38 protein-coding genes and 1 tRNA gene are annotated in these 42,142 nt (G+C 45.9%); 15 read left to right on the top strand and 24 right to left on the bottom strand.

The genetic code is table 11. The features are described from left to right. Nucleotides 1–145 precede the first annotated feature (145 nt). Nucleotides 146–1,033, top strand: coding sequence for a dienelactone hydrolase family protein (locus tag E2R66_RS25765; protein WP_133236314.1), 888 nt, complete (start codon nucleotides 146–148; stop codon nucleotides 1,031–1,033). A 101-nt stretch (nucleotides 1,034–1,134) separates the two neighbouring features. Here the strand turns inward: E2R66_RS25765 and E2R66_RS25760 are convergent, their stop codons facing one another. Continuing rightward, the gene (locus E2R66_RS25760; protein ID WP_133236316.1) at nucleotides 1,135–1,374 is read right to left on the bottom strand and encodes a hypothetical protein; all 240 of its coding nucleotides are present in this window, start codon (nucleotides 1,372–1,374) and stop codon (nucleotides 1,135–1,137) included. Between the two features lie 324 nt (nucleotides 1,375–1,698). Then, the gene (locus tag E2R66_RS25755; RefSeq protein WP_133236318.1) at nucleotides 1,699–2,286 is read right to left on the bottom strand and encodes a porin family protein; all 588 of its coding nucleotides are present in this window, start codon (nucleotides 2,284–2,286) and stop codon (nucleotides 1,699–1,701) included. A 189-nt stretch (nucleotides 2,287–2,475) separates the two neighbouring features. Between E2R66_RS25755 and E2R66_RS25750 the strand changes: the two genes are divergently transcribed. The 3 genes from E2R66_RS25750 (at nucleotide 2,476) to E2R66_RS25740 (ending at nucleotide 5,231) form a co-directional block, all read left to right on the top strand. Continuing rightward, nucleotides 2,476–2,691, top strand: a complete 216-nt coding sequence (locus tag E2R66_RS25750; RefSeq protein ID WP_133236320.1) for a hypothetical protein — start codon at nucleotides 2,476–2,478, stop codon at nucleotides 2,689–2,691. Nucleotides 2,692–2,755: 64 nt separating this feature from the next. Further along, nucleotides 2,756–4,498 carry a S41 family peptidase gene (locus tag E2R66_RS25745; protein ID WP_133236322.1) on the top strand — a complete coding sequence of 581 codons (1,743 nt, stop codon included), beginning with the start codon at nucleotides 2,756–2,758 and terminating at the stop codon, nucleotides 4,496–4,498. A gap of 211 nt (nucleotides 4,499–4,709) precedes the next feature. After that, nucleotides 4,710–5,231, top strand: coding sequence for a hypothetical protein (locus E2R66_RS25740; protein WP_133236324.1), 522 nt, complete (start codon nucleotides 4,710–4,712; stop codon nucleotides 5,229–5,231). A 98-nt stretch (nucleotides 5,232–5,329) separates the two neighbouring features. Here the strand turns inward: E2R66_RS25740 and uxuA are convergent, their stop codons facing one another. The 3 genes from uxuA to E2R66_RS25725 form a co-directional block, all read right to left on the bottom strand. Continuing rightward, nucleotides 5,330–6,523 carry a mannonate dehydratase gene (gene uxuA / locus E2R66_RS25735; protein WP_133236326.1) on the bottom strand — a complete coding sequence of 398 codons (1,194 nt, stop codon included), beginning with the start codon at nucleotides 6,521–6,523 and terminating at the stop codon, nucleotides 5,330–5,332. A 99-nt stretch (nucleotides 6,524–6,622) separates the two neighbouring features. Then, entirely contained in the window at nucleotides 6,623–8,308 is a 1,686-nt protein-coding gene (locus E2R66_RS25730) for a sodium/sugar symporter (RefSeq protein WP_133236328.1), read from the bottom strand. Between the two features lie 55 nt (nucleotides 8,309–8,363). Beyond that, nucleotides 8,364–9,848, bottom strand: a complete 1,485-nt coding sequence (locus E2R66_RS25725) for a xylulokinase (protein WP_133236330.1) — start codon at nucleotides 9,846–9,848, stop codon at nucleotides 8,364–8,366. A gap of 177 nt (nucleotides 9,849–10,025) precedes the next feature. Here E2R66_RS25725 and E2R66_RS25720 point away from each other — a divergent pair. The 7 genes from E2R66_RS25720 to E2R66_RS25690 all read left to right on the top strand — a co-directional run bounded on the left by E2R66_RS25720 (nucleotide 10,026) and on the right by E2R66_RS25690 (nucleotide 19,656). After that, a tRNA-Asp gene (locus tag E2R66_RS25720) sits at nucleotides 10,026–10,099 on the top strand. A 252-nt stretch (nucleotides 10,100–10,351) separates the two neighbouring features. Then, entirely contained in the window at nucleotides 10,352–11,569 is a 1,218-nt protein-coding gene (locus E2R66_RS25715) for a site-specific integrase (RefSeq protein WP_133236332.1), read from the top strand. Between the two features lie 365 nt (nucleotides 11,570–11,934). Further along, the gene (locus E2R66_RS25710) at nucleotides 11,935–12,594 is read left to right on the top strand and encodes a hypothetical protein (RefSeq protein ID WP_133236334.1); all 660 of its coding nucleotides are present in this window, start codon (nucleotides 11,935–11,937) and stop codon (nucleotides 12,592–12,594) included. Next, nucleotides 12,549–13,748: an AAA family ATPase gene (locus E2R66_RS25705; protein WP_240049533.1), complete on the top strand. Its 1,200-nt coding sequence runs from the start codon at nucleotides 12,549–12,551 to the stop codon at nucleotides 13,746–13,748. The genes E2R66_RS25710 and E2R66_RS25705 overlap by 46 nt, the downstream gene beginning before the upstream one ends. Then, nucleotides 13,748–14,455 (top strand): hypothetical protein, encoded by a 708-nt coding sequence (locus E2R66_RS25700; protein WP_134737964.1) that lies wholly within the window; start codon nucleotides 13,748–13,750, stop codon nucleotides 14,453–14,455. Before E2R66_RS25705 ends, E2R66_RS25700 begins: the two co-directional genes overlap by 1 nt. Further along, nucleotides 14,448–16,814, top strand: a complete 2,367-nt coding sequence (locus tag E2R66_RS25695) for a hypothetical protein (protein ID WP_133236339.1) — start codon at nucleotides 14,448–14,450, stop codon at nucleotides 16,812–16,814. The genes E2R66_RS25700 and E2R66_RS25695 overlap by 8 nt, the downstream gene beginning before the upstream one ends. Nucleotide 16,815: 1 nt before the next feature. Then, nucleotides 16,816–19,656, top strand: coding sequence for a hypothetical protein (locus E2R66_RS25690; protein WP_133236341.1), 2,841 nt, complete (start codon nucleotides 16,816–16,818; stop codon nucleotides 19,654–19,656). 250 nt (nucleotides 19,657–19,906) lie between these two features. Here the strand turns inward: E2R66_RS25690 and E2R66_RS25685 are convergent, their stop codons facing one another. From E2R66_RS25685 to E2R66_RS25640, 10 genes are all read right to left on the bottom strand, one after another. Beyond that, nucleotides 19,907–20,863, bottom strand: coding sequence for an HNH endonuclease (locus tag E2R66_RS25685; RefSeq protein ID WP_133236343.1), 957 nt, complete (start codon nucleotides 20,861–20,863; stop codon nucleotides 19,907–19,909). Nucleotides 20,864–21,189: 326 nt separating this feature from the next. Continuing rightward, entirely contained in the window at nucleotides 21,190–22,113 is a 924-nt protein-coding gene (locus E2R66_RS25680; RefSeq protein ID WP_133236345.1) for a HipA domain-containing protein, read from the bottom strand. A 3-nt stretch (nucleotides 22,114–22,116) separates the two neighbouring features. Beyond that, a complete protein-coding gene (locus E2R66_RS25675) occupies nucleotides 22,117–22,440 on the bottom strand; it encodes a HipA N-terminal domain-containing protein (protein WP_133236347.1) in 324 nt (107 codons plus the stop codon). Beyond that, nucleotides 22,433–22,636 carry a helix-turn-helix transcriptional regulator gene (locus E2R66_RS25670; RefSeq protein WP_133236349.1) on the bottom strand — a complete coding sequence of 68 codons (204 nt, stop codon included), beginning with the start codon at nucleotides 22,634–22,636 and terminating at the stop codon, nucleotides 22,433–22,435. Before E2R66_RS25670 ends, E2R66_RS25675 begins: the two co-directional genes overlap by 8 nt. A 160-nt stretch (nucleotides 22,637–22,796) precedes the next feature. After that, the gene (locus E2R66_RS25665; RefSeq protein WP_133236351.1) at nucleotides 22,797–23,399 is read right to left on the bottom strand and encodes a hypothetical protein; all 603 of its coding nucleotides are present in this window, start codon (nucleotides 23,397–23,399) and stop codon (nucleotides 22,797–22,799) included. Between the two features lie 42 nt (nucleotides 23,400–23,441). Continuing rightward, complete coding sequence (locus tag E2R66_RS25660; protein WP_133236353.1) at nucleotides 23,442–24,422, bottom strand: relaxase/mobilization nuclease domain-containing protein; 981 nt, start codon at nucleotides 24,420–24,422, stop codon at nucleotides 23,442–23,444. After that, nucleotides 24,412–24,789, bottom strand: coding sequence for a plasmid mobilization protein (locus tag E2R66_RS25655; RefSeq protein ID WP_133236355.1), 378 nt, complete (start codon nucleotides 24,787–24,789; stop codon nucleotides 24,412–24,414). The genes E2R66_RS25660 and E2R66_RS25655 overlap by 11 nt, the downstream gene beginning before the upstream one ends. A gap of 196 nt (nucleotides 24,790–24,985) precedes the next feature. Further along, nucleotides 24,986–25,303: a hypothetical protein gene (locus E2R66_RS25650; RefSeq protein ID WP_240049532.1), complete on the bottom strand. Its 318-nt coding sequence runs from the start codon at nucleotides 25,301–25,303 to the stop codon at nucleotides 24,986–24,988. Further along, nucleotides 25,300–25,566, bottom strand: a complete 267-nt coding sequence (locus E2R66_RS25645; protein WP_133236357.1) for a helix-turn-helix domain-containing protein — start codon at nucleotides 25,564–25,566, stop codon at nucleotides 25,300–25,302. Before E2R66_RS25645 ends, E2R66_RS25650 begins: the two co-directional genes overlap by 4 nt. 148 nt (nucleotides 25,567–25,714) lie before the next feature. After that, nucleotides 25,715–26,476 (bottom strand): hypothetical protein, encoded by a 762-nt coding sequence (locus E2R66_RS25640; protein WP_133236359.1) that lies wholly within the window; start codon nucleotides 26,474–26,476, stop codon nucleotides 25,715–25,717. Nucleotides 26,477–26,601: 125 nt separating this feature from the next. On the opposite strand from E2R66_RS25640, the gene E2R66_RS25635 reads away from it, so the two are divergent. Continuing rightward, nucleotides 26,602–26,868, top strand: a complete 267-nt coding sequence (locus E2R66_RS25635; protein ID WP_133236361.1) for a hypothetical protein — start codon at nucleotides 26,602–26,604, stop codon at nucleotides 26,866–26,868. An 8-nt stretch (nucleotides 26,869–26,876) separates the two neighbouring features. Next, the gene (locus tag E2R66_RS25630; protein WP_133236363.1) at nucleotides 26,877–27,314 is read left to right on the top strand and encodes a hypothetical protein; all 438 of its coding nucleotides are present in this window, start codon (nucleotides 26,877–26,879) and stop codon (nucleotides 27,312–27,314) included. Nucleotides 27,315–27,320: 6 nt separating this feature from the next. Here the strand turns inward: E2R66_RS25630 and E2R66_RS25625 are convergent, their stop codons facing one another. Continuing rightward, nucleotides 27,321–28,457, bottom strand: a complete 1,137-nt coding sequence (locus E2R66_RS25625) for a hypothetical protein (protein WP_133236365.1) — start codon at nucleotides 28,455–28,457, stop codon at nucleotides 27,321–27,323. Nucleotides 28,458–28,494: 37 nt separating this feature from the next. Beyond that, the gene (locus E2R66_RS25620; protein ID WP_133236367.1) at nucleotides 28,495–29,175 is read right to left on the bottom strand and encodes an ADP-ribosyltransferase; all 681 of its coding nucleotides are present in this window, start codon (nucleotides 29,173–29,175) and stop codon (nucleotides 28,495–28,497) included. Nucleotides 29,176–29,569: 394 nt separating this feature from the next. Here E2R66_RS25620 and E2R66_RS25615 point away from each other — a divergent pair, with 394 nt between their 5' ends. Next, nucleotides 29,570–29,764, top strand: coding sequence for a hypothetical protein (locus E2R66_RS25615; RefSeq protein ID WP_133236369.1), 195 nt, complete (start codon nucleotides 29,570–29,572; stop codon nucleotides 29,762–29,764). A 201-nt stretch (nucleotides 29,765–29,965) separates the two neighbouring features. On the opposite strand, the gene E2R66_RS25610 is transcribed toward E2R66_RS25615, so the two are convergent. From E2R66_RS25610 to E2R66_RS28565, 6 genes are all read right to left on the bottom strand, one after another. Continuing rightward, nucleotides 29,966–31,669, bottom strand: a complete 1,704-nt coding sequence (locus tag E2R66_RS25610) for a hypothetical protein (protein WP_133236371.1) — start codon at nucleotides 31,667–31,669, stop codon at nucleotides 29,966–29,968. A gap of 38 nt (nucleotides 31,670–31,707) precedes the next feature. Beyond that, nucleotides 31,708–32,823, bottom strand: a complete 1,116-nt coding sequence (locus tag E2R66_RS25605; protein WP_133236373.1) for a dsDNA nuclease domain-containing protein — start codon at nucleotides 32,821–32,823, stop codon at nucleotides 31,708–31,710. A 454-nt stretch (nucleotides 32,824–33,277) separates the two neighbouring features. Then, nucleotides 33,278–35,029 carry a hypothetical protein gene (locus tag E2R66_RS25600; RefSeq protein ID WP_133236375.1) on the bottom strand — a complete coding sequence of 584 codons (1,752 nt, stop codon included), beginning with the start codon at nucleotides 35,027–35,029 and terminating at the stop codon, nucleotides 33,278–33,280. A gap of 35 nt (nucleotides 35,030–35,064) precedes the next feature. Then, on the bottom strand, nucleotides 35,065–35,376 hold the full coding sequence (locus E2R66_RS25595) for a hypothetical protein (RefSeq protein WP_133236377.1): 312 nt from the start codon (nucleotides 35,374–35,376) through the stop codon (nucleotides 35,065–35,067). Between the two features lie 6 nt (nucleotides 35,377–35,382). After that, complete coding sequence (locus E2R66_RS25590; RefSeq protein WP_133236379.1) at nucleotides 35,383–36,900, bottom strand: hypothetical protein; 1,518 nt, start codon at nucleotides 36,898–36,900, stop codon at nucleotides 35,383–35,385. A 192-nt stretch (nucleotides 36,901–37,092) separates the two neighbouring features. Continuing rightward, nucleotides 37,093–37,254, bottom strand: coding sequence for a hypothetical protein (locus E2R66_RS28565; protein WP_158288505.1), 162 nt, complete (start codon nucleotides 37,252–37,254; stop codon nucleotides 37,093–37,095). A gap of 111 nt (nucleotides 37,255–37,365) precedes the next feature. On the opposite strand from E2R66_RS28565, the gene E2R66_RS25585 reads away from it, so the two are divergent. Further along, nucleotides 37,366–41,445 carry a P-loop NTPase gene (locus tag E2R66_RS25585; protein WP_133236381.1) on the top strand — a complete coding sequence of 1,360 codons (4,080 nt, stop codon included), beginning with the start codon at nucleotides 37,366–37,368 and terminating at the stop codon, nucleotides 41,443–41,445. Between the two features lie 465 nt (nucleotides 41,446–41,910). Here E2R66_RS25585 and E2R66_RS28870 read toward each other — a convergent pair. After that, nucleotides 41,911–42,142: hypothetical protein (locus E2R66_RS28870; RefSeq protein ID WP_204985991.1), on the bottom strand; the 232-nt coding region annotated here is incomplete at its 5' end.

Below are 42,142 nucleotides of genomic sequence, written 5' to 3'. Positions count from 1 at the left end.
TACTTGATCATTAGTGCAAGGATTATGACCCTAAAATACTAAAACCTTTGCACTTTTAAAAGGAATTTATTATATAATATACTAACAATCAATTATATATACGATATTCACCAGGCCCTAACTAAATTTGAGAAAACCAATTACCATGAGCCACATCAATAAAGAAGACGTTAACCAGGAAGTGTTTGACCTGTATGACGATTATGCGCACAACCGGCTCGACCGCCGAGCATTTGTTCAAAAATTATCCCTTTATGCCGTAGGCGGCCTAACGGTGCCCGCACTGTTGAGTTTTTTGATGCCCGATTATAAGGGCAATATCCAGGTAAAGGCCGATGACCCTAGGCTGAAATCGGGCTATATCAATTATGCTTCGCCAAAAGGTGGCGGTACTATAAAAGGGCTGCTATCCAAACCCATCGATACCAAAAAGAAACTGGGCGGCATCATTGTGGTGCACGAGAACCGTGGGCTTAACCCCTATATTGAAGATGTTGGCCGCCGCGCAGCCCTTGCCGGCTTCGTTTCGCTCGCACCAGATGCCCTTACCCCACTCGGCGGCTACCCCGGTAACGACGATGCCGGGCGCGAACTACAAGGCAAGCGCGATAAAGGCGAGATGGAGGAAGATTTTATAGCCGCTTACGAATACCTCAAAACCCATCCCGACTGCAACGGCAAGGTGGGCGTAGTTGGCTTTTGCTACGGTGGTGGCATCTGTAACATGATGGCCGTGCGCATACCCACCTTAGCCGCATCTGTACCTTTTTACGGCTCACAGCCCGCCGCTGCCGATGTACCCAAAATCAATGCGCCGCTGATGCTTCACTATGCATCATTAGATACCCGCATCACAAGTGGATGGCTGGCCTATGAAGCCGCACTAAAAGAGAACAACAAAAAGTACCAGGCCTTCATCTACGAAAATGTAAACCACGGCTTCCATAACGATACCACCCCACGCTACGATAAAGCCGCCGCCGAGCTGGCCTGGCAACGCACTATCGATTTCTTTAAGGAGAAATTATCGTAGCAGCGCTCTACTCGTAATAGCACAAAAAAACCTCGGGCTGTGGGCCTGAGGTTTTTGCATTAATAACTTAGGTATATGGCGTGTAGGGAGAGAGGCAAGTATTAGCGGAGGGCTGCTCCCGGCAAAAAAAACATGCAGGCCACGGCAAGCAACACACAGGCTATGCCCATAAAGGCTATCACCCGTATCATCAGGTTCTCGTCCTGCACAAAATGTGCGTTTATCTTCTGTAACTCGGTATCCATGGCCGACGAATTATGGGGGCTGTTGAGTAGCTTATCCAAATATTCGCCCGTGCAAATGGTAGCCGGGGCTTCAATTTTTGATAAAGTGTTGTCCATATTGGATAGATGTATAAAGTAAAAATACATCTCCGCTTGCGTAATACGACAATATATTTTCAAATCGGGTACTTATACGCGGTTTTATAACGGCAGTTTTAAATTTTTGAACAATATACTCCGGCCTATTTTGCTTGATAAGCAAAATCGCAACCAATGTTGTCTTACACGGAAGTACGGGTAACTGCTTTACCGTTAAAATAAGCTTCCAAAATTGTTTCCGCTTTTATCAGGCAATTTAATTTAGATAGGAGACGGCGAAAATTATAGCAAAAAAAATCCCGGCTATGCGCCGGGATTCCTTCAAGCTCATGAGCTATTTGCTTAAAACAGTTTATAACCAATGCTAAGTGCCCAGATGTTTTGGCGCTGGCCAAAATTCTGGTTTATTTTGGTAAGGCCGCCTTCATAGCGGAAATCGGCTGTGATATGCCCGATATCAACACCCGCACCAGCCTGGAAACCTAAAGTGCTCTTTTTGTAATCGCCAAAATCGGCATACGCCGATTTTACTGCACTGGAGAAGTTGTCGTTCTGATCTAACACATAGCTGTAAACAGGGCCGGCCATAACTCTGAAGTTCAAATTGTCCCCACCAAAGCCTTTACCTATCAATAAAGGCAGGTTAAGCGTGGTGAATTTCACCTTGCCTTCGGTAGTAACGGTGTTGTTGTTGGTTTGGAAAGCAAACTTGCCGCCGCTGCTACCTAAATAGAGCTCGGGCTGCAGGTAAACGCTGGAGCCCACCCGGGCGAATATACCCGCCTGGTAGCCCGTTTTAGTAGATTCGCTTACGTTATCGGTATTAATCTTGGAGAAGTTCAGGCCGCCTTTTATGCCCAGCGAAAATTGCGCTTTGGCACTAAACGCCGCAGCTGTGATGATAGCAATGCTTAAAAATAACTTTTTCATAGAATGGGTTTGTTTATAACAAGGTATAACAGCCTGCGGCGAAAGTTGTTTATGCCGATACCGCCGCTTACCCCGTTTGGTTAATAAAACGGTTAGATGTGGGCTGCAGGTAAAAGTTTAATTATAAGCCCGGTATTAAACGCGGGCTACAGCGTATTTTTTATATTTTTGCTGAAATAAAATTGTTTTATGGCAGAAATTACGATAAGCAACAAAGATTGGCCGCGTATAAAAATAAAGGTGCAGCGTAAGTACAACCACCTTACCGATGAGCAATTGCAATACGCCGAGGGGCAGGAAGAGAGCCTGATTACCCGTTTGATGCAACTGGTGAACCGCGATAGGGCCTACGTAGTATTCACGCTAAAAAAAGCGTTGGTGAATATTGATAATAACCGCCTTTAAAATGAGTTAATTACTAGAAAGCCGCATTGCTTTTTGTAGCTTTATATTTGATGACCGGCAGCAGATGAACAACAATCAACCGAAGAAGAGAAATTACAGGAAACCTGCATTTTTTGCAGGCGTGTTGGCCGTTGCCGTTGTTGCCTGGGGGTTTAACGACGACCTTTTTCAGATAACCAAGAACCTGGATGTTTTTGCGGCGGTTTATAAGGAAGTCAACATTAATTATGTAGATGATATAAACTCCTCTAAATTGGTTAAAACGGGTGTAGATGCCATGTTGGATGGCCTGGACCCCTACACCGAATTCGTGCCCGAATCTGAGATAGAAGAGTATAAACTGCACTATGTAAGCACGCAATACGGCGGCATTGGTGCCAGCATTTTTGCCCGCGATGGCAAAGTTTACGTAGCCGATGTGTTTGCAGGCTTCCCCGCGCAGAAGGCAGATATACGCCCTGGCGACCAGATGGTAAAAATAAACGACATCGACCTCACCGCCAAGAACAACGACCAAGTGAGCCTGCTGCTTAAAGGCACCAAAGGCGCAGAGATACGCCTATTGATGAAGCGCGAAGGCGAGCCTGCTGTTTTAAAGAACCTCATCCGCGACGAGATTAAACAACCCAATGTGGTTTACTCGGGTATGGTTGACGGCAATATGGGATATATCAAGCTCAATAAGTTCCTGGAGAACTCTGCCCAGGAAGTTACCGACGCACTTACCGCATTAAAAAAGAATAACCCCAACGGCATCATACTTGATCTGCGCTCTAACGGCGGGGGTATATTGCAGGAGGCAGTAAAAATAGTAAACCTGTTTGTAGCCAAGGACGTGACCGTGGTATCGCAAAAAGGCAAGATAAAAGAGAAAAACTTTACCTATAATACGGTAGCTACCCCGCTGGAGCCCAACCTGCCACTGGTGGTGTTGGTAAACAGCCGTTCGGCATCAGCATCAGAAATAGTAGCCGGTGCGCTTCAGGATCTGGATAGGGCCATCATCATCGGTCAGCGCAGCTATGGCAAGGGTCTGGTACAGCAAACCTTCAGCCTGCCTTATAACAGCCTGGTTAAAATTACCATTGCCAAGTATTTCGTACCCTCGGGCCGCTGCGTGCAGGCGCTTGATTATACCCACCGTAAAGATGATGGCAGTGTACTTAAAGTGGCCGATTCGCTGATGCATGAATTCAAAACCAAAAACGGTCGATCTGTATTCGATGGCAGCGGGGTTTACCCGGATATTTTTGTGAAGCAGGATAGGTTTGCCAACATTACCCAAACCCTGGTAAACAAACTGCTATTTTTTGATTACGCCACCCAATACCGCAATACGCACCCGCAACTTGGCGACCCGCGCGCTTTTACGCTAAGCGATGCAGAGTACCTCGATTTCACTAAATTCCTCGCGGGGAAAAATTATACCTACAACACGGCATCAGAACGGATACTGGACCAGTTGAAAACAGAAGCCACTCGGGAGAAACAATTCCCCGAGATACAAACGGAGTACGACGGCCTCAGGGCAAAAATGGCTGCTGCCAAAAAAAACGACCTGATGCTGCATAAAACAGAAATAAAACAGGTGCTGGAGAATGAAATCGTATCGCGCTATCTGTACGAAAAAGGTCGCTACGAAGCCAACTTTAAATACGATAAAGAGCTTGCCCAGGCTATTAAAACTATGCAGGATAAAGTGCAGTTGGCATCTATCCTGAAAGGCGAAGGCAGCTTTAAGGTGATAGGCAAACCGGTACTGGCCATGGCCTCCAAAAAAGACGATAAAGACGATAGCGACGACTAATCTTAGAAGCAGTAATCAAGATTCCAAGAATAAAGAGTAGCTGTTTCTGTCTGCCCGTGTGCTCTTTACGCGATGCGTCCTCCTATATCAACTCCTGATACTTGATGTCTTGCCCCTTCCCCTGTAACAACCCTGTTATAACCCCACTCCTTCAGTAAACTGTTTAAACCATTCGGTGTGTTTGCTTGTCATACCAGCAAAACATACGAAAATGAAAAAGATTATTTTAACAACCGCAATATTCCTAAGCGCCCTGGGTTTCCAGGTGGCTAAAGCACAAATAAGTTTAAACATAAACATTGGCAGCCAGCCAGAATGGGGCCCCGTAGGCTACGATCACGCCGACTATTACTATATGCCGGATATTGATGCCTACTACGATATCCCTGCCCACCAGTACGTTTACGTAGAAAACAATGTATGGGTGCATCGCGCCGCATTACCTGCAAGATATAGCAGCTACAATGTGTACAATGGCTATAAAGTAGTTGTAAACGAACGCACCCCATGGGTACGCAACGATGTTTACCGCGCCAAATACGCCAACTATAGGGGCCGCAAAAGCCAGGTAATCATCCGCGATAGCCGCGATGCAAAATACAAAAACCACTGGGTAGCTGATCGTCGCGATATTCGTCAGGACCGCAGGGACATACGCCAGGACCGGAAAGATATACGCAACGACCGCAAACAAGTAAAGCAAGATAAACGCGATCATGGTCACCGCGACTAATCTTCAACAAAAATCTATATAAGCAAAAGGGCACCTTCATCTGGTGCCCTTTGCTTTTTTATAAGGTTTTCACAGCGGGAATCTACCCTTCAATCAGCTTAGCCGAAAAGTGTTTTTTTGATACCCATTTCCAGGCCCCTCAGTTCTGCAAGGCCTTTTAGTCGGCCTATGGCAGAGTAGCCGTGATAGGTACTGTGGTTAAAATCATCCAGTAGTTTATGCCCGTGATCTGGCCGCATGGGTATGGCGATATCGTTGCGGCCGCTTTCCGTGCGCCTGGCCTGCTCTAATATAATTTGTTTCATGGCGGTGTACATATCGCTGCTGCCATTAAGGTGCTCATCCTCATAAAAGCTACCATTACCCTCGCGCCTTACATTACGCAGGTGCAGAAAATGGATATGGCTACCCAGCCGGCTTATGATGCCCGCGAGGTCGTTATCCGCTCTTGCGCCCAGCGAGCCTGTGCAAAAAGTGATGCCGTTGCTTGGCGAAGGGCAGACATTGATTACATCCAGCAAATCCTGTTCGGTAGAAACTACCCTCGGCAGGCCTAAAATAGGGAAAGGTGGGTCATCAGGATGTATGCACATCTTTACACCAGCAGCTTCGGCTACAGGGATAATGCCTTGCAGGAAATAGGCCAGATTTGCCTTTAAAGCCGCGGCATCCGTATTTGCGTATTGCTGCAGGTGTTGTTTAAACTCGGGGATGGTAAGTGTTTTATTGGTACCTGGCAGGCCGGCCATCAGGTTGTGTATGAGTTGCGCTTTTTTATCATCAGTGGCGTTTTCTAAAAATGATTTTGCCGACGCTTGTTGCTCGGGCGTATAATCAGCCGCAGCACCTTCCCGCTCTAATATGTATAAATCGAAAGCAGCCAGAGCCACCGCATCGAATCTAAGGGCCGATGCCTGGTTTGGCAGGCGGTAATCCAGATCGGTACGCGTCCAATCCAGCACGGGCATAAAGTTATAACAAACCGTAGTAATGCCTTCGGCTGCCAGGTTTTGCAAGGTAGTCACATAATTGGCTATATACCTATCACGCTCTACTGAAGCTGTTTTAATGCTCTCGTGTATGTTTACGCTTTCTACAACTGTCCAATCAAGCCCGGCATCTTCAATCATTTGCTTGCGGACTTTTATCTCGGCAAGGCTCCAAACTTCTCCCACGGGGATATGATACAAAGAAGTTACGATGCCCGTGGCGCCGGTTTGCCTGATACCCATTAGGGTTACCGGGTCGGTGGGGCCAAACCACCTGAAAGTTTGTTTTAAGTTGCTGAACATATAGCAGTATTTTGAAGGCTAAATTAAATTTTATCGCCGGTATAAAACAAAAAAAGCGGCCCTGTTTTGGACCGCTTTAAGGTATTTATTGGTTTCTTATTACCAGAAGAAAGAATACAAAGCCACAATGATACCGCCCACTAAAAGTGCGCCGGCGGTAAATGCACGGTTTGTTTTGAACATCGATGCGTCAATCTCCAGGCCGTTAGCAACAACGCCTTTAGCGGCATCTATTTTAGAAATGATAAACATGCCGATTACGCAGATAAGGAACACGAAGCCCATTCTATCGATGAAAGGAATTTCGTAAATGCCTTTATCATTCAGTTTAGAGAAACCGAGCGGCGATAAGAACGCCAGATTGGCATAATTGGGCAAAAACTTAAATATCACCGAAAACACAAAGCCCCCGATGGTAGCAAACAGCGCAGCATTTGATGTTGCCTTTTTCCAGAAGAAGCCTAAAATAAACATGGCAAATATGCCCGGCGATACAAAGCCAGTGTATTCCTGTATATACTGGAAGCCCTGCTTGCCCTCGCCCATCAACTGCTCGCCAATAACAAGCGACATTACTACGCCTAGCGCCATAGCAACTACGACCGACCATTTCCCTAAGGAAACCAGTTTATTATCCGGCGCCGATGGGTTGATCGCTTTTTTGTAGATATCCAGTGTAAAAATGGTAGCGATACTATTTGCTTTACCCGCCAGCGATGCTACAATTGCTGCTGTTAATGCGGCAAATGAAAGGCCTTTTAATCCTGATGGCAATAACGATAAAAGGGTTGGGTAAGCTTTATTATAATCTATAACTCCTTTGGAGCTCAGCATTTCCTGATGGAACATGCCCCGCTGATGCAACACATAAGCTGCAATGCCAGGTAACACCACGATAACCGGCATAAGCAATTTAAGAAAAGCAGCAAAAAGGATACCGCTTCGTGCTGTTTTCAGGTTTGCACCTAAAGCCCGTTGCGTAATGTATTGGTTGCAGCCCCAGTAATTCAGGTTTACTATCCACATACCGCCAATCAATACCGATAAGCCAGGCAAATCCATATAGTTGGCATTATCTTTTTTAAATATCATATGGAAATGGTCGGTTGCCTCGGCATGAAGTGTTTTCAACCCGGCAAGCAAAGAGTGGTCCGCAGTATTCTTAGTCAGCTCACCCAGGCCATAATAGGTTGCAGCAAGACCGCCGAGGATGAGGACGAAAACCTGTATAACATCTGTGTAACCAATAACTTTCATACCGCCCAGCGTAATTACTACAGCGAATATGGCAAGCCCGATGATACAGATATAAATATTGATGCCAGAAATACCGCTGATGGCTAACGCGCCCAAGTATAATATCGACATTAGGTTTACCACGATATACAACAAAAGCCAAAAAATCGCCATCACCATGGCTACTGTGCCGTTATACCGCTGGTGTAAGAACTGCGGCATCGTGAATATTTTGTTCTTCAAATAAATTGGGATAAAGAACACTGCCACAATAATGAGGGTAGCCGCAGCCATCCATTCGTATGTAGAAATGGCCAGCCCCATTTTGAAGGCCGAACCGCTTGTGCCAATAAACTGCTCGGCAGAGATATTTGATGCAATGAGCGAAGCGCCTATAGCCCACCAGGTAAGCGACCCTTCTGCGAGGAAATAATCCTTAGAGGTTGCGTCGGCATTATGTTTTCGACGATAAATCCAATAGCCATAGCAGGAGACTATTAGAAAATAGATAACAAAGACGATCTTATCGCCATTAGAAAGGGTATTCATTTATATAGTTATTTGGTGTCAATATTTGTGCAATGGTTTTAGGCGAATTAAGGGATTAAACATACGATAAATGCTGGTTTAGTACTATCTTCCAATCCTGGTATACAGCGTCGTAATCGCCGGTGTTCGTTGGTTCAACGTAGGCTACCGCTTTGTTATTGCTGAAAGCCTCTGTTGCCGAAGCAAATATTTCTGCCCCAATGCCGGCACCAAGCGCCGCGCCCATGCTGCCATCGTTATTATATAGCTCCACAGGTACTCCGGTAGTGTTTACGAATGCCTGGGTAAACACATCGCTAAGGAACATATTGGTTTTACTGGCCCGTATTACGGTAGGGTTCATACCATTCTCGCGCATGATATCCAAGCCGTATCGAAAGGCGCAGGCAATACCCTCTTGTGCCGCACGGTAAATATGCGCTGGGGTATGCAGGTTAAGGTCGATGCCGTGCAGGTGCGCACCAACCTGCTTATTGCAAAGCATACGCTCGGCGCCATTGCCGAAGGGCAAAACACGTAATCCGTTGCTGCCAATAGGCACCAACGCAGCCGCGGCATTCATCTCCGGGTAACTGAGGTGCGGGGCCACTGCCGTTTTAACCCAGCGGTACAGGCTGCCGGTACCGTTAATACATAACAAAACGCCCAGCCGCTTATTTTCGTTAGCGTAATTTACATGCGCGAAGGTATTTACGCGCGATTGCCGGTCGTAAGCCAATTGGTCACTCACGCCATATATAACGCCCGATGTACCGGCTGTTGCTGCAACCTCGCCTGGCTTCAATACATTTAAGGATAGGGCATTATTGGGCTGATCGCCCGCCTTGTAGGTTACAGGAGTGCCGGTATTTAGTTGGAGAGCCGCTGCCACCTCTGCGGTAACACGACCGTGTGATGAGAACACCGGCTTTACTATGGGGAAAAGGCTATCGGCAAAACCGAAGTATTCTATTATATCCTTTGAAAGCCCGTTGAACTGGAAATCGAAGAAAATACCTTCAGACATCGCAGAGGGCGAGGTGGTAATTTCGCCGGTAAGTTTCATGGCTATATAATCACCGGGGAGCATTACCTTATCTATCAGCTCATAAATATCCGGCTCGTTTTGTTTTACCCAAGCCAGTTTAGCTGCGGTAAAATTGCCCGGCGAATTCAGCATATGCGAAAGGCAAGCTTCCTGCCCGATATCTTCAAATGCCTTGTCGCCAATTTCTACGGCCCGGCTATCGCACCAAATAATGCTATTGCGCAGCACATGGTGGTTTTTATCAACCAGTACAAGCCCGTGCATTTGGTAGGCAATGCCTATTGCAGCAATATCTTTTGGCTGGTAACCGCCTTTTTTATGGCAAAGGGCAATGGCATGGCCCGTTTGCTGCCACCACATATCCGGCGACTGCTCGGCCCAGCCCGTTTGCAAAGATAGTATGGGCGACTCCTGCTCCGGGTATTGCGCCGATGCAATAACTGTCTGTGTGACAGTATTTACAACGCTCACTTTCACGGACGACGTGCCAATATCGATGCCTAACAATAGCATTTACGGTTTAAATAAGTTTATTTACGTTGGTAATATGGGGTAACAGCAACGAAATTAAATTATTTTTTGAAATTGCAGCCAAAATGCTGTCAATTAAGCTATAAAAGTTTTTATTGAATAAATTTTCAAAAACAGTTTGCGTAAGCCAAAAAGACGCGTATATTTGCAGTCCCAAACGGAGTGGTAGTTCAGCTGGTTAGAATGCCTGCCTGTCACGCAGGAGGTCGCGGGTTCGAGTCCCGTCCATTCCGCTTTTTCAATATCAAAAACAGTAAAAACCCCTTAAATGACATCATTTAAGGGGTTTTTCATTTTCAGGGCATACCAAATTTTTCACGTTTTCGCATAGTATTCGGGAGTAATTCGGGAGTCATTTACAAGTCTGCTTACGAACTCCCGAATTTGCTTACAATGGTTTGATATATAGCATGTTCAGTTATTGAACATCTTGATTTCTGATGATTAATTAATCAATTTTGTTTCACTTTAATTAATCAAAAGTCATGAGAACTACACTCTCTTTGCTTTTTTCCCTGAGAAAGCCCAAAAATTATCAATCAGGTGAGATGCCCATTTATTTACGCATTACAGTAGATGGCCAGCGCACGGAAATGGCCATCAGCAGAAAATGCGACCCGGAACGATGGGATGCAGTAACCGGCAGGGCCATCGGATCAAAAACAGAATCCAGGACATTGAATGCTTATTTAGACGATATTCAGTTTAAAATCCATGAACTTCAACGCCGGATGTCAGACGCGGATGAACTGATAACAGCAGAAACCATTAAGAACCGCTTTGTCGGTAAGGCAGAGAAAGCACGTACATTAGTGGCGATCTTTGAAGATCATAATACCAAGATGAAAAGTCTCGTCGGGCAGGAATTTGAAAAGAGTACGCTTCAACGTTATGAGACCTGCCTAATGCATTGCAAAGAATTCATGCAATGGCAGTATAACATTTCAGATATTCCTGTAACCAAGATCAACTTCGCATTTCTGACTGATTTCGAATACTACCTGCGGAGCGTTCGTAAGTGCGGTAACAACTCGGCTATCAAATACATCAAAAACTTAGGCAAGATCGTGCGCATCTGCCTGGGCAATGGCTGGCTGACGGTAGACCCATACCTGAACTATAAGCCCAAGCAAAAAGCGGTACACAGAGAAGTATTAACGAAAGAAGAATTAGATAGGTTAAGCAAAAAGAAATTCGGTGTGGAGCGTTTAAGCACGGTTAGAGACATGTTTGTCTTCTGTTGCTACACAGGCCTTGCTTATGTCGATGTACATAAGCTGAAACGCTCAGAGCTGGTTAAAGGTGCTGATGGCGACTTATGGATCTATACCAACAGGCAAAAGACAGACACATTGTCAAGAATACCTGTATTGCCCACTGCTTTATCAATTATTCGTGCATACGAAGACCATCCGCAATGTGTGGTAAAGGACATCTTGCTTCCGGTAATGAGTAATCAAAAGATGAATGCCTACCTGAAAGAGATCGCCGACCTGTGTAAGATAAACAAACCGTTAACCTTTCATATCGCCCGGCACACCTTCGCGACAACTGTAACACTGAACAATGGTGTACCAATAGAAAGTGTCGCAAAGATGATGGGGCATACCAGTATAAAAACTACACAGATATATGCTAAGGTCTTAGATCATAAGATCAGCTCAGACATGCAGCAATTAAGAGAAAAGTTAGCCGTAGGTTGAGTTTATACATTATCCACCGAGCCTTGCTCGGTGGGTAATTGTGTTGTTGAGAAAATCGTTGATTCGATCCCATTCTCTGGAGTTGCGTAATTCTTGAGACAGGGCTTCGAACCATATCCTTCACAATTTTAACGTTACCAACTTTCTCAAATCATCTACAAAATGATTTGAGAAACGCACATTAGGATGCCGCAAATCGTAGCAACCTCCATACTACTGTGCGGCGCCCAGCCGGCCAAGTACGATGCCACTGCAGGGTACACGTTAGACTCTGTGATTCAGAAGAGAAATGTTGAAACATACCCTACCATGATATATCAAGTAACGCTGATACTTGCGAATTTAAATTTAATTCCTTTTATTTAATGGAATTGAAACTGAGCGAATTTTTGAACCGGCTGTTTACAGAAGGTGTGGTCACTGTACCGCGCCAGTTGCTGGCTGTAGAAGAGGCTGACCTGCGAGAGGCGGTTCGGCTTATCCGCCAGTTTTACGAAAGCGACCGGCTTGAAATGGCCTATGTAGCGCCGGTGCTGGATGAGGCCGCGGCGCTTTGGGCGGCGCAGTATTTTTTTCGGGCGGTGCAGTTCGTGCTGCTGCGCGACCTCGAGGAGGACCAGATGGCTATACATTTGCAGCCTTATGGCAGGGAGGTGGATGCCGGTGCGGTGTATGCGGTGGACCTGGTCTTCCGGTATTTGGGGCCGCTGTTCAAACTGAGCAGCGGGCTGGCGCCGGATGATCCGCTGGTGGAACGTTTGAGGGCGACGGCTGCTGCCTGGCCTTTTTCCTCTGTGGGACTGGGGGTAGATGTGAGTACAGATGATCTAGTTAGTTTGGATGTGATTTTCAGCCACCTGTCTTTAAAATATGCTTACGTTGACCGGGTCATCCTTTTGCGGGATGCGGGCAGGACAAATGATAATGTAAAGGTTGCGGCCGCACTACAGGAAGTGCTGGGGCTGCACCAAAAAATACTATGGCCGAGCTTGGAATTACAGCCTTTGCCAAACGAACTGATATGATGACAACTGATAACCAAAGCCAATTCACAACCATTGATAAACTGCAGGCGGTGCTGCAGCACCTCAAAGCACTTTTTGTAGGTAAGGATGAGATCATCGACCTGATGGGTATTTGCCTGGCGGGGCGCGAGAACTTATTTGTACTGGGCCCGCCGGGAACGGCCAAGAGTGCAACCGTACGGGAACTTTCGAAGCTCCTCGACGGCAAGACATTTGAATATTTACTGACCCGCTTTACTGAACCCAATGAATTGTTCGGGCCTTTTGATATCCGCAAGCTGCGCGAAGGTGAACTGGTAACGAATACCGAAGGTATGTTGCCCGAGGCGTCGCTGATCTTTTTGGATGAGCTGCTGAACGCGAACAGTGCGATCCTGAACAGCTTGCTGATGGTGCTGAATGAGAAGGTTTTCCGACGCGGGCGGGAGACCCGGCAGTTGCCGGCGCTGATGGTGATCGGTGCAAGTAACCATTTGCCCGAAGATGAGGCTTTACAGGCTTTGTTCGACCGTTTTTTGATCCGCGTGCGCTGTGATAATGTCGACCCCCAGCAGCTCAATGCCCTGCTGGATGCCGGCTGGCTGCTGGAGCAAAAGACAGGCGGGGAAAAACCTTCGATTACTACCGAGGAAATCCGTGTGTTGCAGGGTTTTACTTCCCTGGTTGACCTGAGCGGTATCCGCCAAGTCTATATCGAACTGATCCAGAAACTGCGCAATGCCGGGCTGCAGGTCTCTGACCGCCGGGCGGTGAAGCTGCAAAGGCTCATCGCCGCTAGCGCGCTGCTGTGTAAGCGCCAAAAGGCGTTGGCTTCCGATCTGTGGGTGCTGCGCCATATCTGGGATACCGAAGAGCAGCGCGAGATCATTAGCAATATTGTAAACGTGGTGGTGGAACTGGATGCGGACGAAGTGGCGCCGCACCCACGGGCTTCGCTGAGTACGTTGCCGAATGCAGATGAATTGTTTACCGAGGTGCAAAAGCTGAGCGAGCAATGGCAGGAGCCGGAGCTGTCGATGGCTGACCGCTCGCTGATCAAGGACAGGCTGAGCCATTTGAGCAGCCGCGCCGACTGGATCGGTAATATCGAGCAGCGGGCCTACGTACAAAAGCCGATCGATGAATTGTGGAAACAGATACTGCATACGGCCTGATGGAAAAGATTCTGGTATTGGAGACCAAATATAAAGCGGCGCTGGGTGAGATCCGGGGTATCAGCGGTTTAAAAGCTGCAGAAGCCGAGGGCCTGATCTGGCTGCGCGGTATTTTCGAATTGGAAAAACCCGATCCTCTAATCGCGGGACTGCCGGCGTTGTCGGTATATATGTTGGACGGAGATGGTTTGCTGTTCCCGGCGGGTAAGCCGACGCCGGTGGCCAAACTGCCGGTGCTTGACTGGCAGACTATTAAAATATTTTTACCCGTGACCATGCCGGTTTCTGCCATACCGGGAAGTATTGTTGAAAAATTGGAGTTGCGGCTGGGCTGTTCTGCTGTGGAGCACGAACCTTTTGCTTTACTGTGCACATTGTTTGATTGGAAGGCTTATGCCGATAAGGCCCCGGAGACCCGGCTACGGCCTTTGCGTTTCGCTGTCTCGGCGGAGGGACAGGTGTTAGTCTTTGGTCAGCCTTTGCCAAATGTAGCAGGGAAACTGTATTGGGCGAAGGGGCAATTGCTGCTGCCGGCCGGTTTTGACTTTGATCCGCCGGCACTGGCAGAGTTATTACCTGAAAGTCAGGGCGTTTCGGATGCTTTTATGTTATTTAACGCTGATGCTACTTGGGATTCGATCCCTTTGTCCGGCTTTCAACCGGCGCGGCGGAGTGCAATACGTTTAACTTCGGTCGGCCATGCTTGAACTGACCGCCAATACGATCCATTATTTCCAGGCTCCGAAGGATTATTTCTGGAAGTGGGTGGAGAACGGGACGGTGCTGGAGTTCGCTAACGGGCGGACGATCTGCTACCGGGAAGATCTGACCTTTATCTTAAGTAATTTGGTCATTCCTGACCAGGTGCCGGTGGGGACGATTTTATTGTTGCTTTGTGCCTGTAAAGATAATTATAAGGAGCTATTCGAACCTGATAGCTACCTGTTCAAACTGGGCTATTTGCCGGTCTATACCGAAGAAGAGCATATCTTCGTCAAGCAGCGGATGCAGCAGGTGCTGGAATTATTGGCGCTGGTCAATGCCTTGCCTTTTGAATATCGCTCGGGGCTGAAACGGATTGCGCTTTTCCAGGCGATACTGGAACGGGAAGGCGGCTATGAGGGCAAGCGCCTGAAGTCGCTAACCAATGAGTTTAAAAGCGGCAGCCTGGACGAGCAGGTCTTTGGTTTTCAGCGGGAGTTGAGCTATACGCTGGTGAACAGTGATATCGCGCCGCTGGTGTACGCGCTACAGCAGTTCCAGGATACGGCAGCTTTGGAGTTGAAGCTGCGGACAGGGCTTAGCGTGTTGCCTCAGCCGGCGAAGGTCGGGCTGCCGGCACCGGTACCGCAGGACCTGATGGAGCAACTGGCGGCAGATCTGAAAACGGCGGGTATTGCCCGGCTGAGCAAAAAGATCATTGCGGCTTTAAATATTCCAATGCATTTGAGCGGGAGCAGCGACCAGTCTATCGGCGGGGTGTCGGATATCAGTAACCGCGGGCATTTTGATAAATTATTATTAAGTGAACTGGCGCAGGATGACCTGGTGCTGACGGCACGCCTGGCCAATAACGAGGCTTTGTTCCTGCAGCGCGAGGCGATGCCAGCCAGCCAGCAGCAGCAATGGCATATTATCCTGGATACGACGCTAAAAATGTGGGGCATGCCGCGGGTCTTCGGGCTGGCCGCCGGGCTGGCTTTTAACGAAAGCAAAAAACAGGTGCAGATGGATGCCTGGGCGCTGGGCGGCGAGTCTATAGTGGAAGTTGACTTGAACAGCCGACAGGGCATTATCACAGCGCTGGAACAGCTGGATACGGGCTTTAACTGCGGCCCGGCGCTTAAAAAGTTGATGACAGAACAGGTTTCTGCAAAAGATAAATATATCCTAATCACTGGTAGCCATTACCAGCAGGATGCAGCTTTTATGCGGGCGTTCGGCCAAGTCAAAGCGCAGCTGGATTACTTGGTTGAAGTGGACCGGGATGGGCGTATTGCGCTCTATGAAACGCTGGGAAAGAAATACCATTTGGTCAATCAGGCGCTGATCGACCTTCAGGAGACGCTGTTCACACAAAATCGTACGCTGCGCAAAAGTTATGAGGTAGCGGGGTTGCCGGCGATGCTGAACGCGGCGGATTTTCCACTGCTGTTCCCAGCCTCTAAGATCAAGCTGCATCAGCAAACTGTTTTTAAATATGCGGGTGACCGGGTGGCGATCCTGACACTAGACCGGCGGTTGTTGAGCTGGCAGCATAAAGACCAAGGCGCTTTGGAACTGATCGAACAGGTAGACAGTGGCGACGCTTACTTTGGCGAAGCTAAAGGCTTTTTGTTGCTGCTGGTCCGGAACTTTGCAGCGGCGACGCTGAAAATTTACCAGGTAGATGCGGCCAACCAGACGGTGCTCGTTAACACCATCGATAATCTCCAGGCGGTGCATACCTGTTTTGATGGCGGCCTGTTTCACGTTTCCACTGCCGATAGCGTGACCGCTATCGACCCGTTTACCGGGCACCAGACCAGTAGTCGTTTTACGGTAGAGACCATTAAGAAAGCGGCGGTCATTCCGCATTTCCAGGTCTTGAACCAAGTCAAAAAGCTGATCAATAACGGCTATAGCGTGGTCAATTCGGCGAAGAGCATCTATGTGCATACCGCAGGGAAACTGTTCGTCGATCAGCGGGAGCTGCGCCTCGACCCGCACGGGCGTTTCCTGACCTGGAAGGAGAATGGCATGGGGGCCGTGGAATGGATCACGCCGGCCAAACGGGAGACGATGGAGATCGCGCACCTGGCTAATTTGAAGTTTACCAAATATATGTGGGCGGACGGGAGCGAGGCGGTGCTGGATTCCCGGGGGCTGCTGCATTTAAAAAGTTCGGATACCCGCGTGGCAGAATGTACGCTGCTCCTGGTGCTGGAAAAGACGACTGCCGGCTGGAGCGCCGACGGTAAACTGACGGGCAATCCTTACTTTACCGGTAACCGGCAGACGGGGGTGATGCTGGCGGCTGATTTTTACGCGGCGTATATTCAACCATTTATCCAAAGGCTAAAATAAGATGGAGCTCCAGTTAGTTTATAGCGAAAAGAAAAGCGGCGCGGTCCAGGGTGCTTTTATCCCCGGTGCTTTGCCGGCGGATTGGTTCCGTGAGCTGGACAGCTGGCAGGTGCCGCTGGCTTCGTTGCGCTGTTTTGTGCTGCCTTTGACTTTGGCGGAGAATAGTGCAGGCGGCTTGTTCGTGGTCTTTGATGGAAAGGCATTACCTCCATTGGGCGTTGTTCGCTATCCTTATACCCGTCTGGGGGATCAACTCTTTATTCCGCTGAATGCTGGTTTGCAGCCAGTAGTGGCTATTTCTGAATTAAAAACTTTATTATTATGGGAGCTGCAAGTCTTCCATCCGGGCATTGGTTTGGTAGGTTTCGAGGCGAAGGATGAAGTTATTTTGGGGAGCTTGCTGCGTTTGTCCGGGCCGCTGGTTTCGGACTGGAGCCTGGCACACCCGGGCATCATGCCGGCGCCGCCTTTACAAATGATCGGGCTGGAAGCGGAGGAAGCGCCAGAAGATGTGCTGGATACGATCAAAGCGGAAGTGAATATTAAACCGCTGTCGGAAATTCCGGCCAGCGATGCGGGGGAAACGGAACTGGGCCGGCAGGGCAAAAAGGCTTTGAATTTATTGACCAGGGCCGGGCTCTATCTGTTATTTGGTCTGATGTTTATTGGGCCGGTTATTTTGGCCATCATCGCTTTAGGCTTCTTGGCGTTGTTGTTTAAGCAAGACGATTTTCCAACAGGTGCGTTAGTGCCGCTGCTGATCATACTTGGGCGTGTTGTTTTTAAAATTCCAGGTCTGTTTTCTTTCGGCGGGCGAAGCAACGTGAACACCTCCAATCAACAAGGCTTCTTTCAACGCACCAAACAATGGCTGAACCAGCGGTTGGAGGAGTTGGAGAAAAAACGTGATAGTGAACTGAAACGTTTAGTCGATCTTTTTGATAAAGATACGGATGAAGCGCTCAAGTATGCGATCCCGTTGTCCAGTCCTTACTTAGACCGGGGAACGGCACCGCCTTCTGCCTTGCTGACCCGGCGTTCGCTGGATTTTAACCTCCGCAAGCTGGGAGGCGGCGGGCGCGTGGATGGCTGGGACCTGGGCGATTATAACCGGATGCTGCGCGACCGTTATGAAAAAGCAGCCAATGAGGCGATCGCGGCGGGTAATTTCAAACGGGCGGCTTATGTTTATGCGCATTTGCTGGGTAATTTCTTTTCAGCCGCCAATGTGCTGCAGCAGGGCAAATGTTACCGCGAAGCGGCAGCGATCTATAAAGACCATTTAAAAAACGAGCGGATGGCGGCGGAATGCCTTGAAAAGGGCGGGCTGCTGGCTGAAGCGATCCCGCTGTATATTCATTTGAATTTGCTGGAAAAGGCCGGGGACCTGTACCGTCAGCTGGGGCAAGAGGAAAAGGCATTGCTGCATTACCGTCAGCGGCAGGAGGAACTGAAAGCTGCGGGTGACCACCTGCAGGCCGCGGCGCTAACCCGGGAGAAACTGAACGAAGAAGAGGAAGGGTTGCAGTTGCTGCTCGAGGGCTGGCAGGACAGCAAAAATGCAGAGCGCTGCCTGGAGGTTTACTTGGGGCATTTTGCCGTAATTGAACCGGGTGAACTGGTGCCGATGGCGAAAAAAGTGTATGCGCAGCACGTCCCGCGATTGAAAAGGACGTCGTTTTTGAATGTGCTGGCGGGGATGGCGGCGAAAATGCCGGAGGGCCATTTCCGGGCGGCGAGCTTAGATATGGCTTACGAGATCGTCCACCAGCAGGCTTCGGCAGGCGATACCAGCGGGCTGCAATTGCTGGGGCGCTTCCTGCCGCAGGACCGCCTGGTAGGCGGCGATACGAATAGGTTTATCCAAAATAGATTAAGTTTGCCGCCGTTGCTAAGCGGGGCCAGTTATCTGGAACTGGACAAATATACGGCATGGTTGTCGCTGGCTGTCTATCATGATCAGCTCCTAGCGATCGGGCTGAAAAAAGATGAACTGCATTTCCTGCGGATGAACTGGGAAGGGAAGACCAATGACCGTTACCTGTTCAAGGTACCGGCGGGTGCCCAGCCGTATTACTTAGTGACAGATGCGGGCTTATCGGAACAGGCGCTGGTTTTGGGGGAATCTCTGAGCACTTACCTGGAGCAAAAGCTCGAGAGCTATTCTTATTTTGACAGGGAGCTTTGGTTGCGGAGCGTGAATTATTTGCCGGGCGGTAATCTAGCGTGCTGTTTGAATGCGGCTGGCGGGGTGACGGTATTACATTTTCATATGCACGGGCTGGTGCTGAGCCACTTTAATCAGAAGGGCGACTTGCTGAAAACGCTTGACTGCAAGATCGAGGACGAGCGCTTTCACCCGGGACAAGCACGTTTTGAGCCAGGAAGAATGGTGTGGCGGAAAGATCATTTTTATTATTATCTGGATAATTTGTTGCTTCGACTGAGTTTTACGGGGGATGTTGAGATACTATCATTGGAAGAGCCAATCTTGAAAATCTCGGTGAGCGGGCCTCATACGGCGCTAAAGATCGCCGTTCTGACAATCGAAGGGGCTTTTATGGTGACGCCATTGCTGAAAGAAATGAAAGTCAGCTCGGAAAGATTTGCGCATGACCTGCAAGGAACTGACATTCAGTTATTGACCGATAATCGACTGGTGATCACGGATGCGCAAAGCGCCGCTGTATTTGATACCAGTACGGATACGCCGGGCCGGCAAAGTACGATCCAAACGGAGCAGGAGATCAAAGCCGTGCTACCAGTACCGAAGCGCCATCATTGTGCGTTTTTGGAGGCGGACAACCGGCTGTCGGTCTATGACCTGAGTCAGGTTCCGTAACATATAGTTATTACTGGGGTCATTGTTTGAGGTTAAGCTTGGTGAAGATAGCGGGCTTCAGAAACCCTTTTAGAGTGCCTTCTTAACCGGTTCAAAAAATATCGTCGTCATTTATATACTCGCAATTTTTTTCAAATCCTCAAAAAAAAGCTCGTAAACTACGGTCGCAAGGTCCCATTAGATTGTAACCCCTTTAGGATTCGAACCGTTTCTATGCAACTTTTAAGTCGTTTAAAATCTTCATTTGATTCTAACCCTTAAAAATATGATCGCAGTGCCATTCGAGATTTTCCAATGCCGGTCGATATTGCTGCACCGTTGGCAAGATGAGCTTTTTTCCTTTTAATTGATTTAGACTATAGGTGTGTATGATGTCCTCACTGATATGCTGGGAGGTAACTACAAAATAATTCGAATCGACCGTGATCAATCCACGATCAAAGGCACGGTGAAGATTAGGACACAATGCCAAACCATTACTGACTTTATCATCATGGGATATGCTAAAAGGTGTGATGTGACAAGCATCAATAAAGTTGTGACCAAACGTACTTTCCAACCTCATTCCAGTGATACAGCAAGTATTGTTATAAACTTTTGGAATCAATTTCTTAAACAAACCTCCACGAACGAACACATCCTCTTCCGTTTCAATTCTAACCGTTTTATACTGGGCCTCCGGTTCATTCAATACATAATCCTGTAAATCGTGATAATATCCCCTACCTGATCGCTTGTTGTTAAAATAAGCCTGCTGTGTTTCTGGAAAATAGGTGGAAAGCAAAGCCAACAATATAGACTGCCGGGCTGTTGGTTCAGCCAGCAATTGAAACAATTCAGGATCGAAATGTCCGTATTCCAAAACCTGGATCAGCGTATTGACACTTTTAATATAGGCGTTGATCTGACAACCAGGTTTGGCCATTAACTGCCAAATGGATTTATTTCCTACCTTCTCACTTTGCAGGTAGAAGAATGGCTGTGTGAAATCCGGTTGATGAAGGGTGCTAATTAATAATCGCCAATTTTCCTGGAATATACCGACGAGATCCGTATCGACAAAAACCCGGTTTGCCGTAATATGGCCGTTATTGATCAATTCAAGCAGCGTTATCAGAAAAATGGGTTTGTGTGGCGCCAAGCCATACTTTGTAACCCCACGCTTCAGGTGAGTAAGTTTATGCAGGTAATCGTTTAAGTTCGGCATCCAGTTCCTTACAGCGTATCCAAATATAAAATTTAAAATCAGTTCGCCACTTCGAGTTTCATGAAAAACGAACTGTCCAGTTCGCAGTGAGGACTTGCGATTTGGGCGCTTGTGAACGCCCGATCCTTATTCAACGCTTAAGCAACAAAAGCGCTTAGCCGGATCAAATGTCAAGGGCGGGCCAACCGCTGGAAGCGGACACAACGGCCCGCTTGTGTACCCTTGACGTTTGATTCCGGCGTGGGCTATCTTCGCGAGTGCGGGGAATAAGGATTTTTGTTTTTTTCTCGCCAGGAGAAGAACCCATAATATATAACTGCGACTTGTCAATTAAACAACCGTTGCTTTTGATTCCAAATTTCCAGGTATAGTTCCTTTTTTTCGGTACTTAGGAAAGATGCCGTGATCATCTCTTTAACTTCCTTATTACCGGAAGAAAATTTGTTATACGTATTCCTAACGGCGGTTTCAGGTATATTCATACTTTTGGCCAACGCATCAAAATCAGCTAATTTAATTCTTTTCTTTTTTCCGTTTATTGTCAGGGCCAGTTCTTCATCATCCTCTGGATTAACAAGATTCACGTTGAGCATATCATAAGCGGGACTCAAGCTTACGCCTTCGTCCCCATACAGCACAGCAAAGTTCTTCAGGTGCATATCATTGTTGCCTGTCAAAAAAGAAAATAACACCCGCTCAAAATAAGTCAGTGCATCAAACCCAGTTTGCGTACAGTATTTCAGGATAAGCTTGCCGATCTTTTCATAAGATCCTTTGTATTTGTTTTCCGTTAAAAATTCAGAAAGCTGGCAGAAATCTTCCATGTGGATTTTATGGCCCTTCACCCGGTCAAATCGCTTGGCCAGATAAACCAGACTGCCGTCTGACGCTTCCATTAAAGTATGATCGCAAACAGGCATTTTAAACAAGCCCGCCAAATGCATAGTCACATCTTCCGATTGCGGCATTTCCGGAAAATCAGGATGTTGTGGTTTAAGGATGTATTCTCCCCAAAGCCCTACTACAGTCAGCCGGTTATGCCCTTTCGTCTTTTCCAGCGTAACAGAAAGTTTAGGCTGAACTCCAGTCACAGCTATCCTTTCGTTGATGGTTTGTTCAGCCAATGTTTTCAAAAGTTTATTATTCAATTCCAGCTCCGGTACTTTGGCCGAACCAAAAAATCGCCTTGAACATTTTTCATGATAAGACGACTCACCTGCATCCTGATAACAAAACCAACAATTTGCCATAGCTTAATCTATTTTGGGAATAACCGTTACTGCTCCGATCGCGTCCCTGCATGTTAATAGTAATAATTCAAACCGGTTATTACTTTTGACCTTCCAGTGTGTCGTTGCCAGATCCAATAGCCAGCCCTCTGGTATCAGGCCATCAAAAAAGGCAAACAATACTTTACTTTCATATTTCTGGGTTGACAATGGAAGCGATAAGCTTACCGGTTTTGCCTCCTTATGCTCCAAGTACACGGCCTGATAAGTAAATTCGTAACCATCATCAGTTTCCGCAAGCACACCAGCCAGCGCGTCCTGAAAATAAACTAAACCTTTCCTACTCATCGTTTTTTGCTTTTGATACCACCCCAAGTTCTGCGCCAAATAAGCTCAAGACCTGATTCACTTTATCCATGCGTAATGTTGGTTTTCCCTGTTCCATCTCACGAACAACCCTAAGCCCAACACCTGCCTTTGCAGCCAGGTCTTCCTGTGTAAGATTTAACGACTTCCTTTTTTTCTTTAAATATTCCGATAACATATTTATACCCTTTCGGGTACAAATGTAAATTAAATTTATTAATTATACCCTATCGGGATTATATTTTCCATTGGCGTCAGTATTATACCCTATCGGGGTTAGTAGTCGGTTTAAAATCAATTACGCTTTGAAGCTTTCAGCATCATTTTAAAAAATACATCTACTTATCCGACTTCACCTTTTCCAATTTATCCCTGGCCGCTTTCAGTTCTTTATCCGCTTGCTCAGCCTGAGCTTGAGCTGCCACAACCGCCTCCTGCTTTTCCATCGCTTTTTCTGCCTGTTGGTTTAAACTCTTCGGGTCTTCCGTTAACTTTTTTTCGATGGTTTTGGATACTTCAGGATAAAGCGCCTTAATCAGCCAGAAGTTATAGGCATCATTATTCAGCCTATCATTCTCGTGGTTTAGGTATAAGGCTGTACCAAAGGATAAGGATGTAACCACAAAACATACTACTACACCAATGATCAGGCTTTTTGACCAGGCTCCGAAATGATGGCTGTTTTTTACCCCTATCACTTTAGGCACGGTTGCCACAAGTTTTTTTACCTCGTCGATCTGTTGCTGGATCTTCGCATCATCGTAACGTTTATTAGCTGTTTCAATGCGGGAGGCTATCCGGTCCAATGTTTCCTTGTACTGCTGTAAAAAAAATTTCAGAAACTCCGGCATTTCGGTTTCAACAACATTCATTCTGACAACGAAGCCCTGTATTAACTCTTCCAGCATCGTTACCTTTTCCTCTAATTCTTCATTTTGCATAACACTAAACTTTTAATGTTCATCCAATAGTTTGATTGATCGTTACCGGCTTATTCCCTGTGATCGGGATTGTTCCGCCTCATGTTTCTTGCGTTTCCTGCGCGCTATATCTGCATCACCCATCGGGTCGGGTGCCGCAGCTACAAATTGCGGTTCCAACAGAACTTGCAATAATCCTTTACCACCATCAGGGCTATGGCGATATTCCGCCTGCACGCTCTGCCGGATAGATTCGCGCAGTTGGTTGGCCACGAATGGTTGATTTGCTTCCCTTGCTGCATGATATTGTTGTACCTGCTGGTTTCGGTTTAAAGTCGCATCTATGCGAGCATAACTCAAACTGCGGTCAATGGCAGAGCCTTTCATTTTGAGGTCGCCTTTTTCAAAAGACACACCTTGCCCTTCGCTAGTACCACTGCGAAATTTATAGTCGATCTTAATGCCCTGCTTTGCCAGTTCTGCTTCCAATCCTTTCCAGTTGGCTGCCGTTTTTAATGCTGCCTTAATCGCATCATAAAGCTCATACCTGATCTTCTCTTTGCCTTTCAATGCCTGGCGGTTAACCTTCTCTTTGCCTTCTCCTAAATGATAGCCGTACTTTAGGGTGATTTCCTTACAGGCTTTGACATTTTTAGCGAAGTTGTTTTTATCACTAATCGTCTTACCGCTATTGTCCACTCGGTTATAGATCAAATGAAGGTGCGGGTGAGCGCGGTCGCTGTGCCGAACGATTACATACTGTGTATCACGAATACCTACTTTTCCCATGTATTCCTTTGCCCGCTCTACCATGATGTCATCACTCAGCTTGGCCAGATCTTCCTTACTCCAGCTCAGCACCAGGTGTCCGACTGCTTTGCCCAATTCCGGCCGCATCTTCCGTTGCAGGTTAAAGTCGTGCGCCAGGGTGCTTGCGTTCTGCATCCGTACGCCTTCGGCTGCCAGGATCTTAGCCTGCTGCTTATCCACCACATAACGGATACAGCCGCCAAAGCTCCTTCCGGTTATTGGCTTACCCATCATGATTACCGATCTTAGTTAGCAATTCTTCTATCTGCCTCAGCATAGCCTGGCATTTTAAAGCCAGGGAAACCAGTCCTGCCACATGTGCCAGATGGGTAAGTTGATTCAGGTTGTTCGCCAGTCCTGCCAACATCCTAAACCAGCCGCTTTCTTCGGCGGTAAAGCGTGGAAAAACCTTGGCGCTTTTAGCGGCTCTTCGGAACCATTCACTTGGTTTCAGCCCAGCATTTTTCGCCCGGCCCTCAATCAAGATTCTTTCCGTAGGCGTTAACCGTACCATCAAAAGATCGCTCCGACGGATGGTTTTCTTTGGCCTTCCCGGTGTCCGCCTCTTTGGCAGATTGTTATTTTCAGCAATTTCTTTCATGTGTTCATTCCTTCCTGATCTAAAAAAAGCCGACCAACGGGAGCGAGTTCCGGATCATCCCGCAAGGGTGTATCCGGGTTTTTGTATAGCAAAAACATTAACTCGCTCCACTTCGTCGCTCATGCTCCTCGTGCTACCCAGCTGTTTAGCTGTCTGGTTGTGCTGCTGCGGGCAAAGCCCGCGTTCACTGCTTCGATTAATTTTTTTCAAGATTCTCCGGCCAGTAAATAAGGCTCCCTTTTGCCGGGTGAAAAGACGGCTGGTAACGGACATAGCCATACGCATCAAGCTCCCTGATACACTTGTGGTAAGTCGCAATGGATGCGATCTTAGCATAAGCCATCAGTGCCTTTCGTGTAATATTGAAAGGATTGGCGAAGTCGCTTCGCTGCCAGTAGACGAACAATCCGGTAAACAGACTGATATGCGTTGCATTCAGCCGCTTGTCCTTACTCATTTGGCTCAACCGTTTTGCGTAACCGGCAAGCGCCGGTGTTGAAATGGCTTTCTTCATTTGACGCCTCCTTCCAGCAGCTTGTTGATGTCCTCCAGCTTATAGTAGATAATGCTGCCGATGCGTGTAAAGTTTAGCGTGCCATTGATGCGGAGGTTCTGTAAAGTACCGGGTGATATCTTTAGCAGTTTCCTGACCTCATTGCTTTTCAGCCATTTCTTGGACGCACCCTGCCCGTCGAGTTGCACGAGCTTTTTTATCTCCGTTAATAGCTTGATTTCAAACTCCCTTAAATCTTCTTTGGTGATAATCTCTAAATTCATTCTTTCCTCCGTGTTTTAGATTAATGTTAAACCGGTTCGCGGGAACGATCATTTGGGTTCCCTTGAACGCAATGGTTCAAAGTTGAGGAGCAAAAGGGCGGAATGAATGACCAATGTTGGCGTTTGGTCAGATTCGAAGGGCTAAACGCTATTCCTTGTCTTTAGAGACTACTTTGAAAAGCTTGTCCGCTTCGTCTATATTTATATACTTGGCCGGTTTGTCATCCTTATTAGCCGGGAAGTAATTATGTGCGGTATCAATAGAAATGTCCTTATCGCCGTGTTTAATATATTTGGCGATCATTTTATACCAGGGGCTTTGACCTTGTGAGCGGGCCAACTTATTACCATTAGGCATTTTTAAATCTTGTATCTGGTGCACAACATCCATAAAAGCAGCTATGCCACCTTTGCTTAGCACGATCTTTTCACTGGCATCATATTTAGTCGCTTCTTTTATCTGCGCTTCCAGCATTTCGATCTTAGCATTTAATCTGTCTATCTCCCGGTCTTTCTCAGCTATTACTGATTCAATAGGATCAAGCTTATGCCAGCGGTCAACAGATTTCAGAAAGGCAAGGAAAGCCTCCAACTTAGAAACGCTTGCCATGTGATTCGGATAGTTAGATGAAAACGGGTCTTTCTTTTTATAATGGTCAATGCGATTGATGATGATATCTGTCACATGATTGAAATACCGTTCTTCCTGGCCAGGAAGGCTTATCGAAAAGTAATCAAAGTGGAAGCAGTAATATGGGCCGTATTCATCTTCTCTTAAATCGTAAAGCTTCTTTAAAAAGAAGTTGTCGGCTAGCCCTTTGTTCTGAATGATAGCATTTCCTATTTCAAACCGGCGAGGGGAAAAGTCAAATGTATTACGGAATTTGAAATAAACGCTTTGGCTAGGCATAAGACGGGTTTATCGAAAAACGCTTAACCTAATATATGGTTTGATTTCAAAATTAATATTGTCGGTAATCGATAAAAAATAGTTATGAGATAATTTTATATTGCACCTTAATTAATACCTTATCCATGAGAACACTTATCAAAAGATTGAACAATCCGGAAACCGGAGCTGAAACCGGCTGCATCCTGACTGCCATGCCGCCGTTCGGCGTTACGCTTGCAGCAAAGCAAAAACTGGTCGACGCATTACGGCATTATGCCGCAAGCGTTATTTATCCGAAAGAAGGATTAAATATTTACGCCAGTGTCCATGATGATACGCCGTCAATCGTGGTGATCCGGGACATCAATAACATTCCGGATAGCGAACAAGATCTGGACCTGGCTTTATAACCCAGCCTATGCCACTTAAAACGCCTCGTGAACAAAAGATCGACGAGTTTTGCGCTCAAGGTAAGCTGGAACCATATCGCGCATTAGTCACCCGCGTGTTGGATGACCTGCAGGCAGAAGGCGTGAATATCTCTGCACGTTATGATGTTGAGTTTTCTAATTTTGAAGCCTACGACGATAAACCTGAGCATATCCGCATCAGCCTTAAAAATGTGAAAGTGCCGCTAAACGTGTTATGGATTCTGTTTCATGAGTTCGGCCATTTTCAGTCACCGAAAATAACGCCCGGAGATAACAAGGTCGCCAGGGAAGAACTCGCCTGGGAATTCGCAGAAAAAACGATAACCAAATATCCGGAGCTTGCCGCAGAAAAAGAAAGTTATGAAGCCTGTAAAAAGTGGTGCCTGAATTCGTATTACCGCGAATACGGTCTACCGGAAATTTGAGCGCCTTTAGATCCGAGCGGGGTTCAGCATGATTGAGCCACCCCATTGGTTAATCACGGCGCCAACAGCTGAAAACACTTCTTTAAACAATAACACCAGCACAAATACCTGGCCCTCGGCAACCTTGAAAAAGGTTAAGAGATCTGTTTGCCGGTATCTGGTAAAATCCCCGCTATCCATCACCACACCTTTCTCCTGATCAATCGTTTTCAGCAAAAGAAATTTGCCCGGTTTATTACCCGCTTCTACAGCCGTGCCTTCAATCGTATGGAACCCGCTAACCGTTTTTTCAGTTTTCCGGAACAGCTTCCGGCGGTTCGCCAGGTTCTCATTCAAAAGATAGAGTGCGTTGCCCAGTTTGATCAGTGCGGCAACTTTATCATCATCAATATGCTTGGCAAAGATCGGGTTGTTAACGATGGCCTGAAAACTATCCTGTAAACTTTCAGTGTTTTTGAATAATTGGAAGCCCATAAAGTCACCGGAACTCAATAGTTCCGATAATTCTTGTACTGTAAGATCAACTAAAGTAAAAAGGTCACGCGGCGTAATAAAACCCTTATAGCCGTAAAATAGCTTATACCCGAGATTAGCGATTGCCATCAAATGCTGATCGACCTGTAGTTTGATATTCTCATAGATGACATCTTTGCTATGCTGCTTATCCAAAACCGCCTGAAGTGATTTTTGAAGCGCGGCTGCCATCAGGTTTCGCTCAGCGGCTTTCGGCCCGGTTTTACTAACCTTGTATTGCAGTGGCCGGCGGAAACGCAAATCAAAAGGCAATTCTTCAGGTTGACCGTATTCCGTATTATAAACACAGATGATGTTCTCCCAGCCAACGCATTTGGCTGCGTAACCAAGTTCCAAGAGTACATTCGGATTAGGTGTGCGCTTGCCTTCCGTATTAATCAGGCTAACGTCCGCAACAAAAACCTGGCATTTGTCTATCTTTTCAAAAAGCGTATTTACAATATCAGGGGTCCCGCTACTGTGCTGCGTATCACGGTCGATCGCCACTTCGAGATGTACTTCCTGGCGGCTTATCCCTTTGATTGCTTTTTCGAGGCTGTCCTCTATGAACCCCCGGTTAGTATTATTGGCCAGATCAGACTGCCAGGAATAAAAGATCGTTTTTTTCATAATCAAATTTAATGGGCATTCAAAATTGCCATCGTTCCTAATAGTTGCGGCTATAGATACCAACCAGGGGAAAATCGGTTGCGGCGTCCTTCGTAAGTTCCTGTAACATCACATACCCAGTCCCGTGCTCAATTCCCAATATTTCAAATTTAGCGTGCCGACAGAAAAGCACCTCCCGCTCAAACTCGTTATTCGTAAGTTTGGAAATATCCTTGCCAAAACTATCGGCAGCCAGTGTCTGGATTTTCCAGACGACGGGCGTATTATGGTAATCCTCCTGCGCAGTTGAAAGATAATAAGGAACTTCGAACTTTGCGCCTACATGTTGATCAAACCAGCTTCTAGTCTCTTCCTCATCGTCAGGTGGGATATCCATCCGGTAGACGATTTGATTATTGAATGAGGTAAGTTTACAAAGCACCTGATCTAAAGATTCCGCGAATGCTTGCTTGCAGCGGCTTGATAGTTCCTCACCGTTCCGAAGTTCGCTGTTGATCCAGCTGGAGTGAGTACCGGTATAAGCTAAAATAAAGAAAGCTTCCTCTTTCGGAATGTCAAGTTCGCGCATGTAAGCGAGATGCAGGTCAAACTCATCGCTGCCGTTTTCAAAAGCCGCAAACCATGCTTTGAAGCCCTCATAGCTCCGGGCAAGTGTCAGTCCGTGGTGATTGCGCTCGCTATCGCATAACCGAAGTGTGTCTTCTAAACTTAAACTCATTCCTCAAAAATGCGCAAAGAAATCAGGACCGCGATTCAGTCAAATCCGGCTGAAAAATAAAAAAAATTATAAATCTGTGAAAAATAAACACATAACACTGATTGTCAGGCGAATTATTTTTAATAAAGACAAAATTTCCTGTGAATTACCCTTCAAAATCAGCTTTTTGCATCCATTTTAGACCGTTTTTTCGCGACGGGGATACCATAATTTATCTTAATGACGGGCGGTATAAATTTTTTTCGCTGCTTAATGAAACTTCCGGCGCTGCCTGAGTACTATATGCGCTATTAAAACCCGTCTTTCCGCCGGGGTGAAATACTTGACACCGCGCCAACCCTCTGCTATGCTGTCCAGGAAGCTCAAATCATGAACGTAACATAATATATAGTGTATGGAGACCTTACTAAAATTATTGCCTTTTATCACCGTTGCCATCGGCCTGCTGACCGCCCTGCTCAACCTGAAAATTAATTTATTAAAATACCATAAAAACAAAGCCATGTCTGAAACTTCTTTCGCCCTGATCGCTATAGTAGTGGTCTGCCTGATCGTAATCGCCGCCATCTGCTACCTGGTTAAAAAGTGATGGCGGCAAATCAGGAAAGTAACGGTTTAACAAACCCTAAAAACTGCTTAATGACGTGGAATCTCGGTTTGAAATTACGTCAATACACATAATCTCATATCATGATTAACAACCAGGCGATACCAAATCTAACGTTTCCTTTTAAAAAGGCGGACGATGCGATTGATGCAGTCCTGGACTTTTGAGTTGACGTTTTTTAAATTAATAAAATAGGCGCTGGCCTCCGACAACTGCATCTAAATATCGTTTAATATTTTCGAAATCATTATAATAACCACTTTCTTGCAAAAGGTGGTTTTTTTCTTGTAATCGGATGATATCGGCTTTATAGTCTATACCATGATCCCCCTCGATGCTCATGATTAATTGCGAATCTTTAGGCTGGCGATTGATAATAAAATTCAATAGTGTCGGCAAATTGTCTTTATCCTGCGCTTGTTGATTTGGCGAATCAATCACAAGGGGACAAAAAGTGGCTGAAGCGTATTGAGTCATCACAGTTAAAATGGCATAATAGTAAGCCATGAATTCGCGTGGTGTTTTACTCCCTGACTCTGACAACTGCGAATCAATTTTTTCATAGGATTTTTGTCGCACATTTGGTAGATTAACTTCATTCAAAAATTGCTTCATGTATCCTCTGTACAAATTTTTAATCTTGTCTCCACGCTTTTTATCTTCCAACGACTTCAGATCAGTTTCTAATTGATCTCGTAATTTAATTTTTTCTTCTAATTCTTTGGAATATGCGGCGATCTCCTGTCTGAACAAGTTCTGAACTTCCTTTTTACCTTCGCTTTCTATTAAGTCCTTCAACTTGACTTCCCCTTGCTTCCGATCTAACTGTGTCTCAATTTCAAGCAGGGTTTTAGTGCTTTCAACAAACTTTGCGTTCAATTTATTGATATCTGCCTCGATGGTTACCAATTCTTCTTCCAGTTCCAAAATGAGATCATAACATCTTTGCTCGTCTTGAGCCATGCCGAATCGTTCTGCAAACGAGTTTTCATACTCTGCCCCGCAAGTAGGGCAAGGCACGATATCCTCCCCCTTATTCAGTGCATAGGAGTAGTCTTTTTGAGTTTCAGCCAGCGTTTTTCTAACGATTAGCAGTTGTGCGTCAAGATTAATTTTATGGTTGAACTGTTTTGATAATTTGGTTTTGTAATCCTCCTGATCGATTCTTAGTATTTGGCACTCGGCTAAAAGCGCCGTTATTTCAACTTGAAAGGCTTCAAGATCTACCGTGAAATCAGAGATGGTTAGTTTCTCTTTGACATTATTGAGCATGCCACGGATCAATTTAATTTCCTTATCTGCGACTGCAATGCCTTCATTTAATATGCCGAGTTCATTTTTTGTTTGATAATACTGGTTAGGACGAATGCCTGTGTGATAATTAATGATGTCTAAGCGTGCTTTTGGTAAATAAAGCGATTTGAAACTATCCCAGTTACGTTGCCAGCTGACATCCTGATCCATGTAAAATGGTAAAAACAAATACGCTGGCGGAGGAGTCACTATCTTTTTTTGATGATCACGCAATTCTAATTGGAAATCAAATAACTCTGCGAGTTTGGCACCAATATCGGAAACGCGGATGTATTTGCCTATCATGTCATCATTATTATCAAACAAAGCGAAAGTTTTTTCTTGGCGGAAAATCACATAATCCTCTTCATCTACAGAAAACCGGATAACCGATATCGGTTGAGCATCCAGCCAGTCCGGGTGCATTTTATGCGCCTCTGCTCCGAATGTATAGTATATGGACTTTATAAGGCATGACTTGCCGGTCTCATTTGTCCCGATTATTACTGTCCTCGTCGGACTGAAGGTCACTTTTCTTGATCTCCTTTCCTTTAACGACAACAGCGTCATCTCTTTTAATTTGAATTGCTTCATTCTTCCAATTTCTTAAATTTCTTATAAGCCGTTTGAAATTACCCTTTTCCATACAACCTGAATAAAATGATCGTCTTGATATAGTCCTTGCCATATGAAAGATTAGTTACAACTTCGTTTGGCAACGTTGCGTAAATACTTTCCATGTCCGAGTTTATTCTTCCAGTTAGCGACGAAAAATTATCAGTTTGGTTAAAAACCTTGTGTTCGATCTGCTGAAATTGCTTATCGTTATAACTCATCCGTGCTAATTCGTATGTCTTTGCCTGCAATTTAAAGGAAGCCACGAAGCGATAGTCAGTCAACTCTTGATTCAGGCGCTGTTCGATCGCTGCAGCTGTGTCCTTCATAGAATTGTTGTTTTCGAGCGCAGCCAAATATTTATCAAAGTCAGCACGGCTGACCGATTTAGTTTTCTTTAATTCATTAAAAGAAAGGGCAGTGGCCTCAACGTTGTTTTTTGTTTTGATCTCATCAAATATAGCTTTATAGATTGGCCCGATCTGATATTTGACATTTGGCAGGGTCGCTTCAATAAATGCACTTAACTTATCCCTTGTAATCTCACTGTGGTGTTTAATATCCAATTGCTGGAGATTGAATACCATAAGGTCCGTAAGCTTTGTCAGATCTTTTCCGGCTAACTCGACATTTAACTTTGAAGTTAATTTTTTAAGATCCTCGTCGCATACGTCTTTTAAGTTAAATGCGGTAACCGTCAGGCAATCTGTCTTATTTTTTAAGGCACCCTGAACTTTTGAATTTGTAATTAGATAAAGACCGCCAACAGCATCACCAAAGTTTTCGAGTTGACCGTGAAGCTTCCCTAGTGTCGATGGAAGAATACTGTCATCCTTTCCCTTTTTTGTTTTCGCAAAATCAGTAAGTTTCCAATGCGAACTATCCGTTGTTTTTACTTGATAAAAATCTACCATTGTGGGATCATCTGACGAGTTAAACACAGCTACATCTTCATGAAACTCGAATGCAAGCAAGTAGTCCTGGCCAGTAGAATGCAATTCGGTAAGCTTTACAATAGCCCAGTTTTTCTGATAATCAAACCGGTTTGAACTGCGTGCACCCGCATTCTCGCGCGGTTTTTCGGCAAAAAGCAGCGACTTAAGTTGCGTTGTTGATTGTGATGGATGGTGCACAAGATTTGGTTTATTAGCTCAATAATAGGTATTTAATACCACAACAACAATAATAATCACCGGTCGTGGAGCACTCATTGGGCAATCTGCTTCAACAATTTCTCATTACGTCTGTGCGTAGGGTTCTATTGTAAATTTTTTTCGGCATTAAATAGTGGACGGCTGTAACCATCCGCAGTTGCATTTTTTATCTATTAGAATTTATCAGCTTTTTTAAAAACTGATAAATTCCCGGCTCACCCTTTAGCAACCATACCAAGCTGATCAAAAAGGATAGGACCAGCAACAAGATGATTACGCTGGTTAGCCCCGGATTTTTCAATTCGATCTTCAGCCCCAGCAAATTTAGGGATACTATTTCAACCGGTTTTGCATGCTCTTTCATTTCGTTTGCGATTTATAATGCAAACTTCGGTATCGGCGGAACAGCCCAAAGGAACAGCAGAGCCTTATTTCAAGGAGCTTTTGTTCCTGCCGTCGCCAGTGCATGCCACTGCTTCACCTTTTGAATCACGAACCATTCGGGATGTCGCATATGGTAGAAAAACCAGGTTTGTTGAAGCATGACCGCGATAATGGCATAATATCGCTCGGATGGCATATAATCACCTTTTTCCGTGGGCGGCATTTCATTTAACAAATAATCGTAAAAGGATTTGACGAACTGAACGATAAAACGTTCTTCAGGTAGGTTGAATTTATCATCATGCCTGGCCGATACGCCGCCTTGCTCTCCCGGTTCGATAAATGTTCGGGCGGTATCGTTGTCGAATTCCACCTGATGATCGTCCGAATAATCCTTCAGCGCTTCTTCTACCAGGTAAAGAGGTAAACGCGAGCTAAGTTCTGACTCCGACTTATCACCCTCCATGCGAAATTTCAAGACAGCGAGTTTTTGATTTTTCCGGACGCCGTTCACCAGCTTTGCCAGGCTGCCGAACTCAGGGAAAGTGGGCCGCCAGCCATTTTCATTGAGCAGCTGGTGGCCTACCATCCAACCACATTCCTTCAATGCCCCGGCGATGTGGGCGAGGTCAGGCAACTGCTCACCAATATCAAACCGCTCGCCGATATAGACCGCGATGGATAACGCATCAACTTTTTTTTTGTCAGCAACCAGGTCAACGAATCCCGGCTCGAAGTATTTTTTAAGCTTTGAGGAATCGATAGGAACATCCAGTGAGGTCGTGTGCGGTTTGAAATCCTTACGGGTTATCCAGTTTCGTACTAATTTGATCTTCACCTCGTCCACTTCATCCGGCTGACCGACCGGTATCAAACAAAACTCCAGAAACTTCGCCACGCAAAGCATCACATTGTTCGGCGTTTTATTCTTTGGCGCGACCTTATGAAAGCCTCCTTCGGTCAGCAAGTTATAGAAGGACTTTGCCAGTTTGTATTTGTACTGCGCTTTAACCTTGTTGTCCTCAAATCTTCGCGGATAGGCGGCCAGCTCTTTTTTCCAGCTTTTGAGTGGTAGTTCGTCGAACTCTTTTTTAAAGGAATCGACAAACTCCCTGACGAGCCAGCCGTGTTGAATGGTGATGGTTTCATCATTGAAAATGAATTTAACCTGTAAGAGTTCAGCAGGCTTCTTACTGGCATCCTTCATCCACGACTTGTCGTGCAGTTTTTCCACAACCCTCGAGGCCTTCTGTGCTTCTTTTTCTGCAGTACTGATCAGCTTTTGGTATTCGGGCCGTTCCCAAAATGCGATATCTTCTACATATTTATGCTGCCCGATAGCAATAAGTTCTATGATCAGATCACGGATAGGAAGCAGTTCAAACTGGTTGATGAACTCCATAATCTCCCCGTACAGTTTTTCGGGTAACAGGACAGTAAAATATTTATGGCTCGGCTGGTAGCCTTCTATGAAGGCGCGCTCCTCAAAAACCTCTTTGAAATACTTTACCAGGAAACCCAGTTGCCAGTTGTGATACCAGATGTAGAAATCAAATGGCGGCTCCTCCGGGGAATGATACAACCGTTTTTCAAAAAAACCAGCTGCCTCTTTAGCATTTGCTAACCTTTCTTCGGTTTTGCTGAACAAGTCGAAATAGGGTTTATAATGACCGGCTTCGGCATCGAAATAGTGAAACGCATAGGTATAGCGGGAGCGACGGAAAGCTGACATGTCAAAGTCGATCTTTCCGAGCTCTATATCGCCTAAGGCATTGCGTTTTACCGATTCCTGCTCGTCCATTTGCTATGTGTAAAACTATGCGCTAATTTAGTGATTTAGTCATTTCTAAACTCGGCATTGATTTTTCTTTCAATAGCACGGATGTCTTTTTTGACTTCCTCCAATAAGTTTGGGTAGTCGTTCAGTGAACTGCGCAGATCAACCTGGGGTTTTAATTTTAAAATGCCATTAAAGTTGCCATAGATATTTACTGCACCGTTTTGCGCACCTGATCTGACGTGGTAGTCCAACGATATCACCGTAGGATCCATTGTATAGAGCGGAGACCCGTCCGAGTTATATTGTCGTTCCCTTATCGCAGCTAGTTCTGCATTTATCCTTTCGATGATGTCGCTTCTGTTTTTCATTTCATGTTATGATTTCTTGCCGTACTTTCTGAAAGCGACGACGAATTGGAAAATGATGTAGCCAACGAATAGTTTAGCGACATAATCCAGTGTCAGCGATAAGGCATTCAGGTCACCGTTCTTTTCTTTTAGAAAGTCGATCTTGTGCGTCAGGTCTATAAAAGAAAAATAGTAACCGATCAGGTCCGGATCAAATTTCGTCGGTTGAAACAGCAAACCTGCGCACAGGAGATAAAGCAGGTAGCCAGGTATTGTGATTCGCAGAAACCAGATAAACGGTTTTCTGATCGATAAACCATGATCGTTGGACACGCGGTTTGTCCACAAAATAAACTTATCCCCGCCGCCAATGGTGGTGATCTTATGCAGCGCCATCTGCGATATCGCTTGCAGCTTAAGGGCTTCATAGATATTGCCTGTAGCCTCTAAAGCCTTTTTCAACTGCAGGAAGATCTCGTATTGATCCTTGTGGTGATTAGCTGTTTGTTTTTCCGGGTAGTGTATGTTTTCTATCGGCAGGAATTTTTCATAGGCTGCGTAGTCCTCGGGAAAGCTGCAGGAAGTGAAAATGGCATTCGAGAATTTGGATCTATAGAACGATAACCGGTCAAAATCACCAAAGTAAACGTTGTCAAACCATACCTTGTCTAGGTTACAACGGTGGATGCCAATCTTCGTTTCTTCATTATGCGGCTTCCTGGGATCGATGTTATAAAAACTTGCCCCGTCCTTGGGGGAAAATTCAGACAGGTACCAATTTCCGACGTGCACATTTTCGATCGTCACCTTGCCGCCCGGGTTGCCGACCAGCGCCAGCGAGTGCAGACTGACATTTTCGATTTGTGTATTTTTGTCCGTTTCGTCCGTAGGGAACTCGATATGGATGGAAACTTTCAATAAAGCGTATTCTTCATTTGAAAGCTTGTACCCGAATTTATATTCCGGCAAAGTATTATTGGGAAACCGGTAAAAACCCGGCTTGTCTGTATCCTTTCTTGATGACCGAATAAGCACTTGCCCGATATTGTGTAATTGATAACGCTGTTCCTCCGTTAAAAATGATTTCAGATCTTTAATGTTCAGCTGGTAAAATAGCTGCTTCCACCAATACGGGAAGATATTTTCAGTCGTGTAGGACAGCTCGACTTTCTGGAGATTTAATAAGGTTATTCCATATTTTAACAGACAATTGTTTAGACTTACCACCATCAATTCGGGTGCACTAATTCTTCCCGCGAATACACAGCCATGTAAGCGCAGGGATATGTTTTTTGACTTGATATTTTCAACTTTCAGGTTCATGACAAAGCAATTTTGAAAGCTGAGGGAAACTTCCTCAAAATCGATATCGTCGTCATTTTCAATAAAAAGATCCGGAAAAAAGCAGAATTGAAAAGATACCGCCATTTGACCGGGAATGACCGCCACACCCTTAAAATCGGCCGCACGTAGTTTGATGGTCACTGGCTCTTTGAAGAACTGGGCATTGATCGGCACGTATGGTTGCGGATGGATGATCCTCATGATAGGTTATTCAATTAGGTGATCACGCCGTCTGAAAAAAGCGTGGTTAAAGGCTGTGTTTAAAATTACTGCTTTTTTGGAGAACAAGCAATTTTACATGTATGCATCTTTCCCGATAGCCAATATAAATTTACTTCGCGCAGGTTTTGATCTGCAGATAATTGCGCTGGATGATGCCCGGGTTGAACACCCTTAAGACCGGCAGTTCCACATAGAAGCGATCTCTTTCTTAAATGTCTCGTGGTCATTCAAAATCTCGCAGTGGAAGGCTTTTAGTTCTATTTTCTTCGGGGTTATCTGCACCGACAATTCCAACCCACCAGAATTGTTGGAGTTGGTGCCCGCTAATGACATTGTTCAAGCGTAAACATTCGCAGGTGACTGCCTTTAAAAGACGGGCTGACCGAGCTGAGCGAAAAGGTGAAGAGCCTGCAGTCCGAATAGTCCCGTCAAAGACCCGCGCCATTGGAATTTTTATTTTTCAGTGGGTCGGTCATCGTTCTTGGCAGTGCAACTCGAAACTCCGGCATGAATGGTTTATATTTGTCAGAGCCGACCCTGGTACCTGCCCATATGACCAAGAAATCTAAAGTTAAAAAAACGTTACAAGCGCTACCGGTAAAACCAGTAAGGACAACAGAGAACTTAACGGACATTGCTGACAAACGAACCGGCGGAGCTGTTAACATCAGCGGTATAACCTATCAAACCCTGTACGCCACCTATACGCTGCTGAAGGAATTTGCGAACGGCGATACCCCAACCCAGCTCAGGCTCGAAGGCCTAGAAGATATCGACCTCGATAAGGGCAAACTAACTTTAAAAGGCAAGGAGTTAATCCAGTTAAAGTCCTCCATTAATTCACTGGATGCTTCGGGGTTTTGGGATATGGGCGTATTAAAGAACTTTTTAGAGGTTCACCGCGAGAATAAAAGTTTTCAGTTTCGTTTCGTCTACAATATGGCCATCTCTTCCGGACACCTTGACTCCTTGGTTGCCAAGCGCTCAAATGATAGCTCAAGCGAATACTGGCACGCTAAAGTAAAAGGTTTGGCCATCTGTCCGCCGGAGCTGGATATCGCTGCCTTTTTAAAGCAAATCACTTTTGAGAAAATAAGCGCCGAATTACTTTACTCGAGATCCATTAAATTGCTTCTTGATCAATACAAAGTGAACCCCGGCACGGAAGCTCAATATTTAAAAAGCACTTTTTTTCATGCCCTCGAATGGTCAAGGGACCGGGCAACTGTCTGCCATCTCTTATTTAAGCAAACGCTGCAACAGGTAACCGATGCCTTTTACAAAGGCTCCGTAAACCCTGCAGTTCTCAATGGCTGGCTCACGCCGGTCAATTTTGATCACGCGACAACCGCGGGTTCAGATTATTTTGAGGGAAAAGCAGCCCGGCCTGAACATGTCTCACAGCAGCTGCCGGCCCGCCGCTATACCTGGGAAAAGCACCTCGCCACGCAACTGGAAAAAACGGATGTGGTCGTGATCAAGTCGTCCAGTGGGCAGGGAAAGTCAACCCTCGCCTGGCAGACAGCAATTAACCTGCTCGACACTTACACGATCTATCAATTGCAGCATGCCCAACAGGCAGAGTCCACCGGTCCTGTTATTGATTTTATTAAGAGCAGGGTGCAGATCGGTGAATCGCCCCTTATCGTTATTGATGGCCTTGATCTTCAGTTACAATACTGGTCTGTCATCGTTTCGGGCCTAGCTGACCAACCCGTAAAATTCATCGTAACCACCCGCGAAGAGGATTGGTACAGCTACAGTGGCGATGTTTCCCGCCTCAATATCCAGCTGAGTAATATCAGTTTGAATGAGGAAGAGGCCAGGAATATCTACCAGCAACTCAAAGACAAAGGCAAGGTGCATGCCGATCACCGTAACTGGCAAACGTCCTGGGAACGCGTGAAGGAAAAAGGCTTGCTGATCGAATATACTTTTCTGCTAACCAGGGGTCAGATGATCGGCGAGCGGCTGGCCCATCAAGTCAAAAAATTAAATGAAGGGGAAAGAAACAGCGGCGCGAAAATAGAATTTCTGCGCATGATCGGCTTAGCCGACGTACTGGGTTTAAAACTCCAAAGCAAAAAGCTGTTAGCCCATGTGCAGGAAGTCTCCGCTATCACCGGTGACCGCGGCACTTTGCTCAAAGAAATGGAGCTAGAGTATTTTATCCGGATAGGTGCGAAGGAGGTAGAGGGCCTACACCCAGTGCGTTCCGCGCACCTGGTCGAACTGTTACACGAATTTGTCGGCATGGAAGAAAGCCTGCTCCATTTGCTGCACATTGTTGAACCGGGCGAATATGGACAGTTCGCTAACGGTGCGTTAGCGCATTTAGAACCGGCGCAAGTTCCCGTGTTTTTGCAACAGATTGCAGGCATCATGGCGCCGAAAAGTATGGCCGAAATGGTCGGGGTGATCGAGGGCTTAATGCGGCGGGAGCCACAACTCTACTGGGAAGCGAACCGCAATATATTTGATGAGGTTTTTGAGAATGGCGGGATCGAGATTTTCATTTATGATACGCTGCCATTCATGCACCTGCGGGTGATCGCCGGTCTGCAGGAAAGTTTCGGGGAAGAATTCCGCAACCCATCGGCATTGCAGGAGAAATTGGATGCTTTAACCAAATATGATTTCCAAAAGAGCGATGTCGCCCATTTTATCTTGGCGCTCCGGGCAGAATTAGGCAGTATGACCTCGAACGGAACCGCGGGATTAGCCAAGCTGCTGAAATGGTTTGGTAAACTCGATGATAAGAACAACTTGCAATTTGTGATTACCGAAGTTGACCTGCTCAACGCCATGACGGTCGATGGGGCTGCCACTGCGGGCGACCTGTTTTTTTACTTCCGCAAAACGCAGCCGGAACGCTACGATAAATTCGTCACGGCTAACAAACAGCAGATCCTATCGTGGCTCAAAGTGATCACCGATACGGTAGTGGCGGAAGAAAAAGACGGTGAGCTGTATCTCCAATATGTATTCGATGCCGAAAGCGTTAAACTGAATGACCAAAGTGTAAGGCGGATAGAGCAGTTCCATCAGTTTCTGCCGGATTACCAAAGATACCGTACCGACCTGATCTACCTGCCGTTCCCCACAGATGATTTTTATAAGGTGCTCCGTATGGATGCGCACAAAGCGATCCCGCCTGAAAGTCTGTTTGACCTGTTCGAGGTGCAGATCAACCAGTCCTGGTCCAATACCATCCTTAAAAACTACGAGGCACAATCGGTTTACGATTGGCAACATGCTTTTGTCAGATTAAGAAAAACCGCGCTGGAGTTTATCAAACGCTGCACCCAGTTCTTTGAATTCTTTATCGAAAGCAATGAACAGCGAAGAAAAGCAGCGGTGCAGCCGCTGATCGATCTCGGCGATCAGGTATTGAAGCTGATCCGTACCCGCCAGCGTTACCCTAATCAAAGCAAACGGAGCGAAGAAGTAACATTCAAACAGTTGTATAAGGAACTGGACGAATGGGTATTAGGTCTTCAGAATTTTATCAACCAGTTTTCCAATATCGTGCTGAACCAAGCGCAGCAACATCTTGCGCAGATCAATATGAAAAAGATGGTGCTGCAACTGGAAAACGGGCAGCGCAACTTTCACGCGATACCGGGTCAGGGCATCCGGTATTTCGACCTTTCCGACGTCGAAAGTGAAGAGGTAGCGTGGTACCAGCGTTTGCGCGCAACAGTAGAATACTTTGTCGCATTTAGAGACCAGCCCATCGCGTCCGCAAAGGCCGTCATTAAAGAGTGGTGGCAAAAGGACCAGCAGGAACGGCTTTTAATTTTGCAGGAAGGCTTACGCATCGTCGGTGAGACGACGCCCTACACTTTGCGGGCACCCGTTTCCATTACCGAAGATGAATACGGCAAGGACGCCGTCATTGGTGTGGAAGGCTTTCCGGTACTGCCTGAAGAAGCCGAACAGCAGATTTTTGACTTGCTATGGTGCCTAGTACCGCTGTCGTCGCTGGATATCGTTACCTATGATCTCATCTTTATCCGGGATTCGGTGGCCACCGGTGCCATCCGCGTACAGAAAACTTACCTGGAGACCTTGTTGCATTTAAACGATACAGACGAGTACGAACACAGTGAATTCGGTAATCCCATTCCGATTAATTTAGAGCCGGCGACGATCGCTACCTTAGCTGGTGTCAGCATCCCCGATATAGCAGGCCTGAACATTTCGCAGGATTATTCTAAAGTAGTAATCGATCTTTGGCGGCTGCAGCAATATCGCGACCGCCTCAACAATGCAAGTTCGCTGGAAGTCGAATGGTTAGAAGAATTAACAAAGGACTACCAAAAGAGGATCGCTGCGCTGCTCGTCGCGATCAAAAGTTCATCGCCCGCGGACCATGCCACGTTAAACGTATTAACTGACGAGGTATTAGTGCAGCAAAAGCCTGTCAGTACGGAAACCTGTATAACACTTTTAAACAAAAAAGTCGCGGAAGTCAATCAGTCCATCCAGGAAATGATCAATAAGCCAAGGAAAGAAAAATAGCAAGCGTTAATTCAGGAGCTTGCATGTCAGATTATCAAACGGCATGTTCCCTCATGAGCAAAAACAATTCATAAAGGGTGCTGGGAAACTTAAGACCGTTATTAATTCGCCAGTAAGGTACTTTAAAAGTTTAAATTGCTGATAATAAGCATATAAGAGCGATGATTCTGAACCATAGCTGTTTCGAACTTTACATTTCTTGTATCAATAAAGGATAACTGAACATTATCAACGCTCGACTTATTGCAATATTCCGGCAATTGTTGGTTTAGAATAAATTGCATCAATCGCTATTAATCCTTATCTTTATGTAAGTCATTAGGAATTAAACTGTTGCAAATTATTTGTGTAGAATTCGGGAATTGCCACTTTTGCAAACTTGTAAAATATTGAAATAGAGAATATTAAAGGGATAAGTTCGAGTCCCGTCCATTCCGCAGGAAAATTAAAAGTGCTTAGAGAGATCTAAGCACTTTTTTTGATTTCAGGATATGCCAAATACTCTCCGGAAAAATAAAACCAAAAAAAATTCAGTTTCAGGTTACGATATTTGCATGAGCGGACACTCAGTAATAATGGATCAAGGAGAAAAGTTGGGGGGAAGAAAAGATTAAGCATAGATTTTAGCAAGTCTGAAGAGGAAAAAGGTAGTATCTCTAACGCCTCTTGAAGTAGCCCTGAAAGCCTTGATTTTTGC

This window comes from Mucilaginibacter psychrotolerans, assembly GCF_004519315.1.
GTDB classification, from domain to species: Bacteria; Bacteroidota; Bacteroidia; order Sphingobacteriales; family Sphingobacteriaceae; genus Mucilaginibacter; species Mucilaginibacter psychrotolerans.
Note: the sequence above shows the minus strand (reverse complement) of the source record. Positions and strands in the feature narration are given on the sequence as shown.

What these genes read in the sequence shown, in the direction of transcription:
- E2R66_RS25765 (WP_133236314.1), top strand. Translation starts at nt 146, where the DNA reads ATGAGCCACATCAATAAAGAAGACGTTAACCAGGAAGTGTTTGACCTG.
- E2R66_RS25760 (WP_133236316.1), bottom strand. Translation starts at nt 1,374, where the DNA reads ATGGACAACACTTTATCAAAAATTGAAGCCCCGGCTACCATTTGCACG.
- E2R66_RS25755 (WP_133236318.1), bottom strand. Translation starts at nt 2,286, where the DNA reads ATGAAAAAGTTATTTTTAAGCATTGCTATCATCACAGCTGCGGCGTTT.
- E2R66_RS25750 (WP_133236320.1), top strand. Translation starts at nt 2,476, where the DNA reads ATGGCAGAAATTACGATAAGCAACAAAGATTGGCCGCGTATAAAAATA.
- E2R66_RS25745 (WP_133236322.1), top strand. Translation starts at nt 2,756, where the DNA reads ATGAACAACAATCAACCGAAGAAGAGAAATTACAGGAAACCTGCATTT.
- E2R66_RS25740 (WP_133236324.1), top strand. Translation starts at nt 4,710, where the DNA reads ATGAAAAAGATTATTTTAACAACCGCAATATTCCTAAGCGCCCTGGGT.
- uxuA (WP_133236326.1), bottom strand. Translation starts at nt 6,523, where the DNA reads ATGTTCAGCAACTTAAAACAAACTTTCAGGTGGTTTGGCCCCACCGAC.
- E2R66_RS25730 (WP_133236328.1), bottom strand. Translation starts at nt 8,308, where the DNA reads ATGAATACCCTTTCTAATGGCGATAAGATCGTCTTTGTTATCTATTTT.
- E2R66_RS25725 (WP_133236330.1), bottom strand. Translation starts at nt 9,848, where the DNA reads ATGCTATTGTTAGGCATCGATATTGGCACGTCGTCCGTGAAAGTGAGC.
- E2R66_RS25715 (WP_133236332.1), top strand. Translation starts at nt 10,352, where the DNA reads ATGAGAACTACACTCTCTTTGCTTTTTTCCCTGAGAAAGCCCAAAAAT.
- E2R66_RS25710 (WP_133236334.1), top strand. Translation starts at nt 11,935, where the DNA reads ATGGAATTGAAACTGAGCGAATTTTTGAACCGGCTGTTTACAGAAGGT.
- E2R66_RS25705 (WP_240049533.1), top strand. Translation starts at nt 12,549, where the DNA reads ATGGCCGAGCTTGGAATTACAGCCTTTGCCAAACGAACTGATATGATG.
- E2R66_RS25700 (WP_134737964.1), top strand. Translation starts at nt 13,748, where the DNA reads ATGGAAAAGATTCTGGTATTGGAGACCAAATATAAAGCGGCGCTGGGT.
- E2R66_RS25695 (WP_133236339.1), top strand. Translation starts at nt 14,448, where the DNA reads ATGCTTGAACTGACCGCCAATACGATCCATTATTTCCAGGCTCCGAAG.
- E2R66_RS25690 (WP_133236341.1), top strand. Translation starts at nt 16,816, where the DNA reads ATGGAGCTCCAGTTAGTTTATAGCGAAAAGAAAAGCGGCGCGGTCCAG.
- E2R66_RS25685 (WP_133236343.1), bottom strand. Translation starts at nt 20,863, where the DNA reads ATGCCGAACTTAAACGATTACCTGCATAAACTTACTCACCTGAAGCGT.
- E2R66_RS25680 (WP_133236345.1), bottom strand. Translation starts at nt 22,113, where the DNA reads ATGGCAAATTGTTGGTTTTGTTATCAGGATGCAGGTGAGTCGTCTTAT.
- E2R66_RS25675 (WP_133236347.1), bottom strand. Translation starts at nt 22,440, where the DNA reads ATGAGTAGGAAAGGTTTAGTTTATTTTCAGGACGCGCTGGCTGGTGTG.
- E2R66_RS25670 (WP_133236349.1), bottom strand. Translation starts at nt 22,636, where the DNA reads ATGTTATCGGAATATTTAAAGAAAAAAAGGAAGTCGTTAAATCTTACA.
- E2R66_RS25665 (WP_133236351.1), bottom strand. Translation starts at nt 23,399, where the DNA reads ATGCAAAATGAAGAATTAGAGGAAAAGGTAACGATGCTGGAAGAGTTA.
- E2R66_RS25660 (WP_133236353.1), bottom strand. Translation starts at nt 24,422, where the DNA reads ATGATGGGTAAGCCAATAACCGGAAGGAGCTTTGGCGGCTGTATCCGT.
- E2R66_RS25655 (WP_133236355.1), bottom strand. Translation starts at nt 24,789, where the DNA reads ATGAAAGAAATTGCTGAAAATAACAATCTGCCAAAGAGGCGGACACCG.
- E2R66_RS25650 (WP_240049532.1), bottom strand. Translation starts at nt 25,303, where the DNA reads ATGAAGAAAGCCATTTCAACACCGGCGCTTGCCGGTTACGCAAAACGG.
- E2R66_RS25645 (WP_133236357.1), bottom strand. Translation starts at nt 25,566, where the DNA reads ATGAATTTAGAGATTATCACCAAAGAAGATTTAAGGGAGTTTGAAATC.
- E2R66_RS25640 (WP_133236359.1), bottom strand. Translation starts at nt 26,476, where the DNA reads ATGCCTAGCCAAAGCGTTTATTTCAAATTCCGTAATACATTTGACTTT.
- E2R66_RS25635 (WP_133236361.1), top strand. Translation starts at nt 26,602, where the DNA reads ATGAGAACACTTATCAAAAGATTGAACAATCCGGAAACCGGAGCTGAA.
- E2R66_RS25630 (WP_133236363.1), top strand. Translation starts at nt 26,877, where the DNA reads ATGCCACTTAAAACGCCTCGTGAACAAAAGATCGACGAGTTTTGCGCT.
- E2R66_RS25625 (WP_133236365.1), bottom strand. Translation starts at nt 28,457, where the DNA reads ATGAAAAAAACGATCTTTTATTCCTGGCAGTCTGATCTGGCCAATAAT.
- E2R66_RS25620 (WP_133236367.1), bottom strand. Translation starts at nt 29,175, where the DNA reads ATGAGTTTAAGTTTAGAAGACACACTTCGGTTATGCGATAGCGAGCGC.
- E2R66_RS25615 (WP_133236369.1), top strand. Translation starts at nt 29,570, where the DNA reads ATGGAGACCTTACTAAAATTATTGCCTTTTATCACCGTTGCCATCGGC.
- E2R66_RS25610 (WP_133236371.1), bottom strand. Translation starts at nt 31,669, where the DNA reads ATGAAGCAATTCAAATTAAAAGAGATGACGCTGTTGTCGTTAAAGGAA.
- E2R66_RS25600 (WP_133236375.1), bottom strand. Translation starts at nt 35,029, where the DNA reads ATGGACGAGCAGGAATCGGTAAAACGCAATGCCTTAGGCGATATAGAG.
- E2R66_RS25595 (WP_133236377.1), bottom strand. Translation starts at nt 35,376, where the DNA reads ATGAAAAACAGAAGCGACATCATCGAAAGGATAAATGCAGAACTAGCT.
- E2R66_RS25590 (WP_133236379.1), bottom strand. Translation starts at nt 36,900, where the DNA reads ATGAGGATCATCCATCCGCAACCATACGTGCCGATCAATGCCCAGTTC.
- E2R66_RS28565 (WP_158288505.1), bottom strand. Translation starts at nt 37,254, where the DNA reads ATGTCATTAGCGGGCACCAACTCCAACAATTCTGGTGGGTTGGAATTG.